Origin of the sequence: Pseudoduganella sp. UC29_106 (assembly GCF_044055365.1) — a bacterium.
Taxonomy (GTDB): domain Bacteria; phylum Pseudomonadota; class Gammaproteobacteria; order Burkholderiales; family Burkholderiaceae_D; genus Rugamonas.
Window position 1 is genome coordinate 1 of the sequence record NZ_CP171977.1, and the last position, 57,671, is coordinate 57,671.

Below are 57,671 nucleotides of genomic sequence, written 5' to 3' on the forward strand. Positions count from 1 at the left end.
AAAAAGCCCTTGCGGCCCTTCAATGGCTTTGCTATAGTTCTGTCCCTCGCAACGACGCATACGCAACGAAGCGAGATGTTCGAAGCGCGAAGCGCTGAAAACGAAGGGGTTGACGAGTTGCACGCTGTACCGCATAATCTCGCTTCTCTGCTGCTGACAAACACAACGATTTGTCGCTAAACGCAGCGATCTTTAAAAATCAACAGTCGATAAGTGTGGGCGTTTGACGATGTGCAACGCGCCGAATGGCGCGATGCTCAAATTATTAGTTTCAAACGCTCGCACAAAATAAACGTAAATCTCTTTATTGAGATTTCGTCAGTATTTTGAGTGAGTGACCCGCTAGAAATAGCGAAAACAGAGATTGAACTGAAGAGTTTGATCCTGGCTCAGATTGAACGCTGGCGGCATGCTTTACACATGCAAGTCGAACGGCAGCGCGGGGGGCAACCCTGGCGGCGAGTGGCGAACGGGTGAGTAATATATCGGAACGTACCCAAGAGTGGGGATAACGTAGCGAAAGTTACGCTAATACCGCATACGATCTCAGGATGAAAGCAGGGGACCGCAAGGCCTTGTGCTCCTGGAGCGGCCGATATCTGATTAGCTAGTTGGTGAGGTAAAGGCTCACCAAGGCAACGATCAGTAGCTGGTCTGAGAGGACGACCAGCCACACTGGAACTGAGACACGGTCCAGACTCCTACGGGAGGCAGCAGTGGGGAATTTTGGACAATGGGGGCAACCCTGATCCAGCAATGCCGCGTGAGTGAAGAAGGCCTTCGGGTTGTAAAGCTCTTTTGTCAGGGAAGAAAAGGGAGTGGCTAATATCCATTCCTGCTGACGGTACCTGAAGAATAAGCACCGGCTAACTACGTGCCAGCAGCCGCGGTAATACGTAGGGTGCAAGCGTTAATCGGAATTACTGGGCGTAAAGCGTGCGCAGGCGGTTTCGTAAGTCTGTTCGTGAAATCCCCGGGCTTAACCTGGGAATGGCGATGGAGACTGCGAGGCTAGAGTTTGGCAGAGGGGGGTAAGATTCCACGTGTAGCAGTGAAATGCGTAGAGATGTGGAGGAACACCGATGGCGAAGGCAGCCCCCTGGGTCAAAACTGACGCTCATGCACGAAAGCGTGGGGAGCAACAGGATTAGATACCCTGGTAGTCCACGCCCTAAACGATGTCTACTAGTTGTTGGGTCTTAATTGACTTAGTAACGCAGCTAACGCGTGAAGTAGACCGCCTGGGGAGTACGGTCGCAAGATTAAAACTCAAAGGAATTGACGGGGACCCGCACAAGCGGTGGATGATGTGGATTAATTCGATGCAACGCGAAAAACCTTACCTACCCTTGACATGGCAGGAATCCCGGAGAGATTTGGGAGTGCTCGAAAGAGAACCTGCACACAGGTGCTGCATGGCTGTCGTCAGCTCGTGTCGTGAGATGTTGGGTTAAGTCCCGCAACGAGCGCAACCCTTGTCATTAGTTGCTACGCAAGAGCACTCTAATGAGACTGCCGGTGACAAACCGGAGGAAGGTGGGGATGACGTCAAGTCCTCATGGCCCTTATGGGTAGGGCTTCACACGTCATACAATGGTACATACAGAGGGCCGCCAACCCGCGAGGGGGAGCTAATCCCAGAAAGTGTATCGTAGTCCGGATTGTAGTCTGCAACTCGACTACATGAAGTTGGAATCGCTAGTAATCGCGGATCAGCATGTCGCGGTGAATACGTTCCCGGGTCTTGTACACACCGCCCGTCACACCATGGGAGCGGGTTTTACCAGAAGTAGGTAGCTTAACCGCAAGGAGGGCGCTTACCACGGTAGGATTCGTGACTGGGGTGAAGTCGTAACAAGGTAGCCGTATCGGAAGGTGCGGCTGGATCACCTCCTTTCTAGAGTCTGCACGGACTCAAACGTCCACACTTATCGGCTGTTAGATCAAAAAGAAACGAGCGCGGGTCTGTAGCTCAGCTGGTTAGAGCACCGTGTTGATAACGCGGGGTCGTTGGTTCGAGCCCAACCAGACCCACCAAGTATCGTGTTGTACCACGGGGGATTAGCTCAGCTGGGAGAGCACCTGCTTTGCAAGCAGGGGGTCGTCGGTTCGATCCCGTCATCCTCCACCACTGCCTTTATGTGTGCGATAGACGCAGACATAAGAGTAGTACTCGTTCTTTAACAATCTGGAAGAAGTAAAGTTTTATTAAGCGTGAATCGAAAGATTTACACTTAGGGTAGTGTTCCGAAAGGAACGCATACAAAAACTCATCAAACACAGTAGTAAGTGCTTAGAACTATAGCCGTCAAGGTTATAGGGACAAGTGACTAAGTGCACATGGCGGATGCCTTGGCGATTACAGGCGATGAAGGACGTAGAAGTCTGCGATAAGCTTCGGGGAGCTGACAAACAAGCTTTGATCCGAAGATTTCCGAATGGGGAAACCGGCCTTTTAGGTCATCGTATTCTGAATACATAGGAATACGAAGCGAACGCGGCGAACTGAAACATCTAAGTAGCTGCAGGAAAAGAAATCAACCGAGATTCCCAAAGTAGTGGCGAGCGAAATGGGAAGAGCCTGTACGTGATAGTCGTTTGGATAGTGGAAGCCTCTGGAAATAGGCGCCATAGCGGGTGATAGCCCCGTACACGAAATTCAAGCGGTGGTACTAAGCGTACGACAAGTAGGGCGGGACACGAGAAATCCTGTCTGAAGATGGGGGGACCATCCTCCAAGGCTAAATACTCGTAATCGACCGATAGTGAACCAGTACCGTGAGGGAAAGGCGAAAAGAACCCCGGGAGGGGAGTGAAATAGATCCTGAAACCGTGTGCATACAAACAGTCGGAGCCTCGTAAGGGGTGACGGCGTACCTTTTGTATAATGGGTCAGCGACTTACATTCAGTGGCGAGGTTAACCAGATAGGGGAGCCGTAGAGAAATCGAGTCCGAACAGGGCGCCAGTCGCTGGGTGTAGACCCGAAACCAAGTGATCTATCCATGGCCAGGTTGAAGGTGCGGTAACACGCACTGGAGGACCGAACCCACTAATGTTGAAAAATTAGGGGATGAGCTGTGGATAGGGGTGAAAGGCTAAACAAACTTGGAAATAGCTGGTTCTCTCCGAAAACTATTTAGGTAGTGCCTCAAGTATCACCACCGGGGGTAGAGCACTGTTATGGCTAGGGGGTCATCGCGACTTACCAAACCATTGCAAACTCCGAATACCGGTGAGTGCGAGCTTGGGAGACAGACGTCGGGTGCTAACGTCCGGCGTCAAGAGGGAAACAACCCAGACCGCCAGCTAAGGTCCCAAAGATTGGCTAAGTGGAAAACGAAGTGGGAAGGCTAAAACAGTCAGGATGTTGGCTTAGAAGCAGCCATCATTTAAAGAAAGCGTAATAGCTCACTGATCGAGTCGTCCTGCGCGGAAGATGTAACGGGGCTAAGCCAGTCACCGAAGCTGCGGATATCCGCAAGGATATGGTAGGAGAGCGTTCTGTAAGCCTGCGAAGGTGGCTTGTAAAGGCTGCTGGAGGTATCAGAAGTGCGAATGCTGACATGAGTAGCGATAATGCGGGTGAAAAGCCCGCACGCCGTAAGCCCAAGGTTTCCTGTTCAACGTTCATCGGAGCAGGGTGAGTCGGCCCCTAAGGCGAGGCAGAGATGCGTAGCTGATGGGAAGCAGGTTAATATTCCTGCACCGTCGTATGATGCGATGGGGGGACGGATCGCGGAAGGTTGTCTAGCTGTTGGAATAGCTAGTTTCTGGTTCATAGGAGGTACTTAGGCAAATCCGGGTACGTAATCCAAGGGACTGGGACGAGCGCTCTTGTAGCGCGAAGCAATCGGAAGTGGTTCCAAGAAAAGCCTCTAAGCTTCAGTCATACGAGACCGTACCGCAAACCGACACAGGTGGGCGAGATGAGTATTCTAAGGCGCTTGAGAGAACTCGGGAGAAGGAACTCGGCAAATTGGTACCGTAACTTCGGGAAAAGGTACGCCCCGGTAGCTTGACCACTTTACTGTGGAAGGGCGAAAGGGTTGCAATAAACTGGTGGCTGCGACTGTTTAATAAAAACACAGCACTCTGCAAACACGAAAGTGGACGTATAGGGTGTGACGCCTGCCCGGTGCTGGAAGATTAAATGATGGGGTGCAAGCTCTTGATTGAAGTCCCAGTAAACGGCGGCCGTAACTATAACGGTCCTAAGGTAGCGAAATTCCTTGTCGGGTAAGTTCCGACCTGCACGAATGGCGTAACGATGGCCACACTGTCTCCTCCCGAGACTCAGCGAAGTTGAAGTGTTTGTGATGATGCAATCTACCCGCGGCTAGACGGAAAGACCCCATGAACCTTTACTGTAGCTTTGCATTGGACTTTGAACCAATCTGTGTAGGATAGGTGGGAGGCTTTGAAGCGGGGACGCCAGTTCTCGTGGAGCCAACCTTGAAATACCACCCTGGTTTGTTTGAGGTTCTAACCTTGGCCCGTGATCCGGGTCGGGGACAGTGCATGGTAGGCAGTTTGACTGGGGCGGTCTCCTCCTAAAGTGTAACGGAGGAGTTCGAAGGTACGCTAGGTACGGTCGGACATCGTGCTAATAGTGCAATGGCATAAGCGTGCTTAACTGCGAGACCGACAAGTCGAGCAGGTACGAAAGTAGGACATAGTGATCCGGTGGTTCTGTATGGAAGGGCCATCGCTCAACGGATAAAAGGTACTCTGGGGATAACAGGCTGATTCCTCCCAAGAGTTCATATCGACGGGGGAGTTTGGCACCTCGATGTCGGCTCATCACATCCTGGGGCTGTAGCCGGTCCCAAGGGTATGGCTGTTCGCCATTTAAAGTGGTACGTGAGCTGGGTTTAAAACGTCGTGAGACAGTTTGGTCCCTATCTGCCGTGGGCGTTGGAAATTTGAAGGGGGCTGCTCCTAGTACGAGAGGACCGGAGTGGACGAACCTCTGGTGTACCGGTTGTCACGCCAGTGGCATTGCCGGGTAGCTAAGTTCGGAAGAGATAACCGCTGAAAGCATCTAAGCGGGAAACTTGCCTTAAGATGAGATTTCCCGGAGCCTTGAGCTCCTTGAAGGGTCGTTCGAGACCAGGACGTTGATAGGTCAGGTGTGGAAGTGCAGTAATGCATTAAGCTAACTGATACTAATTGCCCGTACGGCTTGTCCCTATAACCTTGCCGGTTATACGCACTTACCGTGTTTGAGATACCCAACTTACTTCTTCCAGATTCAGTGTGGCGCCGCAGTGAGCGGCGACATACGTACAAGTTATGCTTGATGACCATAGCAAGTCGGTCCCACCCCTTCCCATCCCGAACAGGACCGTGAAACGACTTTGCGCCGATGATAGTGCTGCAACCAGTGTGAAAGTAGGTTATCGTCAAGCTAGTTATTCAGGTGCCGCGCCTCAGCGCGAACCAACAGGTCAAGTCTGATGACCATAGCAAGTCGGTCCCACCCCTTCCCATCCCGAACAGGACCGTGAAACGACTTTGCGCCGATGATAGTGCTGCAACCAGTGTGAAAGTAGGTTATCGTCAGACTAGTAATTAAGGAAAAGCCCGCTGGCTAACGCTAGCGGGCTTTTTTGCTTTCTTAGAACCCACGGCGTGAAGCAGGTGGCTGCCACATCGTGGCAGCCACCAGTTTTAGGCCGTGGGTTTTTTGTTATGTATAACTAGTCATCATGTTGTAACTACTGCTTCGTAAGCTGTCACTTTTTTAACTAGAAGGACAGCCATGAAGCTCCCACGACTCTCTCCCCTTGCGCTTGCACTGACCCTGGCCGCCTGCGGCGGCGGCGATAACGCCCAGGACCCACCGAAAGCCCAGATCGCCGGCGTCTTTCTGGACGGCGCTGTTGAAGGCCTGGACTATGTCGTCGGCACCGGCGCCAAGACCAGCACCGGCTCGAAGGGCGAATTCAACTGCACGCAAGGCGACACCGTGAGCTTCAGCCTGGGCGGCATGAACCTGGGCAGCGCCACCTGCGCCGCCACCATCACTCCGCTGCAGCTGGCCGCGGCCACCGACACCAAGGACGCGAAAGTCGTCAACCGCCTGATGGCATTGCAGCTGCTGGATGAAGACAATGATCCGTCCAACGGCATCAAGCTGGCCGCCGATGTGAAGACCGCGATGGCCTCCAAGAGCGCCGACTTTGCCGCTTCCGCCGCGGACTTCAACAAGGCCTTCGCCGCGACCCTGGCCGCCGCCGGCGCCAAATACGCCGGCCGCAGCATCGATGACGACCGCCGTGCCCTGGTTCGCGAACACTTCGAAGACACACTGAATTCCAAGGTCGCCACCACCACCGAATCCTTCACCCAGGGCGACGTGGCCGTAACCGTGACCCGCTACCAGGTCCAGGCGGCCAACAGCTTCTACATTCCATACGAAGGCACGAACGCCAAAGTGAAGGAAGACTTCCCGCTCGGCTTCCTGCCGTCCTACGGTTCCGCGCTGGCCTTCAAGGGCAGCAACGCCAATGGCGACCTGGAGTTCTATGGCCTGACCGACCGCGGCCCGAACGGGGACGGCCCGAACGTGCCAACGCCGAACGGCACCGGTCTGACCGGCTCCAAGATTTTCCCGTCGCCTGGCTTCGCGCCTGCGATTGGCGTGATCACCGTCGGCAAGACCGGCGCCGTGCTGAGTTCCTCGATGCCGATCAAGGTCTCCGCGTCCGTGAAGGCTTCCGGCCTGGCGATCCCGCCGGGCACCCTGGGCAACTCGGCTGAAGTGCCGGTGATGGATGCGATGAAGTACGACCCGTCCACCAAGGCTGTTTTCGATCCGAACGGCCTGGATACCGAGTCCATCGCCTTCGACAAGAAGCGCAACGCGCTGTGGATCTCGGACGAATACGGTCCCTTCATCATCAAGGTCGATCCGGCCACCGGCATCATCCAGTCCCGCTATGCACCGGGCAGCGGCCTGCCGACCATCTTCGCCAAGCGCCGCGCCAACCGCGGCATGGAAGGCATGGCGCTCGACAGCGTAAGCGACAAGCTGCACGGCTTCCTGCAAAGCCCCCTGTCCGATGGCAGCTCGCTGTACAGCGTGACCGGCAAGAACGAGCAGGTCGAGCGCTTCGCACGCTTCACCCGCTGGATCGAGTTTGACCCGAACACCGGTTCCACCAGCAAGATGTACGCGTATCCGATCAGCGGCGCCGACTATCAGGATGGCCGCACCGGCAACGCCAAGCTGGGTGACATGGTCGCGCTGGGCAACGGCAAATTCATCGTGATCGAGCAGGGCGCGGCGCCAAACGGCAAGGTGTTCAACAAGCTGATGCTGGTCGAAATCGGCAGCGCCACCGACATCAACGCCGCCGCCTTCAATCCGGCTACGTCCGACCTGGAAAAGAGCTCGATGGCCGCTGCCGCCGTCAACGGCGCCGATTGGTCCAAGGTCGTGCCGCTGAAGAAGACCTTGTTGCTGAACCTGAACGCGATCGGCTGGCTGGCTGAAAAAGCCGAAGGCCTGACCATCGTCGACGGCAGCACGCTGGCCCTGGCCAACGACAATGACTTCGGCCTGAAGACCAAGATCTTCACGCCGGCCGGCGTGGCCGTTTCCGACGCTGACGTCACCAAGTGCAATATCGACGCCAACGGCGTGATCATCACCAGCACTTCCGCAGGGTGCGACGCCGCCAACAGCATCCGCGTGGCCCGCGGCGACGACAAGGAACGTCCAAGCCGCATCTGGCTGATCAAGTTCGGCAAGGCACTGACCAGCTACTAAGTCCGTGCGCAGCGCTCCTGCCAGTTGAAGGATAATGCTGGCAGGAGAGCAGCATGGCGCACGAAACCATCAAAGTAGAGGGAGGCAGCCCGGTCAAGATGTGGACCGAGGGCGTGCCTGTCGAGCCGGAAGCCAGGGAACAGCTGGTCAATACGGCGAAGATGCCCTTTATCTACAAGCACATTGCGGTGATGCCCGATGTCCACCTGGGCAAGGGCTCGACCATCGGCAGCGTGATCCCGACTGTAGGCGCGGTCATCCCGGCCGCTGTCGGCGTCGACATTGGGTGCGGCATGATGGCCGCCAAGACCACGCTGTCCGCCAATGACCTGCCGGACAATCTCGGTCCCCTGCGCAGCGCCATCGAAAAAGCCATCCCCCATGGAATGAGCCCCAAGACCCGCGGCTACAAGGGCCGTGACCAGGGCTCGTGGTACGAACCGCCGCGCACCGTCGACCAGGCCTGGCTGCAACTGAAGGAAGAATTCGACGCGATCTGCGAAAAGAATCCCAGGCTGCGCCAGACCAACAACTACAAGCATCTCGGCACGCTCGGCACAGGCAATCATTTCATCGAAGTCTGCCTGGACGAGGAAGGCGCCGTGTGGTTCATGCTGCATTCGGGTTCGCGCGGCGTGGGCAATGCCATCGGCACCCACTTCATCGAACTGGCCAAGCAGGACATGCGCGTTCACCTGGCCAACCTTCCGGACCAGGACCTGGCCTATCTGAAAGAAGGCACGAAGCATTACGACGATTACGTGGAAGCCGTCGGCTGGGCGCAAAGGTTCGCGCGCATCAACCGCGAAGTGATGATGCAGAACCTGATCGCAGCCGTGCGCACGGTCATCAGGAAACCCTTCGAAACGCATGTGGAAGCGGTCAACTGCCACCACAACTATGTGCAGAAGGAGCGCCACTTCGGGCGCGACGTACTGGTGACGCGCAAGGGAGCGGTATCCGCGCGCGAAGGCGAGATGGGCATCATTCCCGGCTCGATGGGCGCCAAAAGCTTTATTGTGCGCGGCAAGGGCAATGCCGAAAGCTTCCATAGCTGCAGCCACGGCGCCGGCCGCACCATGAGCCGCAACGAGGCCAAGCGCCGCTTCACGCGCGAAGACCAGGAGCGCGCTACGCGCGGCGTCGAGTGCCGCAAGGATGAAGCGGTGATCGACGAGATTCCGATGGCCTACAAGGACATCGATGCCGTCATGCAGGCGCAGCAGGATTTGGTGGAAGTCGTGCACACATTGAAGCAGGTGGTCTGCGTGAAAGGGTGAGCGATGATTGAACTGGACGGCTCCACGGGCGAGGGCGGCGGACAGATTCTCCGCACTGCGCTCACGCTGTCCATGATCACCGGCCAGCCCTTCCGCATCATCAACATCCGCGCCAACCGACAGCCCGCCGGCCTGCGCCGGCAGCACCTGGCGGCGGTGCGCGCAGCGGGGATCGTCTGCAGGGCGCAGATTTCGCACGCCGAAGTAGGCTCGAAGGAGCTGGAATTCACGCCGGGCGTGCTTACTGGCGGCGTCTACGAATTCAATATCGGCACGGCCGGCAGCACGACACTGGTCCTGCAGACACTGTTGCTCGCGCTGCTCAAGGCGGAGGTGCCGACCACCGTCACCATCACCGGCGGCACGCACAACCCCAAGGCACCGCCCGCGCAATTCCTCCAGCGCGCTTATTGCCGCCTGCTGGCCGCGATGGGCGCGCGAGTGGACGTGGAGCTGGAGCGCTCCGGTTTCTATCCTGCCGGCGGCGGTGTGCTGTCGGCCTTCATCCTGCCGTGCCCCAGGCTGAACCGCCTGGACCTGATGGAGCGCGGCCAGTTGCATGCGGCCTTTGCTGAAGCCTTCGTCGCCCGCCTCCCGGTGGGCGTGGCCCGGCGCGAGCTCGATACCGTGAGCCGCTCGCTGAGCTGGGGAGGCGGCCAGCTGAATGAGCACATCCTGACAGATACCGATGGCCCGGGCAACGCGCTACTGCTCACGATCGACAGCGCCAATGTGACCGAAGTGTTTTCCGGCGTCGGCGACAAGCATGTGCGTGCGGAGACTGTGGCGGAAGGCGCCGTGCTGGAGGCGGAGCGCTACCTGAAATCCGGTGCGGCGGTCAGCGAGCACCTTGGCGACCAGCTGATGCTGCCGATGGCGCTGGCGGGCGGCGGGCGTTATACGGTCGATCACGTGTCCCAGCACGCCATCACCAACGCCGAAGTCATCGCCCGCTTCCTGCCGGTCGCCGTCACCTTCGAGCAGGGTGACCATTTCAGCACCTGCACTGTTCACCCGGTGTGACAGCTGTCCCAATCTGACACACCCGCCCCACCCTGGGGTCAGATCCGACATTCGGACACGATCTCAGCGCTATCGGCCCATTTTCCCTCTGCGATTCAAGTGCAACGAGCGACTTCGGCAGTAGGCGCAGTATTTCCCAAATAGCGGCCGCTGTTTCAATAGGTAGCAATATGCATGTCCGAATGTCGGATCTGACCCCAAGGTTTGGGGATGGCACACGGATTGCTCCTGCATGGATACCACAACCACAATGCAGGAGACATCCATGAAACGCATCGTTATCACTTGCGCCGCCGCGGCGGCGTTGGCCACTTCACTGTTCGCCGTAGCGCACGGCAATGTCACGCCGCAGGGCGTCGATACCACCGGCCTGCCTGTCCTGGGCGAGAAGTGGCGCGAGGAGAATCCCTACAAGGGCAATCAACTGGCGCTGAAGATCGGCACTTCCGCCTACAACCAGAATTGCGCCCGCTGCCACGGCCTGGAAGCCGTTTCCGGCGGCATTGCGCCCGACCTGCGCTTGCTGGACCGCGACTGCGTCGGCATGCGCAATGAAGCCAAGAAGAAGGCCTGCTACAAGGAGATCGACGCCTACTTCCTGACCTCCATCCGCCACGGCAAGGTACGCAACGGCGCCGTCTACATGCCGCCGTTCGAGGGCGTATTCAACCAGGAAGCCATGTGGGCCATCAAGACCTACCTGGAAACCCGCCGCGCCAGCGAATAAAGGGAGGCTGCCATGCTGACCCAGCGCCTGCGCGAGTACCGCGCCATGATGCTCATCGGCTCCGCGCTGCTGTGCGCAGCGCTGCCAGTGCGCGCCGACTGGAAGAAGATCGAGGAGTCCGGCCGCCTGAAGGTGGCCGTGTACACGGAGTTCGCGCCGTTTTCGGACAAGAGCGGCGGCATCGACATCGACCTCGCCGATGCCCTGGCGAAGAAGTTGTCGCTGAAACTGAGCCTGCTGCCTTTCCCCGCGGGTGAAAACCTGAACGATGATTTGCGCAATATGGTGTGGAAGGGCCACTACCTGGGCTACGGCCCAGCGGACGTGATGCTGCACGTGCCCGTGGACCGCGCGCTGATGGCGTCCAACGACAAGGTGGAGATCTTCGCGCCTTACCATGTGGAGAGCGTGCGCCTGGTGCGCAGCGCGCGCAGCATTCCGGCTTTCGACAGCATGGAAGCACTGGCGGGCAAGCGCATAGGCGTGGAGCAGGTGTCGCTGGCCGGCATGGTGATGCTGGGCGAGGGGAATGGACGTTTCCGCGACAACGTTCACCTGTTCCCCACCTCGGCGGAGGCGCTGGAGAAGCTGAAGGCGGGCGAACTGGATGCCGTGCTGGCGAACCGCTCAGAGATCGAGGCCGTGATGCACGGTGATCCGGCCTTTCCGGTCGACCAGGTCAGCTTCCAGCGCATGCCGCGTAATGGCTGGATAGTGGGCATGGCTGTCCGCAAGGACAATACGGACGTGGCACGCAGGCTGCAGGGGGCGCTGAATGAAATGTCGGCCAACGGCGAGTTGCAGGCGATTTTTGCGCGGCACGGCGTGCAACTGGTGAAGCCATGAAACCGCGGCGGCTGGCGGCCGGTGTGTTGGCCCTGGCGTCGGCCGCCCCACTTTCGACAGCGCGCGGCGAGGGGATGACGACTGTGGAAGTTGTCGGCATCGCGCCGCAGGGTGGGCTGGACGTGGAGCGCAAGCAGCTCCCATATGCGGTGCAGAGCATTTCGCTGCCGCAGCAGGGTGAGACGGTGGGTGAGGCAATGGCGCGCTCGCTGGCCGGCGTGAACGTGAACGAGGTGTCGGGCAGTCCTTACCAGAATGACCTCACATTCCGGGGCTTCCGGGCTTCGCCTGTGCTGGGGACGGCGCAGGGGCTGTCCGTCTACCTGGATGGCGTGCGCGTGAACGAGCCCTTCGGCGATGTCGTGAACTGGGACATGCTGCCCGAAGCGGCCATCGGCAAGCTGCTGCTGGCGCCGGGCTCGAATCCTTTGTATGGCCTGAATACGCTGGGCGGCGCGCTGGTGCTGACCACGCGGTCCGGGCTCACCGACGCAGGCTTCAGCGCCGGCGCCAGTTCGAGCAGCCAGGGACGGCAGCGGTTGGATGTCGCGCACGGCGCGCGCACCGATGATGGCTGGCATAGCTATCTGGCCGCCACCGTCTTCCATGATCGCGGCTGGCGCGATGCGTCAACCGGGCGGCTGGGCAATCTGTTTGCCAAAGTTGGCCGCAGCACGGGGGCTTCGAACTGGCAGGTGTCGCTGCTCAGCGCTTCCAGCCGGCTGGTTGGCAATGGGCTGCTGCCGGACGACCTGTATGCCGCCGACCGCCGCTCGGTCTATACGAGTCCCGACCGCACGCGCAACCAGCTACGGCAAGTGCAGGCGAGCTTGCAGCATCAGCTCAGCGCCGCGACCGAGGTTTCGCTCGCGGTGTACGCCCGCACAAGCAGGCGCGATACGACGAACGGCGATATCAGCGATGCCTACGCCGATTGGCTCTCGGCCGCGGACGCCGACGCAGATGTGCGGCCAGGCGGAGCGGCGCCTTCCGCGCGGCAGTGTGCAGATGGCTGCGCGACGGCGGGCGGTGCGACGGGGCAATCGCCGTCGGCCTCGGAGGCGCCGCTGGCGGCGGCGCTGAATACGGCGGCGACGCGGCAGCGGAGCCAGGGCGTGAGCGCGGGGCTGCAGACGGTGGCGGGCGCGCACCGGTTGGCGTTCGGCGCGAGCTTCGACCGCAGCGGCATGTCCTTCGCTCAGTACAGCCAGCCAGCGGAATTCGGCGCCGCGCGCGACGTGAAGCCGCAGGGAGAGGACGAGGCACGCGAGCTGGAAGCCGCCGTCACCGGCCGCGCCCGCAGCACCGGCCTTTTCGCCAGCGACACATGGACCATCGCGCCAGCATGGTACGTAACGATGGCTGCCCGCTACAACCACGCCCGCGTATCGAACGCGCTGTTGCGCGATGACGGCAGCGTGCAGCGCGAAGCCTTCACCTACCGCAAACTGAATCCGTCGCTCGGCGTCGCACACCAGCTGCAACCGGGTCTCACCTTGTTCGCCAACGCCGCGCAAAGCAACCGCGTGCCGACAGTCATCGAGCTTGGATGCGCCGATCCGGAAGAACCCTGCCGCCTGCCCGTCGGCCTGCAGTCAGACCCCTACCTGAAGCAGGTCGTCTCCCGCACAATCGAAGCCGGCGCACGCTGGAAATCCGGCGTCAGCAATGCGACGCTCGCGCTTTACCGCACGATCAATCGCGACGATATCCTGTTCCGCGCCGCCGGCCAGACCCAGCACGGCTACTTCGCCAACTTCCCGCGCACGCGCCACCAGGGCCTGGACTTCAACGCTGCCACGCGCGCCGGCGCGTTCGACCTGCGCCTCGCCTACAGCTACCTGGACGCCACCTACGACGCCACCGGCAGTCTGTTCACCGGCACGCGCGACGTAACCATCGTCCCCGGCACGCGCATTGCCGGCCTGCCCCGCCACACGCTGAAGCTGGCCGCCGACTGGAGCGCCGCGCCTGGCCTCACGCTAGGCGCCAATATCACGGCCGTGTCGCACCAGACCGTGCAAGGCAACGAAGACGGCGCCCATCCGGAATGGCGCGTCGCCGGCCATGGGCTGCTGTCGCTGCACGCGACCTACAAGACAGGCAAATGGGAATGGTATGCACGCGTGAGCAACCTGACCAACCGGCGTTACGAAACCTATGGCGCTGCCGCAGCCAGTTTCTTTCCCGGTGGACGCCTGCTGACGCAAGGCCAGGCCGAGGAAACGCGCTTCGTCGCCCCCGGCGCACCACGCGCTGTGGCGGCCGGAGTGCGATTCAGCTTCTAGAACTGATACTGCGCACTGAAGCCGGCCACCCAGTTGCGTCCCGGTGCCGCCTCGTAATAGCGCTTGTTCGTGTCGCCGACAATCACGGAACCGACATAAGTACGGTCCAGCAGGTTATTCAGGCGGGCATACTCGCGTAAGCGCCATCCCATCCAGTCCTGCTTCGCCGTCAGCCGCGCATTGAGTACGCTGTAGCCAGGCGCCGGGATATCGGCGTTGGCGTCTTCCGCATAGACCCTGGCTGCCGCCACCGCTTCCAGCGCCGCGCCAAAGCGCTCGCCGGCGGACCTCCAAGCCAGCTCGCCGAACAGGTTCGCGCGCGGCACGCCCGGCAGGCGCGCACCCTCGCGGACATTGCCGAAAGCCTGGTCATAGGTCGCGCGCAGCACGGTGAGCGCCAGCCGGCCGCTGAAGCCCGCGCCCAGTTGGCTGCTCAGGGACAGTTCCCCGCCCTGGCGCAGCGTCTTGCTCGCGTTGCGGTAGCTGGTGCGGCCGCCGCTCGAAGCGTCGACTACCAGTTCATCGCTGGTGCGCACCTGGAACAGCGCCACGTCCACGCGGGTGCCGCCCATCTGCGCCTTCACGCCCGTTTCCAAGTGCGTGCTGCGGGCCGGACGCAGGTTGAAATTGAAGCCCGCACCCGCGCCGGAGTAGAACAGCTCATTCAAGGTCGGCGCCTCGAAGCCGCGCGCCGCGCTGGCGTAGAGATTCAGCGTTGGCGTCAACTTATAGAGAGCGCCCAACAGCGGCGTGCTGCGGCTGTAGTGCAGGGAGCCGCTGTCGTTGCCGTTGGAGAGGAAGCGGTCGTCCACGGACACGCGCAGGCGCGAATGCCGCAGCCCGGCCGTGAACTGCCAGCGCTCGCCCGCCCATTCCGTCTGCAGATAGGGATCGGAGTTGGACACCACATCCTGCTCATCGCGCCGCAGCTTGCCCTGTACACCGAACACATTGCCGATGAAGTTCTCGTACCCTTTGCGGTCGTCGCTGGAGCGGCCATATTCGACGCCGGCCGTCGTGGTCAGCTTGCCGCCGGCAAGCGGGCGCACATCCTGCCAGTTCAGGTCCGCCCCATAGAAATCGCGGTCGAAGTCCACCACGCCGCCGGAGTGGCTGGACGGAGCCTGGAAGGCCTTGGAGAAGGACTGGAACTGGATGACCTGGCGATTGCCGCCCCACACGCTCAGGTGCAGGCGGCTGTCGCCGAAGCGCTGGTCCCAGCTGGCGCCGGCCTGCTGGTGGTCGATGCTCTTGCGCGTGTTGTAGCGCTCGGCCAGCGTGCGCTTCGGCGTTTGCGTATCGGTCGCATCGATCTCGCCGGCGCGCGGATCGCGCTGGAAGGTGGCCCAGGTCACGCCTAGCGGGTCTAGCGTATCCTTCTGGCGCAGGCCGCTCGCGACCACGGTGAGTTTGCTGTCCGCACCGGGACGCACGGTGATCTTTGCCATTCCCTGGTCGCGCCGCGCCGCGCTGTGGTCGCGATAGCCGTCCGTCTCGAAGCGGGAGGCATCCAGCACATAGCCGACGCCGGCCGCGCTGCCTTGCGCGTTCAGGTCCGTCTTGCGCAGACCATCGCTACCGGCGGAGAAGCCCGCCTCCACGCTCGGCGCACCTTCGCCTTCGCGCGTGAACAGCTGGATCACGCCGCCGGAATGGTTGCCGTAGATGGCGGAATAGGGGCCGCGCAGGACTTCGATGCGTTCGGCCATGTCCAGGTTGAAGGTGGCGGCCTGGCCCTGGCCGTCCGGCATGCTGGCCGGGATGCCATCCGCGATCAGTCGCACGCCGCGCACGCCAAAGGCCGAGCGGGCGCCGAAGCCGGCGCGAGGAGATTTGCAGGTCCTGCGCATAGTTCTGACGGTTTTGCGCCACCACGCCCGGCACCGCGGCCAGCGCTTCGGACGCATTCACGCGCACCTGGCCGTCGCGGATGCGCGCCGCGTCCAGCACATCGACTGCGGCCGGCAGGTCGAAGCTGGCATGCTCGATGCGGCTGCCGCTGACGACGACCACGTCGGCAATGGCATCGCCCTCCGGCCCCGCACAGGCCAGGGTGGGGACGAACAGTCCGGCAATCAGACCGGCGATGACGTTCAGGCGGATCGGGCGCTGCATGTTGAACTCTCCTCGATGTGGTTTTTCACCACAGTAAGCAATATACCTGCCATGCCGTGCGCGGGCCGCCCCCGTGCTGGCATATGGATTGCATCGTATAGCGGGCCAACACCATACCAAGGAGACACCATGAAAGCAATCCTGTGCCTGGCGCTGTGCGCCATGGGCGCCGCCGCCGCAGCGCCATTCGCCTATGTACCCAATGAGAAGTCCGGCACGATCAGCGTGATCGACACGGCCAGCGACACCGTCGTACGCCAGATCGCCGCCGGCAAGCGCCCGCGCGGCATCGCCAGCGATGAGCGGGGCCGCCAGATCTTCGTCACCGACGCCGCCAGCAGCGTTTTGCTCGCCATCGACAGCAGCAGCGGCGTCACCGAAGCGCTGGCGCTGGGCCGCTCGCCCGAAGGCGTCAGCGTTTCGCCGGACGGCAAGCTGGTGGCGGTGGCCGTGGAGGAGAACAACAGCGTGACGCTGTTCGATGCCGTGACCCACGCCAAACTGGCGGACATCCCCGTCAAGGGCCGCAACCCGGAGCACGCCGTCTTCAGCCCGGACAGCCGCTACCTCTATGTGAGCGCCGAGGAAGCCGAGCAGGTGGACGTGATCGATGTCGGGCGCCACAAGCAGACCGGCTCCGTGGCCGTGGGCCTGCGTCCCCGGGGCATCGGCTTCTCGCCGGACGCCAGGCGCGCCTACGTAGCCTGTGAACTGGTGAACACCGTCTATGTAATCGACACGGCCTCACTGCGCACGCTTGCGGCCATACCGGCCGGGAAGAATGCCAACGGCATCGCCGTGCATCCGGACGGCCGCAGCGTCTATGTCTCGAACGGCATGGACGGCACCGTGATGCAGATCGATACCGCCCGCAACGCCGTCAGCGCCACGATCCCGGTCGGCAAGCGGCCCTGGAACATGGCCCTCACGCCGGACGGCGGCAAGCTGTATGTGGCCAACGGCCGCTCCAACAATGTTTCGGTGATCGACACGGCCAGCGCAAAGAAGGTGGCCGATATCCCCGTGGGCGAACTGCCCTGGGGCGTAGTGATCCGTTGAGTGGAGCAACAGGTGTTCAAGTTTGGAACATATGGAGCGCCGGTCAGCACGATTTCCCCCGCCGGATGCGCTGGCACGGCAATTGCGGAATACACAAGCGTGCCGCTTCGCACCGGGGCGGTCCCCACAACACACTGAATAGAGGACGACATGAATCTCGCGGACATCAGCAAACTGGGCGTGGCCAATCCCTTCAAGAAGCGTTACGACAACTACATTGGCGGCAAATTCGTGCCGCCGGTGAAGGGAGAGTACTTCGCCAACATCACTCCGATCACCGGCCTGCCGTTCTGTGAAGTTGCCCGCTCCACCGCGGAAGATGTCGAGCTGGCGCTGGATGCCGCCCACGCCGCGAAGGAGGCCTGGGGCAAGACCTCGCAGACCGAGCGCGCCAACATCCTGAACAAGATGGCCGACCGCATGGAGCAGAATCTGAGCCTGATCGCCACGGCCGAAACCATCGACAACGGCAAGCCTATCCGCGAAACGATGGCTGCCGACATCCCGCTGGCCATCGACCATTTCCGCTACTTCGCCGGTTGCATCCGCGCCCAGGAAGGCTCGGTCGCGCAGATCGATGCGCAAACCTACGCCTACCACTTCCACGAGCCGCTGGGCGTCGTCGGCCAGATCATCCCCTGGAACTTCCCCATCCTGATGGCCGTCTGGAAGCTGGCGCCAGCACTGGCCGCCGGCAATTGCGTGGTGCTGAAACCCGCCGAGCAGACGCCCGCTTCCATCATGGTCCTGCTGGAGGTGATCGCGGATCTGCTGCCGCCGGGTGTGCTGAATGTGGTTAACGGCTTTGGCCTGGAGGCGGGCAAGCCTCTGGCCTCCAGCAAGCGCATCGCCAAGATCGCTTTCACCGGTGAAACCGGCACCGGCCGTCTGATCATGGGCTATGCGGCGCAGAACCTGATTCCCGTCACGCTGGAACTGGGCGGCAAGTCGCCCAACATCTTCTTCGAGGATGTGATGGACGCGGACGATGCCTTCTTCGACAAGTGCCTGGAAGGCTTCGCCATGTTCGCGCTGAACCAGGGCGAGGTCTGCACCTGCCCGTCGCGCGTGCTGGTGCAGGAATCGATCTACGAGAAGTTCATCGAGCGCGCGCTGGCCCGCGTGGCTGCCATCCGCCAGGGCAATCCGCTGGATTCTTCCACCATGATCGGCGCCCAGGCTTCGCAGGAACAGCTGGAAAAGATCCTGTCCTATATGGATATCGGCCGCCAGGAAGGCGCGCAGTTGCTGGCCGGCGGCGAACGCACCATCCAGTCGGGCGATATGGAAGGCGGCTACTACGTGCGCCCCACCGTCTTCAAGGGCGACAACAAGATGCGCATCTTCCAGGAAGAGATCTTCGGCCCGGTCGTCTCCGTGACCACCTTCAAGGATGAAGAAGATGCTCTGCGCATCGCCAACGACACGTTGTACGGACTGGGCGCCGGCGTTTGGACGCGCGACGGCAGCCGCGCCTTCCGCGTCGGCCGTGGCATCCAGGCCGGCCGCGTGTGGACCAACTGCTATCACCTGTACCCGGCTCACGCAGCCTTCGGCGGCTACAAGCAGTCCGGCATCGGCCGTGAGAATCACAAGATGATGCTCGAACACTATCAGCAGACCAAGAACCTGCTGGTCAGCTACAACCCCAACGCACTGGGCTTCTTCTAACCTTGGGAGACGGAGTATGGATAACGCCATTGCCCGCGTCACAGCGACCGACGAAGCGCTGGAACTGATCGCCGCGCTGCATCAGCGACACGGCCCGATCATGTTCTTCCAGTCCGGCGGCTGCTGCGACGGCAGCGCGCCGATGTGCTATCCGGCGAGTGAGTTCAATGTCAGCGAAACGGACGTCTACCTGGGCAACCTGGGCGGCGCACCGTTCTTCATCGGCCTGGAGCAGTACGAGTACTGGGAACACACGCAGCTGATCATCGATGTGGTGCCGGGCAATGGCGGCATGTTCTCGCTCGAAAACGGCAGCGGCAAGCGCTTCCTGCTCCGTTCCCGCCTATTCAGTGACGCAGAGTGCGACGCCTTGCAGGCCTCGCGCCAGATCAAACGATAACAAAGGAGACAACCGTGAAATACATCACCATGGGATTGCTGCTTGGCGCCACCGCACTGGCCCAGGCAGGCAGCGGCAGCGTGACCACCACGATGCTCGATAATGCGGCCAGGGACACGAGCAGTGTACTGTCCTCCGGCATGGGATCGGAGGGCCAGCGCCATTCGACGCTCACGCAGATCAACACGAAGACCGTTGGAAAGCTGGTGCCCGCGTGGTCCTTCTCCTTCGGCGGCGAGAAGCAGCGCGGCCAGGAATCGCAGCCGGTCATCTACAACGGCAAGATGTTCGTCACCGCCTCGTATTCGCGCCTGTTCGCGATCGACCTCAAGACGGGCAACAAGCTGTGGAAGTATGAGCACCGCCTGCCGGACGGCATTATGCCCTGCTGCGACGTGATCAACCGCGGCGCTGCGCTGTACGACAATCTCGTCATCTTCGGCACGCTGGATGCCTACCTGGTCGCGCTGGACCAGGATACCGGCAAGGTCGTGTGGAAGGAGAAGGTCGACGACTACGCCGCTGGCTATTCGATGACCGCGGCGCCCCTGATTGCCAAGGGTATCCTGCTCACCGGCGTATCCGGCGGTGAGTTCGGCGTGGTTGGCCGCGTTGAAGCGCGCAATCCGAAAACGGGCGAGCTGCTGTGGATGCGACCCATGGTCGAGGGCCATATGGGCTACCGCTACGACAAGGACGGCAACCCGATCGAGAACGGCATCACCGGCACTGTCAACAAGAGCTGGCCGGGCGAGCTGTGGAAAACGGGGGGCGCTTCAACCTGGATGGGAGGCACCTATGATCCGAAGACGGGCCTGGCCTACTTCGGCACCGGCAACCCGGCGCCATGGAACAGCCACCTGCGGCCAGGCGACAACCTGTATTCCTCGTCTACCGTGGCGCTGGACCCTGAAACGGGCGCCATCAAGTGGGCTTACCAGAACACGCCGAACGATGCCTGGGACTTCGACGGCGCCAACGAATTCGTGACCTTCGATATGGACGGCAAGCGTTACGGCGGCAAGGCCGACCGCAATGGCTTCTTCTACGTGATCGATGCGAAAGAGGGCAAGCTGCAGAACGCCTTCCCCTTCGTGCACAAGATCACCTGGGCTTCCGGCATCGATTTGAAGACGGGCCGTCCGATCTACACCTCCGATGGCCGTCCCGGCGATCCAACCAAGGGTGAGGAAGGCAAGAAGGGCAGCACGGTGTTCGCAGCACCGGCCTTCCTCGGCGCGAAGAACCAGATGCCGATGGCATACAGCCCGCAGACAAAGCTGTTCTACGTGCCGGCGAATGAATGGGGCATGGATATCTGGAATGAGCCGATCAGCTACAAGAAGGGCGGCGCCTATCTGGGCGCGGGCTTCACCATCAAGCCGCTGTACGACGATTACATCGGCGCGCTGCGCGCCATCGATCCGAAGAGCGGCAAGATCAAGTGGGAAGTGAAGAACAATGCGCCGCTGTGGGGCGGCGTGATGACGACTGCCGGCGGCCTTGTCTTCTATGGCACGCCTGAAGGCTACCTGAAAGCGCTGGACGCAAACACTGGCAAGGAGCTGTGGAAGTTCCAGACCGGCTCCGGCGTTGTGGCGCCGCCTGTTACCTGGCAGGAGAACGGTACGCAGTATGTCGCGGTAGTGTCGGGCTGGGGCGGCGCTGTGCCGCTGTGGGGCGGCGAAGTCGCGAAGAAGGTCAACTTCCTCGAACAGGGCGGTTCTGTGTGGGTGTTCAAGCTCGCAAAGTAAAGAGTGTGTGCTCCACTTTGGGCGGCCGCGTGCCGCCCTTTTTTTAGAACCCACGGCCAAAAGCAGGTGTCAGGCACATCGTGCCTGACACCAGGTTCACGCCTGTGGTTTTGCGAACGCCCGCACCGGAATAGAACAGCGCTGATCCGTATCGGCGCAACCGAGAGCAACGCTCACAAGCCCTGTCCCTCTGCCAAAGCATCGGCACGCAAATTGCCCTGACTCCTGTGCATCACAACCTTCCAACATAATCAGGAGACGAAAATGAAAAAGACCATGCTGGCGGCCCTTGCCGGCGCTGCACTCGCACCCGCGGCCCACGCTGTCGACGTCAAGGCGGGGGACTGGAACCTCAACGTGGGCGGCATCGTGAACGCCTATTACACGCATGTCTCATGCAGCGGCGATGCGGTCGGCGGGCTGGCGCTGGCGAGCCGTGGCATCGGCTGCGGTGGCGAAGACAATCGCACTACCATCGGCAATGGACTGCTGCCGAACGGCCTCGTGACCTCCGCCACCACGAAGCAGGGTGATTACGACATCAAGGCCCACATCGGCATCTACCACGCCACCGCGACGGACAGCGCCATCGCGCAAAACAGCGAAGTGGACGTGCGCCAGGCCTGGTTCAGCTTTGGCAATGCGGAGATGGGCACGGTCAAGCTGGGCCGCGACAACGGCATCTTCGGCAACAACGCCATCTTCGGCGACATGACGCTGATCGGCGCCGGTGCGCCCGTGCAGGCCACGCAGCGTGGCCGCGTCACGCTGGGCCACATCGGCGCGGGCTATGCTTACGTGGGCTACTATGGCCAGATTGCCTATACCTCGCCGAAGTTCTCCGGCTTTACGGTGGACGCGGCGCTGGTCAGCCCAGTCGTCGATTCGCCCATCGTGTCGGCCGCGCAGTACTCCACCAAGTCGCAGCCGCAGGTGCAGGCGCAACTGAGCTACGCCGATGGCGGCCTGCGCGCCTGGGTGGGTGGCAAGACGCAGAAGTTCCATGGCGTCGCAGCCGGCGCGCCTGACTTCACGATGGCGGCCTATGAAGTGGGCGCGGCCTACCAGTACGGGGCTTTTGGCGTGCTGGCCAACTTCCAGGGCGGGAAAGGCGTCGGCATCCTGTCCGATGCGGACCAGGGCGAGGTGCGGGGCAAGCACGGCTTCGTGCAGGCGACGATGAAAACAAGCGACAAGCTGAAACTCGGCATCGGCTACGGCATCAGCCGCAACGATGACAACACGCTCGGCACGCACGGCCTGAAGTCGAACGCCAACCTCACGCTGGGCGCTTACTACTCGCTGACCAGCGCGATCACGCTGGTCGGCGAAATTGGTCAGACGCGGTCGAAGGCCTTCGGTGGAGGGGAAGCGAGGATGAACGGCGTTTCCTTCGGCGGCATCCTCTTCTTCTGATCACTTGAGATGGGGCAGCTTGCGATAAATCGTATTGCGCGAAACGCCCAGGGCGCGGGCGGTGGCCGAGACATTGCCGCCGTTCGCTTCCAGCGTGCGTGCGATCAGGGTCTGCTCCATATCTTCCAGCCGCGCGCCGCCGCAGGGCATTGCGGTAGCGATGGCCGTCAGCTCCGGCTGCGCGGCGCGCATATCGTCGAGGAAGTCGTCCGGCATGTGACGCATGCAGATCTCGAGATCGTCGCCCGCCATGACAACGGCTGTGCGCAGCAGGTTGGTCAGCTGGCGGAAATTGCCTGGCCATTTGTGCTGCAGGAAGAGTTGCATCAGTTCGGGCGACACGGTGTAGCGGGCGCCGTCCGATTCGGTCGAGAGGATCTTGTTGACGACCGTTTCGAGGTCGGTGCGCTCGCGCAGCGGCGGCAGCTTCACCACCAGGCCGTTGAGGCGGTAGTACAGGTCCTCGCGGAACAGACCCTTGGCGATGCGGTCACGCAGGTTGTGGTTGGTGGCGCAAATCACTTCCACGTTGACGGGGATGGACTTGCCGCTGCCCAGCGGCGTGACCATGCGTTCCTGCAGCACGCGCAGCAGGCGCGCTTGCAGCGGGAAGGGCATGTCGCCGATTTCATCGAGGAAGAGGGTGCCGCCGTTGGCCTGCAGGATCCTGCCCACCGCGCCTTTCTTGCGCGCGCCGGTGAAGGCGCCGTCCTCATAGCCAAACAGTTCGGACTCGATCAGCGTTTCCGGAATCGACGCGCAGTTCACCGCCACGAAGGGGCTTTGCGCGCGCGGCGAGTCGTTGTGGATGGCCTGGGCCAGCAATTCCTTGCCGGTACCGGTTTCACCCATGATCATGATGGGGATGTCCTTGCCCAGCACGCGCGTGACCTTGTCGAGCACCGCCTCCAGCTGCGGATCGCCGGTGCGCAGGTAGCGCAGGCCGGAAAGCCGGCGCGACGCATGGGCGGGATTGGTCTGCGCCGGATGGGCATCTTCGCGCGGCGCAATGATCGCGTGCTGGAAAGTGTTGTTCGCCAGCCGCAGTTGGGCGCGGCCGAATACGCGAACGCCATTGTGCAGGCAGAGTTCCAGCAGTCCGGGCGAGGCGGTGCGGTAGTGGTCGAACAGCGCGGACACCGGAAGCCCGAACAGGGAGCTGAAAGTATGCGACTGCAGGGCGGCGAACGAGAGCCCGAGCTGGAACAAGCCGGCGCGGTTGGCCGCGATAAAGCGTCCACCCGGCGTGAAGGAGGCGATACCTTCCATCAGCGTGCCGATGAATTCGGGCCGCGCATGGAAGTGGAGGGTGATCACGTCCTCGAAGGCAGCGGAAAACAGCTGGTTCTCCACCATTAGTGCGGACATGCGCACCAGGGCCATCGTATGCGTATGGAAGCTGCGGCGGTCGCCGGACACGTCCAGCACGCCGATCACATTGCCTGCGTGGTCGGTGATCGGCGCCGCGGAGCAGGTCAGGAAGTGGTTCGCCGCCAGATAGTGCTGGTCGGCGTGGACCAGGGCGGGCTTGCCCTCGGCGATCGCGGTGCCGATCGCATTCGTGCCCTTGCACTGCTCGGACCAGGTGGCGCCAGCCTGCAGTGCGACGCGGTTGGCCTTTTCCAGGAAGTCATCGTCGCCGAGGGAGTGAAGGATCACCCCGGTGGCGTCGGTGAGGATCACCATATTGTGGGTATTGGCGATCTGCTGATAGAGCGTTTCCATCGCCGGCACCGCATGGGTATGCAGCAGCCGGTTCTGCTCGATCAGGCGCGAAAGCTCATAGCGGTCGAGCGGGCCGAAATCCACATGGCTGCACGGATCCAGGCCGTAGTTCTGCGACCGGAGGTGCGAACTCTCGATGAGGGTGTTGCTCACATTTGAAACAGTATCGTGACCCATGTCTCCAGCTCCCCTGTGTTGCCGTCTTCCGCGGCGAGTTTTAATGAGGAAGGTGATTCATAATGTAGCACCTGTGCCAAAACTGAGCAAAAAGGAATGGCCAGGTGCCTTGTTACCTCATATTAGCAAGCCTGATGCCAGCCCCTTCCCAAACCCACGGCGTAACCCTGGTGTCTGCCACATCGTGGCAGACACCTGTTTTTTGCCGTGGGTTCTAAAAAGCCCTTGCGGCCCTTCAAGTGCTTTGTTATAGTTCTGTCCCTCGCAACGACGCACACGCAACGAAGCGAGATGTTCGAAGCGCGAAGCGCTGAAAACGAAGGGGTTGACGAGTTGCACGCTGTACCGCATAATCTCGCTTCTCTGCTGCTGACAAACACAACGATTTGTCGCTAAATGCAGCGATCTTTAAAAATCAACAGTCGATAAGTGTGGGCGTTTGACGATGTGCAACGTGCCGAATGGCGCGATGCTCAAATTATTAGTTTCAAACGCTCGCACAAAATAAACGTAAATCTCTTTATTGAGATTTCGTCAGTATTTTGAGTGAGTGACCCGCTAGAAATAGCGAAAACAGAGATTGAACTGAAGAGTTTGATCCTGGCTCAGATTGAACGCTGGCGGCATGCTTTACACATGCAAGTCGAACGGCAGCGCGGGCTTCGGCCTGGCGGCGAGTGGCGAACGGGTGAGTAATATATCGGAACGTACCCAAGAGTGGGGGATAACGTAGCGAAAGTTACGCTAATACCGCATACGATCTCAGGATGAAAGCAGGGGACCGCAAGGCCTTGTGCTCCTGGAGCGGCCGATATCTGATTAGCTAGTTGGTGAGGTAAAGGCTCACCAAGGCAACGATCAGTAGCTGGTCTGAGAGGACGACCAGCCACACTGGAACTGAGACACGGTCCAGACTCCTACGGGAGGCAGCAGTGGGGAATTTTGGACAATGGGGGCAACCCTGATCCAGCAATGCCGCGTGAGTGAAGAAGGCCTTCGGGTTGTAAAGCTCTTTTGTCAGGGAAGAAAAGGGAGTGGCTAATATCCATTCCTGCTGACGGTACCTGAAGAATAAGCACCGGCTAACTACGTGCCAGCAGCCGCGGTAATACGTAGGGTGCAAGCGTTAATCGGAATTACTGGGCGTAAAGCGTGCGCAGGCGGTTTCGTAAGTCTGTCGTGAAATCCCCGGGCTTAACCTGGGAATGGCGATGGAGACTGCGAGGCTAGAGTTTGGCAGAGGGGGGTAGAATTCCACGTGTAGCAGTGAAATGCGTAGAGATGTGGAGGAACACCGATGGCGAAGGCAGCCCCCTGGGTCAAAACTGACGCTCATGCACGAAAGCGTGGGGAGCAAACAGGATTAGATACCCTGGTAGTCCACGCCCTAAACGATGTCTACTAGTTGTTGGGTCTTAATTGACTTAGTAACGCAGCTAACGCGTGAAGTAGACCGCCTGGGGAGTACGGTCGCAAGATTAAAACTCAAAGGAATTGACGGGGACCCGCACAAGCGGTGGATGATGTGGATTAATTCGATGCAACGCGAAAAACCTTACCTACCCTTGACATGGCAGGAATCCCGGAGAGATTTGGGAGTGCTCGAAAGAGAACCTGCACACAGGTGCTGCATGGCTGTCGTCAGCTCGTGTCGTGAGATGTTGGGTTAAGTCCCGCAACGAGCGCAACCCTTGTCATTAGTTGCTACGCAAGAGCACTCTAATGAGACTGCCGGTGACAAACCGGAGGAAGGTGGGGATGACGTCAAGTCCTCATGGCCCTTATGGGTAGGGCTTCACACGTCATACAATGGTACATACAGAGGGCCGCCAACCCGCGAGGGGGAGCTAATCCCAGAAAGTGTATCGTAGTCCGGATTGTAGTCTGCAACTCGACTACATGAAGTTGGAATCGCTAGTAATCGCGGATCAGCATGTCGCGGTGAATACGTTCCCGGGTCTTGTACACACCGCCCGTCACACCATGGGAGCGGGTTTTACCAGAAGTAGGTAGCTTAACCGCAAGGAGGGCGCTTACCACGGTAGGATTCGTGACTGGGGTGAAGTCGTAACAAGGTAGCCGTATCGGAAGGTGCGGCTGGATCACCTCCTTTCTAGAGTCTGCACGGACTCAAATGTCCACACTTATCGGCTGTTAGATCAAAAGAAACGAGCGCGGGTCTGTAGCTCAGCTGGTTAGAGCACCGTGTTGATAACGCGGGGGTCGTTGGTTCGAGCCCAACCAGACCCACCAAGTACACCATCGGGGGATTAGCTCAGCTGGGAGAGCACCTGCTTTGCAAGCAGGGGGTCGTCGGTTCGATCCCGTCATCCTCCACCACTGCCTTTACGTAAGCCACGCAGGTTTAGGTAAGAGTAGTACTCGTTCTTTAACAATCTGGAAGAAGTAAAGTTTTATTAAGCGTGAATCGAAAGATTCACACTTAGGGTAGTGTTCCGAAAGGAACGCATACAAAAACTCATCAAACACAGTAGTAAGTGCTTAGAACTATAGCCGTCAAGGTTATAGGGACAAGTGACTAAGTGCACATGGCGGATGCCTTGGCGATTACAGGCGATGAAGGACGTAGAAGTCTGCGATAAGCTTCGGGGAGCTGACAAACAAGCCTTGATCCGAAGATTTCCGAATGGGGAAACCCGGCCTTTTAGGTCATCGTATTCTGAATACATAGGAATACGAAGCGAACGCGGCGAACTGAAACATCTAAGTAGCTGCAGGAAAAGAAATCAACCGAGATTCCCAAAGTAGTGGCGAGCGAAATGGGAAGAGCCTGTACGTGATAGTCGTTTGGATAGTGGAAGCCTCTGGAAATAGGCGCCATAGCGGGTGATAGCCCCGTACACGAAATTCAAGCGGTGGTACTAAGCGTACGACAAGTAGGGCGGGACACGAGAAATCCTGTCTGAAGATGGGGGGACCATCCTCCAAGGCTAAATACTCGTAATCGACCGATAGTGAACCAGTACCGTGAGGGAAAGGCGAAAAGAACCCCGGGAGGGGAGTGAAATAGATCCTGAAACCGTGTGCATACAAACAGTCGGAGCCTCGTAAGGGGTGACGGCGTACCTTTTGTATAATGGGTCAGCGACTTACATTCAGTGGCGAGGTTAACCAGATAGGGGAGCCGTAGAGAAATCGAGTCCGAACAGGGCGCCAGTCGCTGGGTGTAGACCCGAAACCAAGTGATCTATCCATGGCCAGGTTGAAGGTGCGGTAACACGCACTGGAGGACCGAACCCACTAATGTTGAAAAATTAGGGGATGAGCTGTGGATAGGGGTGAAAGGCTAAACAAACTTGGAAATAGCTGGTTCTCTCCGAAAACTATTTAGGTAGTGCCTCAAGTATCACCACCGGGGGTAGAGCACTGTTATGGCTAGGGGGTCATCGCGACTTACCAAACCATTGCAAACTCCGAATACCGGTGAGTGCGAGCTTGGGAGACAGACGTCGGGTGCTAACGTCCGGCGTCAAGAGGGAAACAACCCAGACCGCCAGCTAAGGTCCCAAAGATTGGCTAAGTGGAAAACGAAGTGGGAAGGCTAAAACAGTCAGGATGTTGGCTTAGAAGCAGCCATCATTTAAAGAAAGCGTAATAGCTCACTGATCGAGTCGTCCTGCGCGGAAGATGTAACGGGGCTAAGCCAGTCACCGAAGCTGCGGATATCCGCAAGGATATGGTAGGAGAGCGTTCTGTAAGCCTGCGAAGGTGGCTTGTAAAGGCTGCTGGAGGTATCAGAAGTGCGAATGCTGACATGAGTAGCGATAATGCGGGTGAAAAGCCCGCACGCCGTAAGCCCAAGGTTTCCTGTTCAACGTTCATCGGAGCAGGGTGAGTCGGCCCCTAAGGCGAGGCAGAGATGCGTAGCTGATGGGAAGCAGGTTAATATTCCTGCACCGTCGTATGATGCGATGGGGGGACGGATCGCGGAAGGTTGTCTAGCTGTTGGAATAGCTAGTTTCTGGTTCATAGAAGGTGCTTAGGCAAATCCGGGCACATAATTCAAGGGACTGGGACGAGCGCTCTTGTAGCGCGAAGCAATCGGAAGTGGTTCCAAGAAAAGCCTCTAAGCTTCAGTCATACGAGACCGTACCGCAAACCGACACAGGTGGGCGAGATGAGTATTCTAAGGCGCTTGAGAGAACTCGGGAGAAGGAACTCGGCAAATTGGTACCGTAACTTCGGGAAAAGGTACGCCCCGGTAGCTTGACCACTTTACTGTGGAAGGGCGAAAGGGTTGCAATAAACTGGTGGCTGCGACTGTTTAATAAAAACACAGCACTCTGCAAACACGAAAGTGGACGTATAGGGTGTGACGCCTGCCCGGTGCTGGAAGATTAAATGATGGGGTGCAAGCTCTTGATTGAAGTCCCAGTAAACGGCGGCCGTAACTATAACGGTCCTAAGGTAGCGAAATTCCTTGTCGGGTAAGTTCCGACCTGCACGAATGGCGTAACGATGGCCACACTGTCTCCTCCCGAGACTCAGCGAAGTTGAAGTGTTTGTGATGATGCAATCTACCCGCGGCTAGACGGAAAGACCCCATGAACCTTTACTGTAGCTTTGCATTGGACTTTGAACCAATCTGTGTAGGATAGGTGGGAGGCTTTGAAGCGGGGACGCCAGTTCTCGTGGAGCCAACCTTGAAATACCACCCTGGTTTGTTTGAGGTTCTAACCTTGGCCCGTGATCCGGGTCGGGGACAGTGCATGGTAGGCAGTTTGACTGGGGCGGTCTCCTCCTAAAGTGTAACGGAGGAGTTCGAAGGTACGCTAGGTACGGTCGGACATCGTGCTAATAGTGCAATGGCATAAGCGTGCTTAACTGCGAGACCGACAAGTCGAGCAGGTACGAAAGTAGGACATAGTGATCCGGTGGTTCTGTATGGAAGGGCCATCGCTCAACGGATAAAAGGTACTCTGGGGATAACAGGCTGATTCCTCCCAAGAGTTCATATCGACGGGGGAGTTTGGCACCTCGATGTCGGCTCATCACATCCTGGGGCTGTAGCCGGTCCCAAGGGTATGGCTGTTCGCCATTTAAAGTGGTACGTGAGCTGGGTTTAAAACGTCGTGAGACAGTTTGGTCCCTATCTGCCGTGGGCGTTGGAAATTTGAAGGGGGCTGCTCCTAGTACGAGAGGACCGGAGTGGACGAACCTCTGGTGTACCGGTTGTCACGCCAGTGGCATTGCCGGGTAGCTAAGTTCGGAAGAGATAACCGCTGAAAGCATCTAAGCGGGAAACTTGCCTTAAGATGAGATTTCCCGGAGCCTTGAGCTCCTTGAAGGGTCGTTCGAGACCAGGACGTTGATAGGTCAGGTGTGGAAGTGCAGTAATGCATTAAGCTAACTGATACTAATTGCCCGTACGGCTTGTCCCTATAACCTTGCTGGTTATACGCACTTACCGTGTTTGAGATACCCAACTTACTTCTTCCAGATTCAGTGTGGCGCCGCAGTGAGCGGCGACATACGTACAAGTTATGCCTGATGACCATAGCAAGTCGGTCCCACCCCTTCCCATCCCGAACAGGACCGTGAAACGACTTTGCGCCGATGATAGTGCTGCAACCAGTGTGAAAGTAGGTTATCGTCAGGCTAGTTATTAGAAAAGCCCGCCAGGGCTTTCCGAGATGGGGTCTCGGAAAGCGCTCGGCGGGCTTTTTGCATTCTTAGCACCCACGGCATAAAGCAGGTGTCTGCCACGATGTGGCAGACACCAGGTTCACGCCGTGGGTTTTGTTTAATTTGAGACACCGCACAGCATCCTGTCTCATTTCCCAATTTTATTGATTTCGCTCTCCCCGTTCCGCTAACGTGTTTCGACAAACACCTCGGGAGACCGCATGAACATTCGCAAAACCATCCTCGCAGCCGCCATCGCAGTTGCAGCCGGCCAGGCCGGCGCTGCCAGCACCATGGCTTCGCCGGTAGCTTTCTCGGCGCAGGAAAAGGCCCGCCTGATCGCCACCCTGAATGGCGAACGCGGCAAGCACGGACTGGACACCGACCACGGCTTCGCGATCGCCGCCCAGCACCCCGGCGCCAACGGCCAGGCGATCAGCCGCCTGAACCACACCTACAAAGGCATCCGCATCTTCGAATCCGAATCGGTGGTGGTGACCGATGCCGGCGGCAATATCATCAGCGAGTCGATCGGCGAGCGACGCCAGGGCCTGAGCGCCAAGCGCATGAACCTGAAGCCGGCCCTGAGCGGCAAGGGCGCGATTGAGGCCGTGCTGAAGACTGTACCGCGTGGCAGCGGCCATATCGATCCGCCGTTCGCGGAACTGGTCATCTATCCGGTGATGAGCACCGTGCGTGTGGCCGGCGCCGAGAACAAGGCGGAAAGCGAACTGAATGCGATGGACGTGGAAGATGTGGTGTCCGGCTACCAGCTGGTCTACTTCGTGAAGACCCGCATGGTGAACGGCAATAACGCCGTCTTCCACAACACGATCGTCGACGCTCAAAACGGCGCCATCATCGACCAATGGAATATGGTGCAGAACGTGGTCGGCACCGGCAACAGCCAGTACAACGGCGTGGTGCCGATCAACACCACCTTCAGCGGCAGCCAGTATTCGATGATCGACGGCACGCGCGGCACGGGCGGCACCTTCGGCGCGATGGCGATCACGAACGCCAACCACACGACCAGCGCCGGCTCGGTCTACGTCAACAGCAGCAATGTATGGGGCGACGGCAAGCAGTACATCGCCGGTGGCAGCACCACCAATGCCAACGGCCAGACTGCCGCAGTGAATGCGCTGTGGGGCCTGATGAATACCTACGATATGCACAGGAATGTGCTGGGCTGGCAGTCCCTTGACGGCAACAACACCGCCACCTACATCGCCGCCCACGTCAACACGGCCTACGACAACGCGTACTACTCCGATACCTGCAAGTGCATGTATATCGGCGACGGCGGCACGTCCTTCAACAACCTGGGCTCGATCGACGTGATCGGCCACGAGATGGGCCACGGCATCACCGCCGCGACCTCCAACCTGGCTTACCGTGCGGAGTCGGGTGGCCTGAATGAGTCCTCATCCGACATTTCCGGTGAAGCGGTGGAAGCCTATGCCCGCAATGGCGGCACGGGCAACGCGCTGCCTTCGCCAAGCGCCAACGACTGGGTGATGGGCCAGGAAATCTCGAAGAGTGGCCAGCCGCTGCGCTGGATGTACAAGCCAAGCAAGGATGGCCGTAGCCCGGACGCGTGGAGCAGCACCATCAAGCGCCTCGACGTGCACTACAGCTCCGGCCCGAACAACCGCATGTTCTACTTCCTCGCCATGGGTTCGAGCTCGGACGCTGCCAGCGAGAAGTATTCGAAGTACCTGGTCCAGGCGCCCAAGAACATGACCGGCATTGGCCTCGACAAGGCATACCGTATCTGGTTCAAGGCGAACACTACCAAGTTCACTTCGTCCACCAACTATGCGGACGCGCGCAACAAGGTGCTGGCTGCGGCCCAGGAATTGTATGGCGTGAACAGCGCGGAAGCGAAAGCCGTGCAGCGCGCCTACGCGGCCATCAATGTGGGCGCCGATATCGCGGAATAAACGCCGCCCCAGGCAAAAAAAACGCCGGCTTGCGAGCCGGCGTTTTTATTTAGAACTTGTAAGCGACGCGGAGCACGCCGACGTCCACACCACTGTTCGGTTTCTTGATGCCCCCGTTCGAGTAGTGCTGGTACTTCAGGCCGATGTCCCAGTTCTTGTTGAAGACATAGCCAACGCCGATATGGTCGCCGAACTGGAAGGCAGTCGACAGGTGATCGTCGTTGTTGTTATAAGTGTGGGAGAGCAGGTGCGCGCCAATACCGAGTTCGGCGTAGAAGCCCTGCTTGCTGGTGTTCTCGTAGCGCAGGACCGGGGTGAAGCCCAGGTCGACGATGTGCTGTTTTGGCGCCGGGCACGTTGTTGGCCTGGCGGCCTTCCCAGTAGCCCAGGGTGGCGTCCCAGTAGCCGGTCAGGTGGCGGCCGTTGGATTCGAACCAGCTCCAGTTGGAAGGCCAGTCCTTGGTCACGCCAATGTGACCCATTTTGATCTTGGAGCCGGCGGAGAATTCGCCGTAGACGCCGTCTACGAGTTGATCGGAAGCGAAGGCAGGTGAAATAGCCAGCAAAGCGGCGGCAGCCGCGAACAGTTTTTTAACTTGCATGTTTTCTCTCGTGTTTTGTCCTTGCTGTATGCAAAATTGATACGGCAACGCCCGAAATTGTAGCGAGGTTCTGGAAACTGCGCTGACGGCTACTCAGTTGTTAAAATTACCGCAATACTGACTAAGTTGGAGACATCGTGGTTCTTCCCGTACGAATTTCTTTTTTAGGCATCGGTCTGATGGGCGAACCGATGGTACGCCGTTTGCTGGCGGCTGGCTTTCCTGTACGCGTATGGAATCGTACACCGGGCAAGGCTGAAGTGCTTGAAAGCGCAGGCGCGCTCGCGGCGCTGACGCTGGCGGATGCAATGTCCGATGCGCAGGTGGTGATTTCGATGCTGTCCGCCGGGCCGGCGGTGGGAATGTGATCGATGCCTGCCTGCCGTCGATGGCGCGCGGCACGCTGTGGATCGATATGAGTTCGACCAGGCAGGATGAGGCGCAGGAGTTCCATGCCCGCTTGTTTGCGCATGGTTGCCGCTTCCTCGATGCTCCCGTTTCCGGGGGCGTTGGCGGGGCGGAGCAGGGGACGCTTGCGATCATGGCTGGCGGCGATGCGCGCGATTTCGCCGAGGCGCGTCCCGTGCTGGAAGCGATGGGGCGGCCTACGCTGGTTGGTCCTGCCGGCGCGGGGCAGGTGGCCAAGCTATGCAATCAGCTGATTGTCGGCGGCACTATCAATATTGTGGCGGAGGCTCTGCTGCTGGCCCAAGCCGCGGGCGCTGATCCGGAAGCAGTGCGGGCGGCGATTCGTGGCGGGTTTGCCGAGAGCCGGATTTTGGAGGTGCATGGACAGCGCATGCTCGATCGGAATTTCCTGCCGGGCGGGCAGGTGACCACGCAGCTGAAGGACCAGCACAATATCCTTGCCGCCGCGGCAGCAGCCGGCGTGGCGTTGCCGGTCACCAGCCTGGTGACGGAGCGGTATGAGTCGATCAGGGATTTATATCCGCAGGCGGATCATTCGGCGGCGTTGTTGGCGTTGGAGCGTTTGAACCCGGGACAGCGCGTGGGGGCGGAGCCCGATAAGTTGCCGTGACGCGGGCACGGCGGATCAATGATCCGCCCTACACGCCGTTGGCGCTTTACGTTCGTATCGCCCGGCCGGCCGCCCGCCGCGTCGCGCACCCAGTACCATTCGAGCCGGCGCGCGGTGTGCCGACATCGTTCGATTCGCCCGCGCGGCATCGCGGCATCATTCGATCCGCAGCATGACGTACCGGCACGCTTGATCCACGGCCTGGATTGGCGACATCGTTCGCTCCGCCGCGAAGCGTCTCGACATCGTTCGCTCCGTCGAGCGGCGTAGGGCGGATCATTGATCCGCCGTCTCAGCGCAGTGGCAGCGCCGTTTCGATCAGCTTCACCCAATAACTCGCCCCAATCGGCAGCAGGTTATCGTTGAAGTCATAGCTGGCGTTATGCAGCACGCAAGGTCCCAGGCCATGTCCGCCATCGCGGTGATCGCCTTCGCCGTTGCCGATGAACAGATAGCACCCCGGCTTCTCCTGCAGGAAGAAACGCGAAATCCTCCGCGCCCATCGTAGGCTCGACCTTATCGTCCACCTTATCCGCGCCCACCAGCGACTTCGCGACTTCAACCGCAAACGCTGTCTCCTTCGCATGATTCACCAACGGCGGATAGTTACGCTTGAACTCGAAATCCACCTCCGCCTCGAAGGCCGTGCCGATATTCTCGGCCAGCACCTTCATGCGCTGCTCGATCAGGTCCAGCACTTCGGTGGTGAAGGTGCGTACGGTGCCGACCAGCTGGGCCTCGTCCGGAATAACGTTGGTTGCGCTGCCCGAGTGAATCTGGGTAATCGAGATCACCGCCGTATCCAGAGGGCTCTTGTTGCGCGTGATGATGGATTGCCAGGCCTGCGCAATATTCACCGCCACCATGATCGGGTCGATGCCCTTGTGCGGCTGGGCCGCGTGGGCGCCCTTGCCGCGTACCGTGACGTGGAATTCGTTCGAGGACGCCATCATTGGCCCCTCGCACACGCTCAGCGTGCCCGTCGCCGCGCCCGGCCAGTTGTGCATGCCGTAGATCGCGTCCATCGGGCAGCGTTCGAACAGGCCATCTTCGATCATCTTCCGCGCGCCGGCGCCGCCTTCTTCGGCGGGCTGGAAAACGAGATAAACAGTACCGTCGAAATTCCGGTGCTGGGACAGATAGTGCGCCGCACCCAGCAGCATAGCCGTGTGGCCGTCATGGCCGCAGGCGTGCATCTTGCCGGCGTGTTTCGAGGCGTGCGGGAAGGTGTTGATTTCCTGCATGGGCAGGGCGTCCATATCGGCGCGCAGGCCAATGGCGCGCTCGGACGTGCCGTTCTTGATGATGCCCACCACGCCGGTCAGGCCCATGCCGCGGATGACGGGGATACCCCATTCCGTCAGCTTGGCGGCGACAACATCGGAAGTACGCTGTTCTTCATAGCAGAGTTCCGGGTGGGCATGCAGATCGCGTCGGATCTGCTGCAACTCGGACTGAAACGCAATAATCGGGTCGATCAGGTTCATTCTGGTGCCTCCATGATGGGCCCATTTTAGCTGCTACATGCCCGGTCGCGGAATCGTTTACGATAACGTTTTCTGCATTAGCTTCCCGGAATTCTGATGACAAGCACACAAGTACGTGCCACCTGCCCGCACGATTGCCCCGACACCTGCGCCCTCCTGGTTACCGTCGAGAACGGCGTCGCTACCGAAGTGAAAGGCGCTCCGGACCACCCGACCACGGCCGGCGTGCTGTGCACCAAGGTATCCCGCTACACGGAGCGCACCTATTCGCCCGACCGCCTGCTGCACCCGCTGCGGCGCGTGGGCAAGAAGGGCGAAGGCAAATTCGAGCGCATCAGCTGGGACGAGGCGCTGGACGAAATTGCATCCCGCCTCAAGCCGCTGGCCGAGAATCAGCCGGAATCCATCCTGCCTTACAGCTATGCGGGCACGATGGGACTGGTGCAGGGTGACTCCATGTCACTGCGTTTCTTTAACAAGATCGGCGCCTCGCTGCTGGACCGCACGATCTGCGCGACGGCTGGAGCCACCGGCTACAAGTACACGGTTGGCGCCTCCATCGGCACCGATATCGAGCAATTCCAGAACGCGAAGCTGATCCTGATCTGGGGCGGCAACCCGATCGCGTCCAACCTGCATTTCTGGACGCGAGCCCAGGAGGCCAAGCGCAGCGGCGCGAAACTGATCGCCATCGATCCCTACCGCTCGCTGACGGCAGAGAAATGCCATCAGCACATCGCCCTGCTGCCCGGCACCGATGCCGCGCTGGCCCTGGGCATGATGCATATCTTGATCCGCGACGATCTGCTGGACCATGACTATATCGCCCAGTACACGCTGGGCTTCGACGCGCTGCGCGAGCGCGCCGCGGAATGGACGCCGCAGCGCACCGCCGAAGTGTGCGGCATCAGCGTGGAAGAAGTGGAGGGCCTGGCGCGCGAGTACGGCGAAACGGCAAAGCGCGGCGAGCCGGTAGCCATCCGCACCAATTACGGCGTGCAGCGCGTGCATGGCGGAGGCATGGCAGTGCGCAATATCAGCTGTCTGCCGGCGCTGGTAGGCGCGTGGCGCCATGCGGCGGGCGGCGTGCAGCTGTCCTCGTCCGGCACTTTCCCGAAAAACCTGCCGGCGCTGCAGCGCCCGGACTTGCTGAAGAAGCTGCCGCGCACCATCAATATGAGCACCATTGGCGATGACCTGCTGCGCCCGGCGTCACCGGAGTTCGGGCCGCAAATCAAGGCCCTCATCGTCTACAACTCGAATCCGGTGGCGGTTGCGCCGGAATCGGGAAAGGTCGCGGCCGGCTTCGCGCGCGAAGACTTGTTCACTGTGGTGCTGGAACACTTCCAGACTGATACGGCCGACTATGCGGACATCGTCCTGCCCGCCACCACCCAGCTGGAGCACGTGGACATCCACAGCGCCTACGGCCATCTCTACATGATGGCGAATAACGCGGCCGTGGCGCCTATGGGCGAGTCCAGACCGAACACGGAAATCTTCCGCCTGATCGCCGCCCGCATGGGCCTGGACGACCCCTGCTTCAAGGATAGCGACGATCAGCTGGCGGCAGTCGCTTTCAAGTCGGACGATGCGCGCGCCATTCACTTTGACTGGGAGTCACTCAAGCAAAAGGGCTGGCAAAAACTTGCGGTACCAGACGCGCCCTTTGCATATGGCAATTTCCCCACACCCTCAGGAAAATGCGAGTTCTACTCGGAAATGATGAAGGCGGACGGCCTCGACCCGCTGCCCACCTACATACCGAACTACGAATCGCGGGTATCTTCCCCTGATCTGGCGGCAAAATACCCGCTAGCGATGATATCTCCGCCGGCGCGCAACTTCCTGAACTCCACCTTTGTCAACGTACAAAGCCTGCGCGCCACGGAGGGCGAACCCCACCTCGACATCAATCCGGAAGACGCTGCTGCACGCGGCATTAACCATGGCGATCCGGTACGCATCTTCAACGATCGCGGTTCCTTCGTCTGCAAAGCCCGCGTCACGCCGAAGGCGCGGCCGGGCCTGGTTGTCGGGCTATCGATATGGTGGAAGAAGCTCGCGGGCGATGGCAAGAACGCCAACGAGGTGACCAGCCAGCGGCTGACCGACATGGGCCGCGCGCCAACGTTTTACGATACACTGGTCCAAGTGGAGAAAGCCGCTTGAGACCGATGTATGCGCAAAATTGCCCGCCCGAAAATCCGCGCCAGATATCTGGTGACGGGGGCGGCTTGCGCCCTGATGCTGGCGGGTTGCGCACAGTTCAAGTATTACTTCCAGGCGGCCCAGGGCCAGTACGCGCTCTGGTCTGACGCCCGTCCCATCGACGACTGGCTGGGCGATCCGGCCACCGATCCCAAGCTGAGAGCGCGGCTGGAGAAAGCCCGCGTGATCCGGCGCTTCGCCGTCAGGGAACTGTCGCTGCCGGACAATGCCAGCTACAAGAACTACGCCTCGCTCAAGCGCCAGTACGTATTGTGGAATGTGGTCGCCACGCCGGAATTGTCGCTGCGCCCCGTCCAATGGTGCTTTCCGATCGCAGGCTGCGTGAGCTACCGCGGCTATTACGACAAGGCGGATGCCGAAGCGTATGCCGAAGAGCTGCGCAGCGAACGCAACGATGTGCAGGTCGGCGGCGTGCCCGCCTATTCGACCCTGGGCTGGTTCAGCGATCCCTTGCTCTCCACCTTCATCAACTATTCCGACGCCGAGCTGGCGCGCATGGTGTTCCACGAACTGGCGCACCAGATCGTGTACGTCCAGGGCGATTCCAAGTTCAATGAAGCCTTTGCCACGGCGGTGGAAGAGGCCGGCGTGCAGCGCTGGCTGGACCTTTACGGCAACGACGCGATGCGCGAAGCCTATGCCCGCTACAGCGTGCGGCGCCAGGATTTCCTCGGACTGCTGGTCAAGCATCGCCAGATGCTGGCGGACCTCTACGCCAGCAGAGCCACCGTGAAACGCAAGCGCGAAGAGAAAGCGCGCATCTTTGCGTCACTGCAAGAAGAGTACAAGGTTCTCAAGGCAAACTGGGGCGGCTACAGTGGCTATGACCGCTTTTTTGCCGAGCCCCTCAACAATGCCCATTTGGCATCTGTTGCAACCTATAATGACTTGCTCCCCGGATTCCGGGCGCTCCTTGCCAAGGAGAAAGACTTCCCGCACTTCTATGCTGCGGTGCGGAATATGAGCAACCTGCCGTCGGTTGAGCGGCACGACCGCTTGCTTCAACTGGCGCACGCCATCGGCTCTGGCACTGAAACTACGACCGCTGCCGCACAAAAGGAATCCGGCGGCTTGAACTGATGCTGCTATGCAGCAGAAAGGCCCGCTAGAGGACAGATACCAAATCCAACAAATCGCTTGCCTGATGGCCTGCACGCACGATAGCATCTACGTTGCAGATATAGAACGGGCGTTCTTTTTTTTGATAAGACAAGGAAAAGGGACAAAGCCCTCTGCCGCCGGCCCTGTGCAGCCGCGCGACCCCATAACGATAAAATTCCGAGACAAAGAGGCACAGGATGGAAAAAATTTGGCTTAAGTCGTACCCCCAAGGTGTTCCGCCGGAGATTGACCCCACCCAGTACCGTTCACTGGTTCATCTGCTGGAAGAGTCCTTCCAAAAATATGCAGCACGCCCCGCTTTTGTCTGCATGGACAAGTTCATCACCTACGCGGAGCTGAACGACTACTCGAAGCGCCTGGGCGCATTCCTGCAAAGCCGCGGCATGAAGAAAGGCGCTCGTGTCGCCATCATGATGCCGAACGTGCTGCAGTATCCGATTGCCATCGCCGCCATCCTGCGCGCCGGCTACACCGTGGTCAACGTCAATCCGCTGTACACCCCGCGCGAACTGGAACACCAGCTGAACGACTCCGGCGCGGAAGCCATCATCATCCTGGAAAACTTTGGCCACACGCTGGAGCAGGTGCTGCCCCGCACTCCCGTTAAGCACATCATCGTTGCCAGCATGGGCGAAATGCTGGGCGGCCTGAAAGGCCCGATCGTCAATTTTGTCGTGCGCAGCGTGAAGAAGATGGTGCCCGTCTTCTCCCTGCCGAATGCGATGCGCTTCAAGGATGCGATGCGCCACGGCGGCGGCATGAAGCTGACGCCCGTCGAACTGCGCCATGAAGACGTGGCCTTCCTGCAGTACACGGGCGGCACCACGGGCGTATCCAAAGGCGCTACGCTCACCCACCGCAATATCATTGCCAATCTGCTGCAGACCGAAGCCTGGGGCCAGCCTGGCCTGGCGAAACCGCCGGTAGTAGAATCCATGACCATTATCTGCGCGCTGCCGCTGTACCACATCTTCGCGCTGACGGCCTGCGCGATGTGGGGTATGCGCATCGGCGCACTGAATGTGCTGATTCCAAATCCGCGCGATATCGGAGGCTTCATCAAGGAGCTGGCGAAGTACGAATTCAATATGCTGCCGGCAGTGAACACGCTGTACAACGCGCTGCTGAACCACCCGGATTTCAAGATGCTGGACTTCTCCAAGCTGAAGATGGCCAATGGCGGCGGCATGGCCGTGCAGCAGGCGGTTGCCGACAAATGGCTGGCGACGACGGGCGGCGCGATCATCGAAGGCTACGGCTTGTCCGAAACCTCGCCGGTGGCCACCTGCAATCCGGCCGACAGCACGGCGTTCTCCGGCTCCATCGGCCTTCCTGTGCCGTCCACCGACATTGCCATCCTCGATGACGAAGGCAATCCGGTGCCGCTCGGCTCGCCGGGCGAAATCGCCATTCGCGGTCCGCAGGTGATGGCGGGCTACTGGAACCGCCCGGATGAAACCGCGAAGGTCATGACACCGGACGGCTTCTTCAAGTCCGGCGACGTGGGCGTGATGGATGAACGGGGCTTCGTGAAGATCGTCGACCGCAAGAAGGACATGATCCTGGTCTCCGGTTTCAACGTTTATCCGAACGAAGTGGAAGGCGTGGTGGCCAGCCATCCGGGCGTGCTGGAATGCGCCTGCGTGGGCGTGCCGGACGACTATTCGGGCGAAGCGGTCAAGCTGTTCGTGGTGCGCAAGGACCCGAACCTGACTGTCGATGCGCTGATGGCCTTCTGCAAAGAGAACCTGACCGGCTACAAGAAGCCCAAATATATCGAGTTCCGCGAGGAGCTCCCAAAAACCAATGTTGGCAAGATCCTGCGCCGCATGCTGCGTGACGAGGTCAAGGCCGATAACAAGAAAGCCGCGTAAAACGCGGCTGCACACACTTAAGAAGAGGCATTGAATGGAAAAAATCTGGTTGAAGTCCTACCCTGAGGGCATGCCGGCGGAAATCGACCCGTCGCAATATCGCTCCATCACTCACCTGATGGAGGAATCCTTCCGCAAGTATGCCGACCGCAATGCCTACGTCTGCATGGACAAGTTCCTGACCTTCCGCGAGGTGGATCAGATGTCCAGGCAGTTCGGTGCATGGCTGCAGGCCAAGGGACTGAAACCAGGTGCGCGCGTGGCCATCATGCTGCCGAACGTGTTGCAATACGCGGTGGCGCTGGCTGGCATCCTGCGCGCCGGCTACACCGTGGTCAACGTGAACCCGCTGTACACGCCGCGCGAGCTGCAGCACCAGATCAATGACTCCGGCGCCGAAGCCATCATCGTGCTGGAGAACTTCGCCACCACGGTGCAGCAGGTGCTGGGCGCCACGCCGCTCAAGCACGTGATCGTGGCCAGCATGGGCGACCTGCTGGGTGGCCTGAAAGGCGCCATCGTCAACTTCGTGGTGCGCAAGGTGAAGAAACTGGTGCCGGCCTATTCGCTGCCGAGCGCCGTGAGCTTCAAGCAGGTGCTGGCCGAAGGCGCACGTCTGACGCTGCAGCCGGTGGACACCAAGCCGGACGACATCGCCTTCCTGCAGTACACGGGCGGCACCACGGGCGTATCGAAAGGCGCAGTCCTGCTGCACCGTAACGTGGTGGCCAATGTGCTGCAGAACGAAGCCTGGCTGGGCATGAGCGGCGGCACCGAGCAGCTGGTGTTCGTGGCCGCGCTGCCCCTGTACCACATCTATTCGTTGACCATCAGCGCCTTCATGGGCATGCGCACCGGCGGCCTGAATGTGCTGATCCCGAATCCGCGCGATATCCCGGGCTTCGTGAAGGAGCTGGCAAAGTACCGCGTGGTGGTGTTCCCGGCAGTGAATACTCTGTACAACGCGCTGCTGAACAATCCGGACTTCGCCAAGCTGGACTTCTCCAGCTACAAGATCGCCAACGGCGGCGGCATGGCCGTGCAGCAGTCGGTGGCGGACCGCTGGCTGAAGGTGACGGGCACGCCGATCATCGAAGGCTATGGCTTGTCCGAGACTTCGCCTGTGGCTACTGCAAACCGCGTGGACATCAAAGAATTCACCGGCACCATCGGCTTGCCGATTCCTTCGACCGAAGTGAAGATCCTGGACGATGACGGCAACGAAATCCCGCTGGGCACCGCAGGCGAGATTGCGATCCGCGGTCCGCAGGTGATGGCCGGCTACTGGAACCGGCCCGATGAAACAGCCAAGTCGATGACGGCCGACGGTTTCTTCAAGACTGGCGACGTGGGCATCATGGACGATAAGGGCTATACCCGCATCGTGGACCGCAAGAAGGATATGATCCTGGTCTCCGGCTTCAATGTCTATCCGAATGAGATCGAGGGCGTGGTCGCGGCTCACCCGGGCGTACTGGAAGTGGCTTGCGTGGGCGTGCCGGATGCGAATTCGGGCGAGGCAGTCAAACTGTTCGTGGTGCGCAAGGACCCGAACCTGACTTCGGAGGCGCTGATGGAGTTTTGCAAGCATGAGCTGACGGCTTACAAGAAGCCGAAGTACATCGAGTTCCGGGATGAGCTGCCGAAGACGAATGTGGGCAAGATTTTACGGCGCCAGTTGCGCGACGAGAAGAAGGCCGCGTGACCGCATGCACGGCGGATCAATGATCCGCCCTACAGCCCCTTCGGGGCCAGGACAATTGGCGCGCCGTCTTTGACGCGGCGCAAAACCCGCTTCCTGCGGCCGCTGTACATTGAAACGCTCAAACGTACAAATTGCCGGAGGCTGCCGTGGGCCATGCGAACAACAATCACCTGTTGCACCTGAGCCCCGCCGGCCGGCGCGCGCTGCGCCTGCGTGAAGGGCTGGGCGACGATATCGACACTAGCTTCAACGAATCCGTGCGCGTGGCGGAACGCGCCGTGCAGCGCCAGGTCAGTCACCAGTCGCTGACGCAGGACCAGTTCGACGCGCTGGTCAGCTTCACCTTCAACCTCGGCGCCAGCGGCGCCATGCTGGTGTTGCGCCGCGTGGATGCGGGCGACCTGGCCGGCGCAGCGGACGTGATGCTGCGCATATCCGGCCCCGCCCAGCGACGCCGCGAGGAAAGCGCTCCCTTACGCGCCTGAGCGGTTCACACCGGGCCGCCCGCCGGCCACCTCGAAGCTGGCCAGCGTTTCGATGCCACTGTCCTTTTCACGCACATTCTCCAGCCCCTGGAACAACATGGTGCTGCGCTCCGGCGTGATATCGAGCAGCATGAAACCGCGCCGGTCGCTGCGGCCGAATTTGATGTGGGGATTCATCGCCACATACTGCGCCGTGCGCGATTGCGGACGCGAGCTGGAAGTCACGGAAGTGCCGCAGAACTCCGTCGCCACCAGCGGATTGTCGGAAGAGGGCGGCCGCGTGGCGTCGCGCGCCAGTTCCGCCGCGTAGAATGTGTGCACATCGCCGGACAGCACCAGCGGATTGGGCGCGCGGCTCGTTTGCAGCGCTTCCAACAGGCGCGCACGGTTCGCTGCGTAGCCATCCCAGCCATCGGTCCAGAAACGGCCGCCGCCATCGCCATCGATCGCCACCTGGCTGGACTGGGCCATCAGCGTCTGCTGCGCCAGGATATTCCACTGTGCGCGCGAACCCTTCAAGCCTTCGGCCAGCCACGCTTCCTGCGCCTCGCCCAGCATGGTGCGGCGCGGATCGGCCAGGGCGGCGCAGGCGCGGCGATAGACGGATGAGGAACCGCCGCGCCCGCGCACCTGGCAGGCGTGGGGCGAGCGGTACTGGCGTGTATCGAGTACGTGGAAGCGCGCCAGCCTGCCCCAGTCATAGCGCTGGTACATGCGCACCTCGCCCATGCCGGGTGTGAAAGCAAGCCGCACCGGCTGGTGTTCGTAATACGCCTGGTACGCAGCCGCACGTCGCTGCGGGAATCCCGCGGACAGCAACTCGTCCTGCATCGGGTTGTAATCGTTGGCGACTTCGTGGTCGTCCCAGGTCACGATCCACGGCGCGGCCTGGTGGCAGGCCTGCAGGTCGGGATCGGACTTGTACTGCGCATAGCGTGCCCGGTAATCAGCCAGCGTGAAGCTCTCGTCGCGGCGCACGGCGCGCGCGGGATGCTGCAGGCTGTAGCGCCCCCACTCGTAGATGTAATCGCCCAGGAAGGCGACCAGGTCGGGCTCGGCGGCTGCAATGTGGCGGTGCGCCGAGTAATAGCCGAACTCCCAGTGCTGGCAGGACGCGGCCGCCAGCTTCAGGCGTCCTGGCTGGTCGCCGGCTGCGGGCGCCGTGCGCGTGCGGCCGACGGGGCTGACGGCATCGCCCAGCATGAAGCGGTAGAAGTACCAGCGTGCAGGCTGCAAGCCCTTCACGTCCACGTGCACGCTGTGCGCCAGTTCAGGAGCGGCCGTGGCGGCGCCGCGCGACACGATTTGGCGGAAGGCTTCGTCCTCGGCCACTTCCCAGCGCACGGAGAACGCCACCGGCGGCATGGCGGACGCATTCAGCGGATCGTGCAGGATGCGTGTCCAGAGGATGACGGAATCGGGCAGCGGCGAGCCGGAAGCCAAGCCGAGGGAGAACGGGTAGGCGCCGCTGCCATTGCGCGCGGCACGCGTGGGGAAGGCGCCTGCCTGGGCCAGCGCCGCCAGCCCCGCGATCCGGGCGCCGCGCAACAGCAGCTGTCGGCGCCCTTCGTCCATCAGTTGTTCAGCAGGCTTTCAATCGGAGGAACGGGGCGCGGCTTGCGGTCCGGACCAGTGGCAACGTAGGTGAGCAGGGCTTCCGTCACCTTCACGGTCACGGCCTGCAGGCGGTTGCGCTCCGCATAGACTTCCACCTTGACGGTGATCGAAGTATTGCCGACCTTGACGATATCGGCATAGAAGGACAGCAGGTCGCCCACGAACACGGGCTGCTTGAACAGGAAGGAATTCACCGCCACCGTGGCTACGCGGCCGTTGGCGCGGCGGGTGGCAGGCAGGGAGCCGGCAATGTCGACCTGGGACATGATCCAGCCGCCGAATACGTCGCCATACACATTGGCGTCGGAAGGCGCGGGCATGACGCGCAATTCGGGCATTTTCCCGGCCGGCAGGCCGCTGTTGACGTTGGGGAGGGTTTGTTCTTGTGGGGTGCTCATCGTGAAATCTCGTGTGGGGCTACAATTGACCGAATTGTAAACCACCGAAGCAAATCGCCTCGCCATGCGCCGTTACCCCAATTCCCCGCCGCCGCCGGACAGCAAGACCAAGCCCTCCCGCAGCGATATTGCAACTCTGAAAACATTGCTGCCCTACCTCTGGGTGTACAAATGGCGCGTGATGGCGGCGCTGCTGGCGCTGGTCGGCGCCAAGCTGGCCAACGTCGGCGTGCCGGTAGTGCTCAAGCACCTGGTGGACCAGATGACGGTCACCGCTTCCAACCCCCTGCTGGTGCTGCCGGTTGCCGCGCTGATCGCCTATGGCGCGCTGCGCCTCTCGACCACGGTGTTCACGGAGCTGCGTGAATTCCTGTTTGCCCGCGTCACCCAGCGCGCCGTGCGCACGATTGCGCTGCAGGTGTTCCGGCATTTGCATTCGTTGTCCCTGCGCTTCCACCTGAACCGCCAGACGGGCGGCATGACGCGCGATATCGAGCGCGGCACGCGCAGCGTGGGCTCGCTGATCTCGTACACGCTGTTCAACATCCTGCCCACGCTGGTGGAAATCACGCTGGTGCTGGGCTACCTCGTCACGCACTACGATGTGTGGTTCTCGGTCATTACTTTCTGCGCGCTGGTGCTCTACATCACCTTCACCGTGATGGTCACCAACTGGCGCACCCATTTCCGCCGTACGATGAACGACCTCGATTCGAAGGCCAATAGCAAGGCCATCGACTCGCTGCTGAACTATGAAACCGTGAAGTATTTCGGCAACGAGGAATATGAGGCAAAGCGCTATGACGAGGGCCTGCAGCGCTACGAGTCCGCGGCGGTGAAGTCGCAGACATCGCTGTCCGCCCTGAACACGGGCCAGTCGCTGATCATCGCGACTGCGGTCACGCTGATCCTGTGGCGCGCCACGCAGGGCGTCATCGACGGCAAGATGTCGCTGGGCGACCTGGTGCTGGTGAACGCCTTCATGATCCAGCTGTATATCCCGCTCAACTTCCTCGGCGTGATCTACCGCGAAATCAAGCAAAGCCTGGCGGACATGGAACGGCTGTTCTCCCTGCTGGACGAGAACCGCGAGGTGGACGATTCACCGAATGCACGTCCGCTGCTGACCAGCGGTGGCGCCCAGGTGCATTTTTCACATGTCGACTTCAGCTACGATCCCAAGCGCCAGATCCTGTTCGATGTGGACTTCACCATCCCGGCCGGTACCACGACCGCCGTGGTGGGCCACAGCGGCTCGGGCAAGTCCACGCTGTCACGCCTGCTGTACCGCTTCTATGAAGTGAATGCGGGCCTGATCACCATCGATGGCCAGGATATCCGCCAGGTCACCCAGGATTCGCTGCGCCATGCGATCGGCATTGTGCCGCAGGATACGGTGCTGTTCAACGACACCATCGAATACAACATCGCCTACGGCCGCCCAGGCGCCAGCCACGACGAGATTGTGGCCGCCGCGCGCGCCGCCTCCATCCACGATTTCATCGTCAGCCTGCCGGACGGTTATGGCACCATGGTGGGCGAGCGCGGGCTGAAACTTTCCGGCGGCGAGAAGCAGCGCGTGGCGATCGCCCGCACGCTGCTGAAGAATCCCGCCATCCTGATCTTCGACGAAGCCACGTCCGCGCTGGACTCGCGCGCCGAACAGTCGATCCAGGCGCAGCTGAAGGAGATCGCGAAGAACCGCACGACGATGGTGATCGCGCACCGCCTGTCCACAATCGCGGACGCGCAGCAGATCCTCGTGCTCGATCACGGCCGCATCGTGGAGCGGGGTACGCACCAGGCGCTGCTGGCGCGCGACGGCCTGTATGCGCAGATGTGGGCGCGCCAGCAGGCGAAGACGGATGAAGAGCAGGGGTCGCCTGCAACGACCAACTAAAGGGGGAACTGATGGCGGTAAAACGGGTGTTGGCGGTAGCGCTGGCAGGTATCGGCTTGCTGGCGGTGGCAGTGGGAATCAATACGGCGCGCAGCGGTTCGCGCCAGCTGAAAGTGGCGCCGGCGCCCGCGCTGGCCATTGATGCAGCGGCGGCCGCGCAAAGACTGGCCGAGTCGCTGCGCTTCGTCACCATCTCGGATGCGAAGGATGCCGCAGCCAATGCGGCCGAATTCGACAAGCTGCACGCCCACCTGCAAGCAAGCTTTCCCCGCCTGCACGCGGCCCTGAAACGCGAAGAAATCGGCAATTCCCACGCTCTGCTCTATACCTGGCAGGGCAGCGACACCAAGGCAGCGCCCGTGATGTGGATGGCGCACCAGGACGTGGTACCCATCGCGCCCGGCACCGAGAAGGACTGGCAGCAGCAGCCGTTCAGCGGCGTGGTCGCCGATGGCTTCATCTGGGGCCGCGGCGCCTGGGATGACAAGGGCAATCTCTATGCGCAGATGGAAGCGATCGAGATGCTGCTGGCCAGCGGCTTCCAGCCGAAGCGCACGATTTACCTCGCTTTCGGAGCGGACGAAGAAGTGGGCGGCACGCGCGGCGCGGTTGCCATCGCGGCGCTGATGAAGTCGCGCGGCGTGAAGCTCGATTACATCCTGGATGAAGGCTTGCTGGTCCTGCACGGCATGGTGCCGGGCCTGCAGCCGCCGGCCGCGATGATCGGCGTGGCGGAAAAGGGGTATGCAAGCTACCAGCTGGATCTGTCCACCGCCCCGGGACATTCCTCGATGCCGCCGAAACAGTCGGCGATTGGCATGATGAGCAAGGCACTGTCGCAGCTGGAAGAGCACCCGATGCCGGTGCACATGAAAGGGCTGGCGCAAACCAGCTTTGAAACCATGGCGCCGGAGATGGGCGGCTTCAATCGCGTGGCACTCACCAACTTCTGGCTGTTCTCGCCGCTGCTGGAACGCATGATGACGCAGACGCCCAGCATCAACGCGCTGATGCGCACGACCACGGCACTGACCATCGTGAACGCGGGCGTGAAGGACAATGTGTTGCCGGGCAGCGCAAGCGCCACTGTCAATTTCCGCCTGCTGCCGGGGGATACTTTGGGGGACGTACAGGCGCATATGCGCAAGGTGATCGGCAACGACGCGATCCGCATCAGCGATGCCACGACCTACAACGCGGAAGCTTCGCGCGTGGCCAGCGTGGATGGCGCCGCTTACGGCATGATCAACCGCACGGTGCGCGAGGTGCTGCCGGATGCGATTGTCGCGCCGGGCCTGATGATCGCTGCTACCGATTCGCGCCACTTCGGCGCCGTGAGCGACAACATTTTCAAGTTCAGCCCCGTCCGCGCCGGGCCCGACGACCTGCCGCGTTTCCACGGCACCAATGAGCGCATGTCCTTCAAAAACTATACCGACATGATCCGCTTCTACCACCAGCTCGCGCGCAACAGCCTTTAACGCTGCCAGACGGTCGCGGCCAGGCCGGCCACGGCCGCGATCAACCCAACGACGCAGACGAGGATGGTGACCAGCAAGGTCATTAACCAGCGGAATTGCTCGTCCTGGCGCTTCTCCAGCTTGTCGACAGCAGCTTGCACGGCTGTCTGGATGGCAATCTGCATTTCCAGTCGCAGCGTCCGCAATTCGCAGACTATATCGTTCACTTTCGACTCCAGGAGCGTAAGCCGAGCCTCAGGGCTGGGCGGGTTATCTTCCGGCGGTGCGTCGTCCATGATGAGATCTCCCTGTAGACCCACATTTTCGGCCGCACGCGGCTTTCGGTGTTTGACGTACCGCACATCGAAATAGTTCCCACCGAAACCGTAGGAAAATTGCTTTTCGTTCGTCATACTTCTTGAACGCCACGTGAAAGCGAAGTCATGGACGACGACATAGTCGAATGGGTAACCTCGAATTTCCTTCCTTTCGAAGCCGAGCTTCGCAAGATGTTGCGCCGCGTCTGTAGCGGCCCGGCGGAAGTCGACGACGTCATCCAGGAAACGTATTACAAGATTCTGCAGCTGCCCAGCCTCGATCACGTTCGTGAAGCGAAGGGGTTCCTGGTCCGGACTGCCCGCAATATCGTGATCGACAGGATGCGGCGCGATGCGATCGTCAGTATCGAGTCCATGGCGAACCTGGAGGAGCTCGACATTGCGGACCTTGCTCCGTCCCCGGAGCGCGTGGCGCTGGCGCGAGCGGAGCTTCGGTGGGTCATCGGGCTGATTGCCAATCTCCCTGAGCGTTGCAAGGAAGTGTTTACGGCCCGGCGGATTTATGGACTGTCCCAGATGGAGACGGCCGAAACCTTGCGCATTACCGAGGGAATTGTTGAAAAAGAAACCATGCGGGGAATGCAACTGATTTCCGACATGATCGCGCGTGTCGGCGTGCATGACACACCCAAAACCAGGGCCGCCAGAAGTAAAACCGTAGCCAGGAAAAGCCATGTCAACGATTGATCGGGAAGCCCTGGATTGGGTGGTGCGTCAGTTGGCCGGCGCGCTGGGGGAGGACGAGCGTAAAGCGCTCGACGCCTGGCTGGCAACGGATATCCGCCACCAGGGCGCCTATCTGCGCGCCAGGGCGATCAACCATGCGCTCGACCGCGCTACCGTGCAGGAGACGCTGCGTCCGCAACGCGAGCGCCTTGAAGTGGAGTGGGCCGGCTCGTCGTGGAAGCAGGCGGGCTCGCGGCGCGCCTTCCTGGCCTATGGCGGTGCTGCCGCCGGCATCGCCGCGCTCACCCTTGCCGGCGTGCTTCCTTCGCTGAGCAACAAGACCGTGCTGACTACGGCAAAAGGGGAGTTCCGGAAGGTTCCCCTGGCCGACAAGTCGGTCGCGGACATCAACAGCGGCAGCCAGATCGAAGTTCGGCTGACGCAGCAAAAGCGCCAGGTGACGCTGAAAACCGGCGAGGTCTGGCTGGAAGTTGCCAAGGACAAGACCAAGCCCTTCGTTGTGGAAGCAGGCGAAGTCCGCGTGCGCGCCGTGGGCACCGCCTTCGGCGTGCGGCGCTACAGCAATGGGGCGGAAGTCCTGGTAACGGAAGGAACGGTGGAAGTGTGGAGCAACGAGGGCACCGCGCAAAAGCGCCTGTTGACGGCCGGCGAGCGCAGTTTCGTGCAGGACCGCGCGACCGATATCCCGGTAACGCGCCAGCCGCAGGAAGTCGAGCGCAAGCTCGCCTGGAGGGAGGGCAAATTGGTCTTCAATAACCAGACGCTTGGCGAAGCGGTGGCGGATTTCAACCGCTACAGCCAGAAAAAGATCGTCATCGTTGATCCTCAGTTGAGGAGCAAGAAGCTGGTTGGCCAATACCAGATCGACGCGCCGGAATTGTTTGCCCGCGACATCAGCACCTTCCTGGACGTCCCTATCGTGATCACCACCGAAAAAATCCTGATTGGCGAGGCGTAGGAAAAAAATTTGTCGTCCGTCGTTATCGATAACAGGGCAGGATAGTCCTGAAGAGAATTTAGTCCGAGGAGATGCGCATGATGAACTCACATCATTGCGGTAGAACGGCCGCTGTTGTCCTGGGTCTGAGCGTTGCAGCCCTGTCCCAGGCAGCAAATGCACAGGAGGTCCGCAAGCAATTCAATATTGCCGCCGGTCCTGCTGTGAACTCGATTACCGAGTTCGCGCGCCAGGCAGGCATCAATGTCCTGGCGTCCGGCGACAACCTGGAGGGCATCCAGACCCAGGAAGTCCGCGGGACGTTCACCATCTCCGAAGCACTGGACAGGCTCTTGTCCGGAACCAGCCTGACCAACCGGACGAATTCGAGCGGCGCCGTTTTTATTTTGTCGACGGCCCGTAAGCCGAACGGAGACAAAGTGAACGAATCGACACGGGAAAAACCGATGAATGGAACAAATCCAATGCAAGGCCGCGCCACCTGCTGCGCCGTGATGCTGGCGCTGGGAAGCGCGGGCGCTTCCTATGCGCAGACTGCGGACAGCATGGCAACGGCAGACAGCACAGCGGCAAAGAAAGAGGAATCGGCAGTAGTGGTAGTGACAGGCCTGCGCGCCAGCCTGCAAAGCGCCCGCAAGAAGAAGCGCGACAATGATGCAATCTCGGACTCAATCGTCGCCGAAGACATTGGCAAGCTGCCGGACCAGAACATCGCTGAAGCTGCCCAGCGTATCTCCGGCGTGCAGCTCCAGCGCTACAAGGAGGAAGGCGCCAGCATTGCCATCCGCGGCCTGTCGCAGACCAAGATTGTGCTGAATGGACTGGAAGTATTCGGCGCGGGTGGCGAATACAATGGACGCAATTTCGGCCTGGAGGACTTGCCCGCGGAAGTGCTGGCCGGGATCGATGTGGCAAAGAGCTCGTCGGCGAATGAAATTGAAGGCGGCCTGGGTGGTTACGTAAACGTCCGTACCCGCCAGCCCTTCGACTTCAAGGGAACAACGGCTACGGTATCGACCAAGGCGACCAACTTCGAGATGGCGCCGGGCTTCGGCAGCAAGGTGAAGGGCCAGTTCTCCGCGCTGGGCAGCACGCGCTGGCAAACCGGCGTGGGCGAGATGGGTGTGCTGCTGAATGTGGCCCACACGGAAAGCGCGTTCGGCATTGCGGAAGATGAAGTGCAGCGCACCCAATCGGTCGCGAACTACGCAGGTTCGGGCAAGTCCGTAACGTATCCGATCGGCATATTTTACCGGCAACGGCCACCACGGCGACCGCAAGCGAGATGTGATCATTGGCTCCTACCAGTGGCGCCCCAGCCAGGACCTCACGCTGAACGCCAACTATGTGGGCATCGACTACATGGAGCGCGACAATTTCCAGACCGCGCGCTTCTACACGGGCACGGCGGCGTCGGGCTTTTCGCTTTGGGGTGACCGCAACAGCGACGGCAGCGACAACCTGAAGACGGGCAGCTTCACGGGCAACTCGGTGACGGATACCTCCGTGATCGGGGATGAACACCGCAAGTCCCATCTGTTCGATATTGGCGGCAGGTGGAGCAATGGCGGGCCGCTCACCGTCAAGGCGCGCGTCGCGCATAACGAAACCTCGGTGGTGAATACGCTGTACGAGTGGGGTATCAACGCCAGCGTGCCGGGCATGACGCTGACGATGAACGATGGCTCGGCCTCGCGCGTGGCGGTGTCCGGCGTGGATCTGGCCAATCCTGCTGTCTATCATCCGAATTACCTGCTGGCGATTCACCTGGACGGTATCCAGCGCAATACCGCTTCCACCGTGGATGCCAACTACAAGATGGACAGCAGCGTCCTGAACTCGATCGATTTCGGTTTGCGCACCAATGACTACACGCGCCACTCCTTCGGCTTCGTGAATTTCTATTGCATCGACAGTTGTAACAGCAGCAGGACGCTGGCGACGGTCGATCCAGGCCTGCTGCACCAGGTGCCGGGAGCGGAATCGCGCGACGTCGGGCCTTACTGGACCTATTCCAGCGCGGCCGTGCGCCAGCAATCTGCGCTGCGCACGCTGTATGGGCTGCCGGCCGGCGAGAGCAACACGCCCGACCAGGACCAGCTCAATAACGAGAAAACGCTGGCGGCGTACATGAAGCTCAATTACGAGCTGGCAGTCGCTGGCCTGCCGGTCACCGGCAACCTGGGCGTGCGCTATATCGAGACGAAGTTGCACGGCGAGTCCTATGGCGCGGATGCGGCAGGAACCCAAGTGCTGCAGTCGCGCGACTCGAAGCGGCACGATCTGCTGCCGTCCTTCAATGCCAACCTCGCGCTGCGCGACGACCTGGCCTTGCGCCTGGCGGCATCCCGCACGCTGGGACAGGTGAACTTCGGCTACCTGGCGGCGGCGGTCAGCATCACGAACCAGGTGCAGCACGACGCGCGTGCCGGCAACCCTGACCTGCAACCGTACAAGTCGACCAACTATGACCTGTCGCTGGAACATTACTTTGGCGGGAACGGCCTGGCCTATATCGGCGCGTTCAACAAGACTGTCGACGGCTTCGTGCAGACGGTGGCCGAGCCGCGGGTGATCAACGGCGAGACCTACAATGTGTCCACCTTCAAGTCGGCCGGCACATCGAAGATCAAGGGACTGGAAATCGGCTACCAGCAGTTCTTCGATCGCCTGCCTGCGCCTTTCAATGGCTTGGGCATGCAGGCCAACTACACTTACGTGGATTCGAAAGCTCCTTCAGCAGTCGAGGGCCAGACGGTTCCGTTGCAGGGCTTGTCCAAAAACAGTTACAACCTGGTGGGCATGTACGAGCTGGGCAAGGTGAAGGCCCGCCTGGCGTACAACTACCGTAGCGGCTATGTGGTATCGACCAGTTCCTCGGGTGCGCAGGGTGTGCCTATCTTCGCCAAGGCGCTCGGCACGCTCGATTTTTCGCTGGGCTACGACTTCAGCAAGCAGCTGTCGGTGGTGCTGGACGGCGTGAACATCCTGGGAGCGCACAGCGAGCAGTATTACGGCAACCCGCATAACCAGATGAATTACCTGCCGCTGAATAAGCGCATTGGACTGCAAGCCCGTTACACCTTCTGAGTCCGTCTCCTCCTCTCAGAGCTTGACACTCCGCGCCTTCGGACGTGGAGTGTATTTTTTTTCAGGACGAGTCATGAAAACGACGTGAGTTTCTCCAACTCGGTGCGGCCGGCATGGCGGCCTTGCATGCAAGCGGCCTGGGCGCGGCGCCCGAAACTGCCCGGCCGGATTTCTCGTGGCTGGATGCGCGCCTGCGCGAGCGCGTGGAGCACGGCTGGTTCGACGGCATTGCGATGATCGTCGGACGCGGTGAGCAGCCGCTGCACATTGCCTGCTTCGGCGATGGCAATCCGGACAGGGCATTGCATGTGGCATCCACCGGCAAGTGGACAGCGGCCGCCGCGATTGCGGCCCTCGTGGACGAGGGAAAACTGGGGTGGGATGATCCTGTTCGCGAGTATCTGCCCCAGTTCAGTGATCTCAAGGGCAAGGCGACGCTGCGGCAGTTGCTGTCGCATACGGCTGGCTACCCCGACTACCAGCCCGAAGGCCGCCGCCGCGACGATTACCAGACTTTGGAGGAGGCAGTCAGTCACATCGTGGATCTGCCGGCAGTCGCCGCAGCGGGCACGGTTTTCCAGTACGGCGGCCTGGCAATGCAGGTGGCCGGCCGGATGGCGGAAATGGCGGCGGGCCAGCCTTTCGACGAAATATTCCAGTCGCGCATCGCGCGTCCGCTGGGCATGCTCGGAAGCGGCTATGCACCGGTTTCGGCCGAGCCGGGCTTCAGTCCGATGCTGGGCGGCAGCCTGTTCACCACGGCGCGGGATTACGCGCGTTTCCTGATGATGATGTCGCAGGATGGCTATTACCGCGGCAAGCGTGTACTGAGCCGCAGCGCTGTCAGTGAATTGCAGGCGGACCAGGTGCGCACTGCCGCGGTGCGGCGCGGCGAATACGTGGAGCTGGCGCGCCAGGATCTGCGCAAGGATATCTACGGCCTGGGCTTGTGGCGCGAGGAAGTGGACGCCAAGGGCGATCCGACCCTGGTTTCCTCGCCCGGCTGGGCCGGCGCGTACAGCTGGATCGACAAGGTCGCCAATGTCTGGGGTGTGCTTATCGCCAAGGCCAATGTCGATAAGGCCGTTGCGGACGGCTACAGCACCTTCCTGGGATCGACGATCTGCGCGCCGATGGTGCGGACGGCCGTGCAGGAAGCTGCCGCCAGTGGCGTGCGGACTGCGCTCGTTCCGGTCAATGGGGCAAAGTTGTATTGCGAAGAGAGCGGCAGCGGCGAGCCGCTCATATTCCTGCATGGGCATAGCTTCGACCGCCGCCAGTGGGAGCCGCAGGTGAAGCATTTCGAGCGCAGCCACCGCGTGATCCGATATGACCTGCGCGGCTATGGCCGCTCAAGCTCGCCGAAGGAAGGCGAGGAATTCCTGCATGCGGAGGATCTGCGTCAGCTCATGGACGCGCTGGGCATACGGCGTGCGCACCTGGTTGGCCTGTCTCTTGGCGGCTTTGTCGTGACCGACTTCATTGCGCTGTATCCGCAGCGGGTCACAAGCGCCACCATGGCGGGCGGTGATTTGTTCGATGTGCCGGGGCCGGACGAACCATGGACGCATGAGGCACTGGCCAGGCGACATGCCGATATTGCGGCCGTGCGCAAGACAGGCATTGCGGCATTCAAGCGGAAGTGGCTGGAGGACCTGGTGAGCCATGGCGGCTCGGCGCGCGAGTCGCTGCGGCGGCCCCTGTGGCGCATGATCGATGAATGGCAGGCCTGGCAGGCGCTGCACGTGGAGCCGCGCCTGTTACTGGGGCGATCCGCGCGGCGCCATCTTGCGGCAAGCAAGCCGGCCATGCCGGTGCTGATTGTGCGCGGCGATCAGGAAAGGATGGATTTTGCTGTCCGGGAGCTGCTGCCGCAAGCGAGGGTGGTCATCATCCCCGATTGCGGCCACGTGTCCAATATGGAGCAGCCCGGCGTGTTTTCGGCGGCGGTGGCGCAATTTCTTGCGGCACCGCCAGGGGACGCCGCTTAGGGCAGCGGGCGGTCGGCGAGTTCGGAGTCGTCGGTGGCGACCAGTTCGCCTTCCCATTTCGCGACCACGGCGGTGGCGATGGAGTTGCCGATGACATTGGTGGCGGAACGGGCCATGTCCAGGAAGTGGTCGATGCCCAGCAGCAGGACCAGGCCCGCTTCCGGGATATTGAACTGGGACAGGGTCGCGGCGATCACCACCAGGGAAGCGCGCGGCACGCCGGCCATGCCCTTGGAGGTCAGCATCAGCACCATCATCATGGTCAGCTGCGAACCGAGCGACATCTCGATGCCGTAAGCCTGGGCGATGAACACGGTCGCAAAGGTGCAGTACATCATCGAGCCGTCCAGGTTGAAGGAGTAGCCGATCGGCAGCACGAATGCCGCGATGCGGTTACGCACGCCGAAGCGCTCCAGGCCTTCCAGGGTCTTCGGGAAAGCCGCTTCGCTGGACGCGGTGGAGAAGGCCAGCAGGGTAGGGCCCTTTACTTCAGACATCAGCTTCATCACGCGGCGGCCGAGGAACAGGAAGCCGGCAAAGATCAGCAGGCCCCACAGCACGCCGATGGACAGGTAGAACTCCGCCATGAACACGCCATAGGTTTGCAGCACGCCCACGCCGCTCTTGGCGATGGTGCCGGCAACGGCCGCAAACACCGCCAGCGGTGCGAACTTCATCACATAGCCGGTGACCTTCAGCATGATGTGGGCGATGCCGTCCACCGCGTCGATCAGCGGTTCAGCCTTGGCGCCGACAGCGGCGGCAGCGGTGCCGAAGAACAGCGAGAACACCACGATCTGCAGGATCTCGTTCTTGGCCATGCCGTCGATGATCGAGGCGGGCACCAGGTGGGTGATGAATTCCTTCAGCGACAGGCTGGACGTGGCCAGGCCGGCAGCGGCGTTACCGGCCGCGGTAGGTAGGTGGCCGAGCAGTGCGTCGCCAGGACGGAACAGGTTGACCATCACCAGGCCAAGCGCCAGGGACATCACGGAAGCCAGGAAGAACCAGCCCAGGGTCTTGATACCGACGCGGCCCACTTCCTTGGTGTCGCCCATCTTCGCAATGCCGACCATCAGGGTCGAGAACACCAGCGGCGCAATGATCATCTTGATCAGGCGCAGGAACAGCGTGGTGATCAGCGTCATCGAGTCGGCAAAGCCCGCCGGATTGGCGAGTGACGTGTTTGCAACATAACCGACAATGATGCCCAGTGCGAGGCCTATGAGAATATAGGTTGTCAGGCGATTTTTCTTTTCCATATGCAACATTCCTGTGATAGTGTCGCCCGTCAGGGGTAAGCGTCGGGGACTGATTTGCCGGTAGAATGGTGAACTATTAAGCAAGTCCCGAAGTATCCGTGCGCCCGCATAGGGCTGTCAAGCAAGATAAATAGCCGCAAAACAGGCATGATTGATATAAAAGACGTCAGTAAATGGTATGGCCACTTCCAGGTGCTCACGGACTGCAGCACCAGTGTGGCCAAGGGCGACGTTATGGTTATTTGCGGTCCGTCGGGTTCCGGAAAATCAACGCTGATCAAGACGGTCAACGGGCTGGAACCCTTCCAGAAGGGCGAGATCGTTGTCAATGGAACATCGGTCGGCGCCAAGGGCACCAACCTTTCCGCCCTGCGTGCGCGCATCGGCATGGTGTTCCAGAATTTCGAGCTGTTCCCGCATTTTGTCGGTGCGCGAAAACCTCACGCTGGGACAAATTAAAGTCCTTGGCCGCAGCAATGAGGAAGCCACGGAGCGCGGCCTGAAATACCTGGATCGTGTGGGACTGCTGGCGCACCAGGACAAGTTCCCGAACCAGCTCTCCGGCGGCCAGCAGCAGCGCGTAGCGATCGCCCGCGCCTTGTCCATGGACCCGGTAGCCATGCTGTTCGACGAACCCACGTCCGCGCTCGACCCAGAAATGATCAATGAAGTGCTGGATGTGATGGTGGGCCTGGCCCAGGAAGGCATGACGATGATGGTGGTGACCCACGAGATGGGTTTCGCGAAAAAGGTCGCCAACCGCGTGGTCTTCATGGACAAGGGCCACATACTGGAAGACTGCGGCAAGGAGGAATTCTTCGGCGCGCCGCGCTCCGAGCGCGCCAAAGACTTCCTGGCGCGTATCATCCACTAAACGCGGGCCGCCCGGCCCGCGCAATCGTGCAGGAGGAATCATGGCAATGACCCGACTGTTTGCGACGCTGGCCCTCTGCTCCATTGCAGCGGCGGCCCACTCCCAGGAAACCACCGGCACCCTCGCCAAGATCAAGCGCACAGGCCAGATCACGCTGGGCGTGCGCGACGGGTCCATTCCCTTCTCTTATCTGGACGACAAGCAGCAGTACCAGGGCTATTCCATAGACCTGTGCATGAAGATCGTCGCCTATGTGCAGAAGCAACTGGGGATGACGGAAGTGAAGGTCACCATGAATCCGGTGACGTCCGCCAACCGCATTCCCCTGATGGCCAACGGCACCATCGACCTCGAATGCGGCTCCACCACGAATAATGCGGAGCGCCAGCAGCAGGTGGCGTTTGCGCCCACCATGTTCGTGATCTCCAGCCGCCTGCTGGCGAAGAAAACGTCCAATATCAAGACCCTGGCGGACATGAAGGGCAAGACCCTGGTCGCCACCGCCGGCACTACTTCGCTGAAGCAGATGACCATCCTGAACAAGGAAAAGAACCTCGGCATGAATATCGTGGTCGGCAAGGACCACCCCGAGTCCTTCCTGATGCTGGAGACAGGCCGCGCGGCGGCCGAAGCGAATGACGATATCCTGCTGGCCGCGCAAGTGGCCAGTTCCAAGTCGCCGGGCGATTATGTGCTGACTG

General features: G+C 60.7%; 32 protein-coding genes, 4 tRNA genes, 7 rRNA genes and 4 pseudogenes (1 of these 47 running past the window's edge). 38 read left to right on the top strand and 9 right to left on the bottom strand.

Annotated elements, in window-relative coordinates; all coding sequences use genetic code 11:
- The first annotated feature begins 366 nt into the window (after positions 1 to 366).
- From ACHMW6_RS00380 to ACHMW6_RS00435, 12 genes are all read left to right on the top strand, one after another.
- A 16S ribosomal RNA gene (locus tag ACHMW6_RS00380) occupies positions 367 to 1,897 on the top strand.
- 64 nt (positions 1,898 to 1,961) lie between these two features.
- Positions 1,962 to 2,037: transfer RNA gene (locus tag ACHMW6_RS00385), tRNA-Ile, on the top strand.
- 18 nt (positions 2,038 to 2,055) lie between these two features.
- A tRNA-Ala gene (locus ACHMW6_RS00390) sits at positions 2,056 to 2,131 on the top strand.
- 189 nt (positions 2,132 to 2,320) lie between these two features.
- Positions 2,321 to 5,192: ribosomal RNA gene (locus ACHMW6_RS00395) — 23S ribosomal RNA — on the top strand.
- 105 nt (positions 5,193 to 5,297) lie between these two features.
- Positions 5,298 to 5,410: ribosomal RNA gene (gene rrf / locus ACHMW6_RS00400) — 5S ribosomal RNA — on the top strand.
- Positions 5,411 to 5,454: 44 nt separating this feature from the next.
- A 5S ribosomal RNA gene (gene rrf / locus ACHMW6_RS00405) occupies positions 5,455 to 5,567 on the top strand.
- The 16S, 23S and 5S rRNA genes sit together here with 2 tRNA genes alongside, the layout of an rRNA operon.
- Positions 5,568 to 5,763: 196 nt before the next feature.
- On the top strand, positions 5,764 to 7,776 hold the full coding sequence (locus ACHMW6_RS00410) for an esterase-like activity of phytase family protein (protein ID WP_395404591.1): 2,013 nt from the start codon (positions 5,764 to 5,766) through the stop codon (positions 7,774 to 7,776).
- A 53-nt stretch (positions 7,777 to 7,829) separates the two neighbouring features.
- Positions 7,830 to 9,056: an RtcB family protein gene (locus tag ACHMW6_RS00415; RefSeq protein WP_395404593.1), complete on the top strand. Its 1,227-nt coding sequence runs from the start codon at positions 7,830 to 7,832 to the stop codon at positions 9,054 to 9,056.
- A 3-nt stretch (positions 9,057 to 9,059) separates the two neighbouring features.
- The gene (rtcA, locus tag ACHMW6_RS00420) at positions 9,060 to 10,079 is read left to right on the top strand and encodes an RNA 3'-terminal phosphate cyclase (protein WP_395404594.1); all 1,020 of its coding nucleotides are present in this window, start codon (positions 9,060 to 9,062) and stop codon (positions 10,077 to 10,079) included.
- A gap of 265 nt (positions 10,080 to 10,344) precedes the next feature.
- Complete coding sequence (pedF, locus tag ACHMW6_RS00425; RefSeq protein WP_395404596.1) at positions 10,345 to 10,806, top strand: cytochrome c-550 PedF; 462 nt, start codon at positions 10,345 to 10,347, stop codon at positions 10,804 to 10,806.
- A 12-nt stretch (positions 10,807 to 10,818) separates the two neighbouring features.
- Positions 10,819 to 11,652 carry a substrate-binding periplasmic protein gene (locus ACHMW6_RS00430; protein ID WP_395404598.1) on the top strand — a complete coding sequence of 278 codons (834 nt, stop codon included), beginning with the start codon at positions 10,819 to 10,821 and terminating at the stop codon, positions 11,650 to 11,652.
- Positions 11,649 to 13,940, top strand: coding sequence for a TonB-dependent receptor (locus ACHMW6_RS00435; RefSeq protein ID WP_395404600.1), 2,292 nt, complete (start codon positions 11,649 to 11,651; stop codon positions 13,938 to 13,940). Before ACHMW6_RS00430 ends, ACHMW6_RS00435 begins: the two co-directional genes overlap by 4 nt.
- Here ACHMW6_RS00435 and ACHMW6_RS00440 read toward each other — a convergent pair.
- Positions 13,937 to 15,724 (bottom strand): TonB-dependent receptor family protein, encoded by a 1,788-nt coding sequence (locus ACHMW6_RS00440; RefSeq protein WP_395404602.1) that lies wholly within the window; start codon positions 15,722 to 15,724, stop codon positions 13,937 to 13,939. The genes ACHMW6_RS00435 and ACHMW6_RS00440 overlap by 4 nt on opposite strands.
- A 460-nt stretch (positions 15,725 to 16,184) precedes the next feature.
- Between ACHMW6_RS00440 and ACHMW6_RS00445 the strand changes: the two genes are divergently transcribed.
- From ACHMW6_RS00445 to ACHMW6_RS00465, 5 genes are all read left to right on the top strand, one after another.
- Positions 16,185 to 17,114, top strand: a complete 930-nt coding sequence (locus ACHMW6_RS00445) for a beta-propeller fold lactonase family protein (RefSeq protein WP_395404604.1) — start codon at positions 16,185 to 16,187, stop codon at positions 17,112 to 17,114.
- Between the two features lie 150 nt (positions 17,115 to 17,264).
- Positions 17,265 to 18,785 (top strand): aldehyde dehydrogenase, encoded by a 1,521-nt coding sequence (adh, locus tag ACHMW6_RS00450; protein WP_395404606.1) that lies wholly within the window; start codon positions 17,265 to 17,267, stop codon positions 18,783 to 18,785.
- Positions 18,786 to 18,801: 16 nt separating this feature from the next.
- Complete coding sequence (locus ACHMW6_RS00455; RefSeq protein WP_395404608.1) at positions 18,802 to 19,185, top strand: DUF779 domain-containing protein; 384 nt, start codon at positions 18,802 to 18,804, stop codon at positions 19,183 to 19,185.
- A gap of 29 nt (positions 19,186 to 19,214) precedes the next feature.
- Entirely contained in the window at positions 19,215 to 20,939 is a 1,725-nt protein-coding gene (locus tag ACHMW6_RS00460; protein ID WP_395408494.1) for a PQQ-dependent methanol/ethanol family dehydrogenase, read from the top strand.
- Between the two features lie 264 nt (positions 20,940 to 21,203).
- Positions 21,204 to 22,355 carry a porin gene (locus ACHMW6_RS00465; RefSeq protein ID WP_395404610.1) on the top strand — a complete coding sequence of 384 codons (1,152 nt, stop codon included), beginning with the start codon at positions 21,204 to 21,206 and terminating at the stop codon, positions 22,353 to 22,355.
- On the opposite strand, the gene ACHMW6_RS00470 is transcribed toward ACHMW6_RS00465, so the two are convergent.
- Positions 22,356 to 24,233: a sigma-54-dependent Fis family transcriptional regulator gene (locus ACHMW6_RS00470; RefSeq protein WP_395404612.1), complete on the bottom strand. Its 1,878-nt coding sequence runs from the start codon at positions 24,231 to 24,233 to the stop codon at positions 22,356 to 22,358.
- Between the two features lie 606 nt (positions 24,234 to 24,839).
- On the opposite strand from ACHMW6_RS00470, the gene ACHMW6_RS00475 reads away from it, so the two are divergent.
- The 6 genes from ACHMW6_RS00475 (at position 24,840) to ACHMW6_RS00500 (ending at position 31,849) form a co-directional block, all read left to right on the top strand.
- Positions 24,840 to 26,370, top strand: a 16S ribosomal RNA gene (locus ACHMW6_RS00475).
- Between the two features lie 63 nt (positions 26,371 to 26,433).
- Positions 26,434 to 26,510 (top strand) — tRNA-Ile (locus ACHMW6_RS00480).
- An 11-nt stretch (positions 26,511 to 26,521) separates the two neighbouring features.
- Positions 26,522 to 26,597: transfer RNA gene (locus tag ACHMW6_RS00485), tRNA-Ala, on the top strand.
- Positions 26,598 to 26,786: 189 nt separating this feature from the next.
- Positions 26,787 to 29,659, top strand: a 23S ribosomal RNA gene (locus tag ACHMW6_RS00490).
- A 105-nt stretch (positions 29,660 to 29,764) separates the two neighbouring features.
- A 5S ribosomal RNA gene (gene rrf, locus ACHMW6_RS00495) occupies positions 29,765 to 29,877 on the top strand.
- A 247-nt stretch (positions 29,878 to 30,124) separates the two neighbouring features.
- Entirely contained in the window at positions 30,125 to 31,849 is a 1,725-nt protein-coding gene (locus tag ACHMW6_RS00500; protein ID WP_395404614.1) for a M4 family metallopeptidase, read from the top strand.
- Positions 31,850 to 31,898: 49 nt separating this feature from the next.
- Here the strand turns inward: ACHMW6_RS00500 and ACHMW6_RS00505 are convergent, their stop codons facing one another.
- Both ACHMW6_RS00505 and ACHMW6_RS00510 read right to left on the bottom strand, forming a co-directional pair.
- The gene (locus tag ACHMW6_RS00505; RefSeq protein ID WP_395408495.1) at positions 31,899 to 32,183 is read right to left on the bottom strand and encodes an acyloxyacyl hydrolase; all 285 of its coding nucleotides are present in this window, start codon (positions 32,181 to 32,183) and stop codon (positions 31,899 to 31,901) included.
- Positions 32,077 to 32,451, bottom strand: coding sequence for a hypothetical protein (locus tag ACHMW6_RS00510; protein WP_395404616.1), 375 nt, complete (start codon positions 32,449 to 32,451; stop codon positions 32,077 to 32,079). The genes ACHMW6_RS00505 and ACHMW6_RS00510 overlap by 107 nt, the downstream gene beginning before the upstream one ends.
- 191 nt (positions 32,452 to 32,642) lie before the next feature.
- On the opposite strand from ACHMW6_RS00510, the pseudogene ACHMW6_RS00515 reads away from it, so the two are divergent.
- Positions 32,643 to 33,490, top strand: a pseudogene (locus tag ACHMW6_RS00515) (NAD(P)-dependent oxidoreductase).
- A gap of 292 nt (positions 33,491 to 33,782) precedes the next feature.
- On the opposite strand, the pseudogene ACHMW6_RS00520 reads toward ACHMW6_RS00515, so the two are convergent.
- Positions 33,783 to 34,977, bottom strand: a pseudogene (locus ACHMW6_RS00520) (M20 aminoacylase family protein).
- Positions 34,978 to 35,073: 96 nt separating this feature from the next.
- Here ACHMW6_RS00520 and ACHMW6_RS00525 point away from each other — a divergent pair.
- The 5 genes from ACHMW6_RS00525 to ACHMW6_RS00545 all read left to right on the top strand — a co-directional run bounded on the left by ACHMW6_RS00525 (position 35,074) and on the right by ACHMW6_RS00545 (position 42,395).
- Complete coding sequence (locus ACHMW6_RS00525; RefSeq protein WP_395404618.1) at positions 35,074 to 37,149, top strand: molybdopterin-dependent oxidoreductase; 2,076 nt, start codon at positions 35,074 to 35,076, stop codon at positions 37,147 to 37,149.
- A gap of 9 nt (positions 37,150 to 37,158) precedes the next feature.
- Positions 37,159 to 38,289, top strand: a complete 1,131-nt coding sequence (locus tag ACHMW6_RS00530) for an aminopeptidase (protein WP_395404620.1) — start codon at positions 37,159 to 37,161, stop codon at positions 38,287 to 38,289.
- A 218-nt stretch (positions 38,290 to 38,507) separates the two neighbouring features.
- Positions 38,508 to 40,205 (top strand): long-chain fatty acid--CoA ligase, encoded by a 1,698-nt coding sequence (locus tag ACHMW6_RS00535; RefSeq protein ID WP_395404622.1) that lies wholly within the window; start codon positions 38,508 to 38,510, stop codon positions 40,203 to 40,205.
- Positions 40,206 to 40,239: 34 nt separating this feature from the next.
- Positions 40,240 to 41,910 carry a long-chain-fatty-acid--CoA ligase gene (locus ACHMW6_RS00540; RefSeq protein ID WP_395404624.1) on the top strand — a complete coding sequence of 557 codons (1,671 nt, stop codon included), beginning with the start codon at positions 40,240 to 40,242 and terminating at the stop codon, positions 41,908 to 41,910.
- 146 nt (positions 41,911 to 42,056) lie between these two features.
- On the top strand, positions 42,057 to 42,395 hold the full coding sequence (locus tag ACHMW6_RS00545) for a glycoside hydrolase family protein (protein ID WP_395404626.1): 339 nt from the start codon (positions 42,057 to 42,059) through the stop codon (positions 42,393 to 42,395).
- On the opposite strand, the gene ACHMW6_RS00550 is transcribed toward ACHMW6_RS00545, so the two are convergent.
- Positions 42,384 to 43,970 carry an alkaline phosphatase D family protein gene (locus ACHMW6_RS00550; protein WP_395404628.1) on the bottom strand — a complete coding sequence of 529 codons (1,587 nt, stop codon included), beginning with the start codon at positions 43,968 to 43,970 and terminating at the stop codon, positions 42,384 to 42,386. The two genes, ACHMW6_RS00545 and ACHMW6_RS00550, sit on opposite strands and share 12 nt — an antisense overlap.
- Positions 43,970 to 44,410: an acyl-CoA thioesterase gene (locus ACHMW6_RS00555; protein ID WP_395404630.1), complete on the bottom strand. Its 441-nt coding sequence runs from the start codon at positions 44,408 to 44,410 to the stop codon at positions 43,970 to 43,972. Before ACHMW6_RS00555 ends, ACHMW6_RS00550 begins: the two co-directional genes overlap by 1 nt.
- Positions 44,411 to 44,474: 64 nt before the next feature.
- On the opposite strand from ACHMW6_RS00555, the gene ACHMW6_RS00560 reads away from it, so the two are divergent.
- Together ACHMW6_RS00560 and ACHMW6_RS00565 are read left to right on the top strand one after the other, a co-directional pair.
- A complete protein-coding gene (locus ACHMW6_RS00560; RefSeq protein WP_395404632.1) occupies positions 44,475 to 46,310 on the top strand; it encodes an ABCB family ABC transporter ATP-binding protein/permease in 1,836 nt (611 codons plus the stop codon).
- Positions 46,311 to 46,321: 11 nt separating this feature from the next.
- A complete protein-coding gene (locus ACHMW6_RS00565; RefSeq protein WP_395404634.1) occupies positions 46,322 to 47,791 on the top strand; it encodes a M20 family peptidase in 1,470 nt (489 codons plus the stop codon).
- Here ACHMW6_RS00565 and ACHMW6_RS00570 read toward each other — a convergent pair.
- Positions 47,788 to 48,066 carry a hypothetical protein gene (locus ACHMW6_RS00570; RefSeq protein ID WP_395404636.1) on the bottom strand — a complete coding sequence of 93 codons (279 nt, stop codon included), beginning with the start codon at positions 48,064 to 48,066 and terminating at the stop codon, positions 47,788 to 47,790. The genes ACHMW6_RS00565 and ACHMW6_RS00570 overlap by 4 nt on opposite strands.
- 147 nt (positions 48,067 to 48,213) lie before the next feature.
- On the opposite strand from ACHMW6_RS00570, the gene ACHMW6_RS00575 reads away from it, so the two are divergent.
- The 5 genes and pseudogenes from ACHMW6_RS00575 to ACHMW6_RS00595 all read left to right on the top strand — a co-directional run bounded on the left by ACHMW6_RS00575 (position 48,214) and on the right by ACHMW6_RS00595 (position 54,834).
- The gene (locus tag ACHMW6_RS00575) at positions 48,214 to 48,795 is read left to right on the top strand and encodes an RNA polymerase sigma factor (RefSeq protein WP_395404638.1); all 582 of its coding nucleotides are present in this window, start codon (positions 48,214 to 48,216) and stop codon (positions 48,793 to 48,795) included.
- Entirely contained in the window at positions 48,782 to 49,753 is a 972-nt protein-coding gene (locus ACHMW6_RS00580; RefSeq protein ID WP_395404640.1) for a FecR family protein, read from the top strand. The genes ACHMW6_RS00575 and ACHMW6_RS00580 overlap by 14 nt, the downstream gene beginning before the upstream one ends.
- 545 nt (positions 49,754 to 50,298) lie before the next feature.
- Positions 50,299 to 50,697 (top strand): annotated as a pseudogene (locus ACHMW6_RS00585) (TonB-dependent receptor plug domain-containing protein); the annotation flags it as partial.
- Positions 50,698 to 51,040: 343 nt separating this feature from the next.
- Positions 51,041 to 52,843 carry a TonB-dependent receptor gene (locus ACHMW6_RS00590; protein WP_395404642.1) on the top strand — a complete coding sequence of 601 codons (1,803 nt, stop codon included), beginning with the start codon at positions 51,041 to 51,043 and terminating at the stop codon, positions 52,841 to 52,843.
- 113 nt (positions 52,844 to 52,956) lie between these two features.
- A complete protein-coding gene (locus tag ACHMW6_RS00595; protein WP_395404644.1) occupies positions 52,957 to 54,834 on the top strand; it encodes an alpha/beta fold hydrolase in 1,878 nt (625 codons plus the stop codon).
- Here ACHMW6_RS00595 and ACHMW6_RS00600 read toward each other — a convergent pair.
- The gene (locus ACHMW6_RS00600) at positions 54,831 to 56,096 is read right to left on the bottom strand and encodes a dicarboxylate/amino acid:cation symporter (RefSeq protein ID WP_395404646.1); all 1,266 of its coding nucleotides are present in this window, start codon (positions 56,094 to 56,096) and stop codon (positions 54,831 to 54,833) included. The two genes, ACHMW6_RS00595 and ACHMW6_RS00600, sit on opposite strands and share 4 nt — an antisense overlap.
- A 147-nt stretch (positions 56,097 to 56,243) precedes the next feature.
- Between ACHMW6_RS00600 and ACHMW6_RS00605 the strand changes: the two are divergent.
- A pseudogene (locus tag ACHMW6_RS00605) lies at positions 56,244 to 56,970 on the top strand (amino acid ABC transporter ATP-binding protein).
- Positions 56,971 to 57,016: 46 nt separating this feature from the next.
- Positions 57,017 to 57,671, top strand: the 5' portion of a protein-coding gene (locus ACHMW6_RS00610) for an amino acid ABC transporter substrate-binding protein (RefSeq protein ID WP_395408496.1). 254 nt of this gene lie beyond the right edge of the window; 655 of the gene's 909 nt are visible here — the first part of the coding sequence; its start codon is at positions 57,017 to 57,019; its stop codon lies off the right edge, out of view.

Excerpts from the sequence above, each read along its gene's own strand:
- ACHMW6_RS00410 (WP_395404591.1), top strand. The coding sequence starts at position 5,764 with ATGAAGCTCCCACGACTCTCTCCCCTTGCGCTTGCACTGACCCTGGCC.
- ACHMW6_RS00415 (WP_395404593.1), top strand. The coding sequence starts at position 7,830 with ATGGCGCACGAAACCATCAAAGTAGAGGGAGGCAGCCCGGTCAAGATG.
- rtcA (WP_395404594.1), top strand. The coding sequence starts at position 9,060 with ATGATTGAACTGGACGGCTCCACGGGCGAGGGCGGCGGACAGATTCTC.
- pedF (WP_395404596.1), top strand. The coding sequence starts at position 10,345 with ATGAAACGCATCGTTATCACTTGCGCCGCCGCGGCGGCGTTGGCCACT.
- ACHMW6_RS00430 (WP_395404598.1), top strand. The coding sequence starts at position 10,819 with ATGCTGACCCAGCGCCTGCGCGAGTACCGCGCCATGATGCTCATCGGC.
- ACHMW6_RS00435 (WP_395404600.1), top strand. The coding sequence starts at position 11,649 with ATGAAACCGCGGCGGCTGGCGGCCGGTGTGTTGGCCCTGGCGTCGGCC.
- ACHMW6_RS00445 (WP_395404604.1), top strand. The coding sequence starts at position 16,185 with ATGAAAGCAATCCTGTGCCTGGCGCTGTGCGCCATGGGCGCCGCCGCC.
- adh (WP_395404606.1), top strand. The coding sequence starts at position 17,265 with ATGAATCTCGCGGACATCAGCAAACTGGGCGTGGCCAATCCCTTCAAG.
- ACHMW6_RS00455 (WP_395404608.1), top strand. The coding sequence starts at position 18,802 with ATGGATAACGCCATTGCCCGCGTCACAGCGACCGACGAAGCGCTGGAA.
- ACHMW6_RS00460 (WP_395408494.1), top strand. The coding sequence starts at position 19,215 with ATGGGATTGCTGCTTGGCGCCACCGCACTGGCCCAGGCAGGCAGCGGC.
- ACHMW6_RS00465 (WP_395404610.1), top strand. The coding sequence starts at position 21,204 with ATGAAAAAGACCATGCTGGCGGCCCTTGCCGGCGCTGCACTCGCACCC.
- ACHMW6_RS00500 (WP_395404614.1), top strand. The coding sequence starts at position 30,125 with ATGAACATTCGCAAAACCATCCTCGCAGCCGCCATCGCAGTTGCAGCC.
- ACHMW6_RS00510 (WP_395404616.1), bottom strand. The coding sequence starts at position 32,451 with ATGCAAGTTAAAAAACTGTTCGCGGCTGCCGCCGCTTTGCTGGCTATT.
- ACHMW6_RS00525 (WP_395404618.1), top strand. The coding sequence starts at position 35,074 with ATGACAAGCACACAAGTACGTGCCACCTGCCCGCACGATTGCCCCGAC.
- ACHMW6_RS00530 (WP_395404620.1), top strand. The coding sequence starts at position 37,159 with ATGCGCAAAATTGCCCGCCCGAAAATCCGCGCCAGATATCTGGTGACG.
- ACHMW6_RS00535 (WP_395404622.1), top strand. The coding sequence starts at position 38,508 with ATGGAAAAAATTTGGCTTAAGTCGTACCCCCAAGGTGTTCCGCCGGAG.
- ACHMW6_RS00540 (WP_395404624.1), top strand. The coding sequence starts at position 40,240 with ATGGAAAAAATCTGGTTGAAGTCCTACCCTGAGGGCATGCCGGCGGAA.
- ACHMW6_RS00550 (WP_395404628.1), bottom strand. The coding sequence starts at position 43,970 with ATGGACGAAGGGCGCCGACAGCTGCTGTTGCGCGGCGCCCGGATCGCG.
- ACHMW6_RS00555 (WP_395404630.1), bottom strand. The coding sequence starts at position 44,410 with ATGAGCACCCCACAAGAACAAACCCTCCCCAACGTCAACAGCGGCCTG.
- ACHMW6_RS00560 (WP_395404632.1), top strand. The coding sequence starts at position 44,475 with ATGCGCCGTTACCCCAATTCCCCGCCGCCGCCGGACAGCAAGACCAAG.
- ACHMW6_RS00565 (WP_395404634.1), top strand. The coding sequence starts at position 46,322 with ATGGCGGTAAAACGGGTGTTGGCGGTAGCGCTGGCAGGTATCGGCTTG.
- ACHMW6_RS00570 (WP_395404636.1), bottom strand. The coding sequence starts at position 48,066 with ATGGACGACGCACCGCCGGAAGATAACCCGCCCAGCCCTGAGGCTCGG.
- ACHMW6_RS00575 (WP_395404638.1), top strand. The coding sequence starts at position 48,214 with ATGGACGACGACATAGTCGAATGGGTAACCTCGAATTTCCTTCCTTTC.
- ACHMW6_RS00580 (WP_395404640.1), top strand. The coding sequence starts at position 48,782 with ATGTCAACGATTGATCGGGAAGCCCTGGATTGGGTGGTGCGTCAGTTG.
- ACHMW6_RS00595 (WP_395404644.1), top strand. The coding sequence starts at position 52,957 with ATGGCGGCCTTGCATGCAAGCGGCCTGGGCGCGGCGCCCGAAACTGCC.
- ACHMW6_RS00600 (WP_395404646.1), bottom strand. The coding sequence starts at position 56,096 with ATGGAAAAGAAAAATCGCCTGACAACCTATATTCTCATAGGCCTCGCA.